Source organism: Microbacterium sp. ZW T5_45 (genome assembly GCF_044987415.1).
Taxonomy (GTDB): Bacteria; Actinomycetota; Actinomycetes; order Actinomycetales; family Microbacteriaceae; genus Microbacterium.
Window position 1 is genome coordinate 112,548 of the sequence record NZ_JBJDRJ010000004.1, and the last position, 47,229, is coordinate 159,776.

Consider the following 47,229-nt stretch of genomic DNA (forward strand, 5'->3'; position numbering starts at 1 on the left):
ACTTCGGCAAGGCCACCGCGCTGAGTCTGCTGCTCGCGCTGGTCCTGAGCGTGGTGTCCGCGGTGTATCTGCGACTGACCAGGAGCTGGAGCGAATCATGACCTTCGTCACCACGACCGTGCGCACCCTGACCCGGAGAGCGCGTGAGGAAGCCGATCCCGAGGACCGCACGAACGTCTCGGATCTCGATCGGAAGCGTCCGGGCGTGCGCGTCGCGATGATCGTCATCGCGGTCGTCGTGATCGGCGCGCTCGCCGTCATGTCGGCAGGACCTCTGATCTGGCTGCTGAAGTCCGCCCTGTCGACGAGCCAGGACATCCTGCGCGATCCGTTCGGCTGGTGGCCGAGCGGCGTGCAGTGGCAGAACCTCGGCGACGCGTGGGAGCAGATCCGCATCGGCCAGTACCTGCTCAACACCGTGTGGATGGCCCTCGGATGCTGGTTCTTCGGGCTGCTCGTCGCCGTCACCGGAGGGTACGGCATCGCCATTCTGCGTCCGGCCTACGCCAGGGCGGTCAACGCGGCCGTGCTGGCGACGCTGTTCATCCCCGGGGTGGTGTCCCTCATCTCGCTGTACGTGACGGTGCTCGACGTGCCGCTCATCGGGGCGAACCTCATCAACACTTTCTGGGCGGTCTGGTTGCCGAGCGCCGCGAGCGCGTTCAACGTGCTGCTCGTCGCCCGCTTCTTCGAGAAGCTGCCGAAGGACGTGTTCGAGGCGGCGCGGATCGACGGCGCCGGGGTCTTCCGGGTGCTGTGGTCGATCGTGCTCCCGATGTCGCGCCCGGTCCTCGGAGTGGTGTCGCTGCTGACGATCGTGGCGAGCTGGAAGGACTTCCTCTGGCCCCTGCTGGTGCTGCCGTCGCCTGACCTGCAGCCTCTCTCCGTCGGGCTCTACCGCGTCAGCGACACCGCGCCCACCAGCCTGCTCATGGCCGGCATGTTCATCTCCGTGATCATTCCGGTTCTGCTGTTCATCCTCTTCCAGAAGCAGTTCCTCCGCAGCGCCGGCCAGGCCGGCGCGATCAAGGGCTGAGCGATGGAGCTCGGCCCGGAAAGCACGGTGATCATGCCCATCCGCCGTTTCCTCGCCTCGGCGATCGTCGGGGCTCTCGGTGCCGCGATCCTGGTCAGCACGCAGACCATCGCCCACGCGGACATCACGGAGTCCGACTCCTTCGAGGGATGGACGACCACCGTGTCCGGAGCCCCCGACTTCGTCATCGCCGCAGACGAGACGTACGCGCATGATGGGTCCGCGTCGGCACGCATCGACTACCGCACCGACTACGCGAATAGCTATGTCGATCTGCGTCAGTCGATCAGGGCGAACGGCGGTACCACCTACGACATGAGCGCGTGGGTGCGTACCGAAGACCTCTCCTCAGCCGACTCGGCATATGTCGTCTTGAGCGGTGACCACAGCCAGCGCGTCGAGTTCCCGCCGGGGACGGCCGAATGGACACGGTTGGAGTGGACCTACACGCAACCGGCAGGCAGCATGAGCTTCGTCATGCGTCTGCTGGTCCGTGGGGCCGGCACCGTGTGGATCGACGACGTGCGGATGGTCGCGCAGGGAACCGACGCCGACCTCGTGATCAACGGATCGTTCGAAGAGCACGATCCGCCACCGGGCACCCTCGCCTTCGCCGACACCGCACTCGTTCAGACGGCGGGCTCAGCGGGCGTGGCGGTGTCGACCCTGGCGTCGAGCGTGGACTGGGAGGTGCGCGCGAGCTCCGGGCAGCGGGTGGACTCGGGACAGGCGAGCGTTGTCGCGAACCGGGCCGACATCGATCTCTCCACTCTTCCGGTCGGGAACTACCGGGTTCTCCTGTCGATCGACGCCCCGGTCGCCGTCAGCCGATCCTCGTCTCTCGCGGTCGTCTCCGCAGACCCGGTCGCTCCGGAAGACAGCAGGGTGGGGGTGGCGGTGCACGTCAACCGTTACACCGTCGATCAGGTCGATGCCCTGATGGCGCCGCTGGGGGTGGGGACGCTGAGGGAGGGTCCGTCCTGGGACACCGTCGAGACGTCTCTCGGGGTCTACGAATTCCCCGCGCTGTTCGATGCCCAGATCGCCGCCGCTGTGGATCGCGGTGAGCGACCACTGGTGATCCTCGCCTACGGCAGCCGCTGGTATGACGGAGGCAAGACACCCAGCTCGCCCGAGGGCATCCAGGCGTTCGCGAACTATGCCGCGGCGACCGCCGCGCATTTCGGGGCGGACGTCGACTATGAGATCTACAACGAGTTCAACCACTCGTTCAACACCGGAGCCTGCGGCACGACGGCCGCCTGCTATGAGCAGCTGCTCGAGCCTGCCGCTGCCGCGATCCATGCCACGGCGCCCGGAGCTCGCGTGGTCGGGCCGGTCCTTGCGGGAGCGGACTGGGAGTTCTTCGAGGAGCTGTTCGCGCTCGGCGGACTGGAGCATCTCGACGCCGTGAGCTATCACACCTACGACTTCCCGATCGGACCGGAGGGACGGACCGAGGCAGGGGTCGCCCGATTGCGCGCGCTGATCGACGAATACGCCCCGGGGGCGCACACGCCGATCTGGCTCACGGAGCACGGATGGCCGACGACGACCGGTGGAACCACCGAGGGCGAGCAGGCGGCGTACTATCTGCGCTCCGCAGCGCTTCTCGAGGCGGCGGGGGTGGATCGTGTGGTCTTCTACGAACTGATCGACTCCGGGGCGAACCCTGCCGAGAACGAACACAACTTTGGCATGGTCAGTCGCGCGTCGGACGGAGGCGTGGCGCTCGGCCCGAAGCTCGGGTACTCCGCGCTGGCGTCGTACACCAGGCTCACCTCCGGTCTGACCCTCACGAGCCTGGACCGGGGGCAGGACGGACTCATCGTCGCGACCTTCTCGGGCGATTCCCCTGAGGACACCGTGCGGATGCTGTGGGCGTCGGACGGCACCACCGTGGCGCGCGTGGATGTCGGGTCCGCGGCGAAGCTCGTGGACATCGAGGGCCGGTCCTGGCGCGTACGCCCGAACGGCCCGCTCGAACTGCATCTGACCGGAGACCCGGTGTTCGTCGTCGGCGATTCCGGTGCGGTCGTGGTCACCGCCTCGCCTGCCGTCGATGTCGTCACGCCCGCGGAGGTCGCACTCGGCACCGCCCCCGACATCGCTGCGACCGTCGATCGCGCCGCTCTGGACGTCGTCGACGTACTCGGCATCGCAGGTCCGATCGGTCCGGCCGAGCCGCTGGTCACGGAGGCGGGATCCTCGAGCGGCACACTCGCACTCGCGCCGCTCCGCGACGTCGGCGATGTGCCGCTGTCGTACACGATCCGCGAGGGGGACGGTGTGGTCGCTTATGTCGACGCGACGACGAGCGTCGTCAAGAGCCCGATCCTCTCGCTCCGACCGATCGTCGACGACGACGGTGAACTCGTGCAGGCGATCTCGGCACGCGCGCTTCCCGGAGCATCCGCTGCGACTCTCACCGGACTCACGTGGCGCATAGGCGCACAACAGGGGTCTCTCGACGACGCGATCGTCCCGTCGGGCGAGTCGCGGTCGCTGATGGTCGGCGACGCGGGGATGACGCCCTGGCAGCAGACCGACTACTCGCTGTCCGTCGACGTCGACGGCGAGCCGCGCGTGCTCTCCGGGACCACGGTGTCCGCTCCGGTCGCGCCGAACCCCGAGTCGGCGGATCCGGTGAGCATGACCGAGCACGGTCGGTACGTCGCCCTTGCGGGTGCTCAGCCGGAATCGAGTGACCTCGATGCGGTCTTCGCGCTCAGCTGGTCGGATGAGGGACTGCGCATCCACGCGGAGGTCGAGGATGAGGAACACGTACCCTCCGACACGGTCGAGCGCCTCTGGAGCGGCGACTCCGTGCAGTTCGCCGTCGCGGCAGGACTGCCGGGAGAGTCGCCGCGGTCCAGGGTCGAGTTCGGGGCGCGCCTCGGCGCCCAGGGCGCGGCGGACGTGCATCGCTACACCGCGCCGGTCGGCCCTGACGCGGGAGTGACGGCCGACATCGGACGCGAGAGCACCACGACCACGTACGACATCCTCGCCTCGTGGGATGCATTGGGTATCGACCCCACCGCCGGCGCGTTCTCGTTCTCCCTGCTCGTGAACGACAACGACGGAGGAGTACGTCAGGGGTTCCTGGAGTGGGGTTCGGGCATCGGACCGTCCAAGGATGCGGCGCTCTTCCTTCCTGTGGTGCTGATGCCGGAGCCGGCATCGCTCACGATGATCAGCGTCGACGGTGACGACCTCGGAGACTTCGACCCGGCGAGCACTTCGTACCGTGCGGCCGCGCTCGCCGGGGGTCCGACGCCGGTCATCAGCGCGGTCGCCTCCGACGGAGTCCGGGTCGACGTGGTGCAGGCTCCCGGTGCCCCCGGAACCGCCGTGGTCACGGCATCGGCGCCGGGACGAGCATCCACCGTCTACCGGATCGATCTCGACCGCATCGTCGGCGACGACGCCGAGGTGACGGCATCGGCGGTCGCCATATGCGTCGACGGCATCGCCGCGTGGGATGTCACCGTCTCGAACACGGGCGAGTACGCGTCGGACGTCCGAGCCACCACGGCCCAGGCCGACGCCCGCCGGGCTGCGCTTCCCGCCGGCGGCTCGACGGTGCTGCACCTCCCGGCCGCGGCGGTCACCGCGGAGGCCGGCACCGCGCGGATCGCAGCCTACGTCCCCTTCGCGCACCCCGACCGCCCCGCCTCCTATCTCGAGTTCCGCGTGCCCCTTCCCGCGGTCGACTGCGCCCCCTGACCCTCAGAAAGAAGGAGCATCACGATGCCTCATCCCACCCGCTACGCCCTCGTGGGGGTCGGTGCCCGAGCACAGGTCTACCTCGACGCCCTCACCCGGCGGGCTGGCAGCATCGCGCTCGTCGCATGGGCCGATACCAACGACGGACGTCTGGACTGGAATCGCGATCGATGGTTCCCCGAGGGCGATGAGCCTGCCCGGTTCGCGCCGTCCGAACTTCGTGAAGCCGTGAGTCGATACGACGTGGATCGCGTGATCGTGGTCGCTCCGGATTTCGCTCACGCAGACCTCGTCACCACGGCGCTGGACGGCGGAGCCGACGTGGTCGTCGAGAAGCCGCTCACGATCGACGAGAGCGGCGTGCGCAGGATCGCGGATGCCGTCGCCCGGACGGGGCGCGAGGTCACCGTGACGTTCAACTACCGGTACTCGCCCCGAAACGCGGAGCTGCGCCGGATCATCGCGGACGGTGAGATCGGCGACGTCACGTCGGTGAGCTTCGAGTGGATGCTCGACACCTCGCACGGCGCCGACTACTTCCGGCGCTGGCATCGCCGGAAGGAGAACTCGGGTGGTCTGCTCGTGCACAAGTCCTCTCATCATTTCGACCTCGTCGGATGGTGGCTGCAGGATGTCGCGCACCGGGTCTACGCGAGCGGAGGGCTCCGCTTCTACGGCGCTGACAACGCCCGTCGCCGCGGAATCGCGTCGTCTGCAGTCCGCGGCTCCGTCGACGCCTCGGCGGGAGACCCCTTCGCGCTCGACCTGCGCGACCACGAGGTCCTCCGCGGGCTGTACCTCGAGCAGGAGCACCACGACGGGTATCTGCGGGATCGGAGCGTGTTTGACGAGGACATCACGATCGAGGACAACATCGCGGTGATCGTGGACTACGCCCGAGGCGCGACCCTCGACTACAGCCTCAACGCCCATTCGCCGTGGGAGGGGTACCGGGTGGCGGTCAACGGCACGAGAGGCCGTGCCGAGCTCACGGTGGTCGAGCGCGGCGCGCTCCTCGTCGACGCTGCGGGGCGGATCCGGGTCGTCGACCCGAGCGCCGCGGAGGATGCCGTGACGGCGGAGACCGGGAGACCGGTGGGTGAGCACCTCGTCGTGCAGCGCCATTTCGAGAGCGCGCGGGAGATCAGCATCCCGCGCGCACGTGGCGGCCACGGCGGTGCGGACGACGCGCTCATGGCCGATGTCTTCGACGCGCCGCGCGCCGATCCGCTGGGACGCGCGGCGACCTGGCACGACGGCGTTCGCGCGCTCGCCGTCGGCGTCGCGGGGAACCTCTCCCTCGCCGAGGGCTTGCCGGTGCGGGTGGACTCCCTCGCCTTCGGCCCGGCCGTGGATGCGGTCGTGCCCGCCCTCGACACGGCGCTCGTGGGCGCCGCCGCCCCGCACGAATAGACTCGCGTGATGCCCACTCGACCCACCGTCAGGCTCAGCGACGTCGCCTCCGTCGCCGGGGTCTCCTTGGCGACGGCGTCCAAGGCGCTGAACGGCAGTCCGCTGGTCTCCGCAGCGACGAGAGAGCGCGTGCGCGAAGTGGCCGAACGCCTCGACTTCCGTCCGAACGCGCTCGCGAAGTCGTTCGCGTCCGGGCGGAGTCAGGTCGTGGGCGTGCTCACCCACCGCGCGAGCAGCAGCTTCGCGCGCATCGTCGTGATGGGCGCGATCCTGGAACTCGGCGACCGGGAGCGGGCCGCTCTCGTCTTCGACGGTCGGGTCCAGGTGCAGCAGGAGATGACCGAGAGCATCCATAAGCTGCGGGCACGGCGCATCGACGGACTGCTCGTCGTCGGCTCGAGCAACCGCACCCCTACGCCGTCGATCTCACATCATTTCGACGTTCCCGTCACCTACGCGTACACCTCGTCGGACGATCCCCAGGACACCGTGTTCCTCCCCGACGACGAAGAGGCAGGGTACCTCGCGACCCGGCATCTCCTCGATCGCGGACGCACGCGCATCGTGCACATCACCGCGGATCGGCAGAGTGTGCCGACGCGGCGGCGCGAGGCGGGGATGCTCCGCGCGCTCGACGAGGCAGGACTGTCGCCCGTGAGCACACTGCACGGCACATGGCGCAGAGAGTGGGGCGTGGACGCCGCCGACATCATCCTGGAGCGGGCGGACGAAGTGGATGCCGTGTTCTGCGGCAACGACCACATCGGCTTCGGCGTGCTCGACACCCTGGCGGCGCACGGCATCCGCGTCCCCGATGACATCGCGGTGATCGGCATCGACAACTGGGAGGAGGTCATCGTCGATCAGGAGCCGCGCCGGCTGACGACCATCGATCTCGATCTCACCGGGCTCGGCCGTCAGGCCGCCGCCGTCGTCTCCGGTGAGACCGCCGCGGAGGGGGAGACCCTCATCGCCCCCGCGCTCGTGCAGGGGCCGTCGACCTGACCCGTTCGGGTATCGTCGACAGGTGACCCGCCCCCGTTCCCTGCCCGCGCCCGTGGCGATCGGGGGAGCGGTGGCCATCGGCGTGATGACCGCGATCCAGGCGCGGATCAACGGCGTGCTCGGCGTCGAGATCGGCGACGGGATCGTGGCCGGGTTGATCGCGTTCTCGGTCGGCCTCGTCGCGTTGCTGCTCGTCGTCGGCTGCCTGCCATCGGCGCGAAGCGGGATCGTCAGACTCTGGACGGGCGTTCGGAGCGGAGGGATCCCGCCGTGGATGCTGCTCGGCGGCGCCTGCGGTGCGCTGACGGTGTCGTCGCAGGGTCTGACCGCAGGGATCCTCGGCGTCTCGCTCTTCACCGTCGGACTCGTGGCCGGGCAGAGCCTCCATGGCCTCGTGCTCGATCGGATCGGTTTCGGCCCCGCGGGCGTGGTCGACGTGACCCCGGGGCGGGTCACGGGCGGCGCCCTCGCGCTCGTCGCTGTGGGTGTCTCGCTCGGGGGTGACGTGCTCGTCCATACCCCGCTGTGGATGCTGGTGCTGCCCTTCGCGGCCGGGGTGGGCATCGCCTGGCAGTCGGCGACCAACGGACGTCTCGCGCAGCGCGTCGCGTCGCCGTTGAGCGCGACCGTGACGAGCTTCTTCGTCGGCACGCTCGTGCTCGCCGTCGCCGCGACGATCAGCGTAGTTTCGCGGGGCGTGGTCATGGCGCTTCCCGACGAGCCGTGGCTCTACCTCGGCGGCCTGCTCGGTGCCGCCTACATCCTGCTGGGCACGCTCGTCGTCGCGCACACCGGCGTCCTGCTGATGGGTCTGGGCTCCGTGCTGGGCCAGCTCACGACGTCCGTGGTCATCGACCTGCTGTGGCCGACGGACTCCGGCCCGGCGCTCTGGCAGATCGTCGTCATGGTGGCGATCGCCGTGCTCTCGGTCGTCGTCGCGCTGCCGCGCCGACGCCGACGCTAGTCCCTCTTCTTCGCCTTCTTCTTCGGCATCCGCGTGACGAGCTTGCGTGCGTCCACCGGCTTGCGCCGCCCCGGCCCTCTGCCGGCCGGCTTGCCGCCGACGTACAGCCACCCCAGCAGCTCCTCGTCCTTCGACAGGCCGTGGGCCTTCGCGACCGCCTTGGCGCGGGTGTAACTGCCGGTACGCCAGAACACGCCCCAGCCCGCCTCGTCGAGCAGCAGGCTCAGCGAGTGCGCGACCCCGGAGGCGACGGCCTCCTGCTCCCACCTCGGCACCTTGCTCTTGCGATAGCTCACGACAACGGCGATGAGCAGGGGAGCGCGCAGGGGTTTGCTCGATGGCGACTTGTCGCCCTCGGCCTTGGCGATCGCCGCGGCCAGGACCTCCCGGTCGGCGCCACGGAGCTCGATCAGGCGCCACGGACGCAGCGACGAGTGGTCGGCGACCCGGCCGGCGGCGGCAACGTAGTGCAGCAGCTCCTCGCGCGTCGGCGCGAGTTCTGTGACCTTGGAGAGCGACTGGCGCGAGCGCATCGCCTCCAGTGCGGTCACGACGCGTCCGGCGTGAAGGTGAGGGCGACGGAGTTCATGCAGTAGCGGTCGCCGGTCGGCGTGCCGAATCCATCGGGGAAGACGTGGCCCAGGTGCGAGCCGCAGTTCGCGCAGCGCACCTCGGTGCGCACCATTCCCAGGGTCGTGTCCTCGATGAGCTCGACGGCCTCCGGTCGGATCGACTCGTAGAAGCTCGGCCAGCCGCAGCCGGAGTCGAACTTCGTGCCGCTCTGGAACAGCTCGGCACCGCACGCTCCACACGTATAGAGGCCGGCGCGCTTCTCATCCAGGAGCTCGCCGGTCCACGCACGCTCGGTCGCCGCCTGGCGGAGCACGGCGTACTCATCGGCGCCCAGTTCGTCGCGCCACTCTTCTTCGGTCTTGTCCACGCTGTAGGCCATGCCTCCATTCTCGCCCCTCCGCAGGGGGTGCGGCGCTCCGGGGGCGCCCCGTTCTGCAGGGGTGCGTCGTCTCCCGCGCCAGAATGGATGGATGACGGATGAGGTACGGCATCGCTACGCACGGTTCGCTGCGGAAGAGGCGCCGGGACGCAGCGAGCTCTACGCCGAGTGGGCGCGCGGGGTCCGCGATGACGTCGAGGTGCAGGCTGTGCTCGCGCGCATCCCGGAGAACCGCCGACAGCCTCCGCTCGTCTTCGCCGTGACGCGGATGCTGGGCGCACAGCTGACCGCTTTCGACGATTGGCGCGCCTTCGTGCTCGCGCACGCCGACGAGATCGTCGCCGAGTGCTCGGCCCGGCGGCTGCAGACCAACGAGCCGCTCCGACTGTCGCCGCTGCTGCCGGTGCTGAGCGAGATCGACGGCCCGATCGCGCTGCTCGAGGTCGGCGCCTCCGCCGGACTCTGCCTGTATCCGGATCGCTACTCGTATCGGCTCCGCGGTGCGGACGGGGAGCTTCGGGCGTCGCTGGACCCTGCGGACGGGCCGTCGACCGTCGTGCTGGAGAGCACGGTCGCAGGGACGATGCCGGCGCTGAAGCTGCCTGACATCGTCTGGCGCGCCGGCATCGACCTCGCCCCGCTGGATGCGCGGGTCGAACGCGATCGACGCTGGTTGCAGGGACTGATCTGGCCGGGTGAGGAGGGGCGCGAGCAGCGCGTCGTCGCGGCGCTGGACATCGCGGCATCCGATCCGCCCATCCTCCGGGCGGGCGATGCCCTGGATCGGCTCGACGCGCTCGTCGCCGACGCGCCGGCGGATGCGACGCTCGTCATCACGACGCCGGGGGTCCTCGTGCACATCCCGCGAGAGGCGCGAGAGGCGCTCGTGCGCCGGATCCGCGAGCTCGATGCCCGGTGGATCACGATCGATCCTCCGGCGCTCCTCGACATCTGGGTCCCGCCCGTCGACCCTGGGTCCTGGCCAGGTTTCGTCGTGGCACTCGACGGATGCGTCCGAGCCGCTGCCGACCCGCTCGGGCGCACCTGGGAGTGGCGTGCCGGCGTCGAGCCGCAGGCGACCTAATCTGAAGCCATGCACGGTGAGATGGGCGAACGCGAGCGGGCGATCCTCGCGCTGGAGACCCTGTGGCCGCGGCACAGCGGCGCCAAAGAGGAGGCGATCCGCGCCCAACTGGGCATGAGCGCGGCTCGGTACTACCAGCTCCTCGGCCGCATCATCGACTCCGAGAGCGCCCTCGAGTACGACCCCATGCTGATCGGACGCCTGCGTCGCCTCCGCGACTCGCGAGCGGCGAGGCGCAGCGCACGGGCCCCCGGTTTCGTCGCGTGATCGGTGCATGTCCCATCGGACGGTGGGGCGGAGGCGGGCGCACAGGACCGTGCCGCTAGCATCGAGGGGTGCCCAAGCCCACCCGTGATCGATTCGACGACGTCCCCCGTTCCTCCGGGCGGATCGGAGCGCACCGCGCCGAAGCCCCGGGGATGAACGGCTGGCTCGTCCTGCTGTGGTCGTTCGTCGCCGCGCTGGTGCTCATCATCGTCGGCGTCTTCGGCTCCCTCGTGATCATGGGTCGTGTCTCGCTCTTCCCGGAGGCCGTGCCGTCGTCGACCCCGACGCCCACCGAGACCGGCGTTGTGGACACCTCGTACTCGGTGCTGATCCTGAACGCCTCACCGGACGAGGGCCTCGACGAGCAGATGCGGGATCTGCTGGTCAACAGCGGCTGGGCGGCGGACGTCGTGTTCGCGAGCGACAGTGCGAGCCAGGACTTCGCCACGACGACCGTGTACTACATCGATGCCGAGGACGAGCTGGCGGCGATCGGGCTCGCGAACCTCATCGGCGGTGCCGAGGTGGCGCAGAGCGACTACTACGCGGATCAGAACAGCACGGACCAGAAGCAGCTCACCGTCGTCATCGGCGTCGACCGTGCGACCACGACGGAGGATTCGGGCGAGGAGAGCCCCGCGTCCTGACCGTGTGACGCGCCCCTCCGCGCGGCTTGCACTCGAGGGTGCCGAGTGCCAGAATGGCGTTAGCACTCGCTCACTGTGAGTGCTAAACCCAACGTCTACGTCCAGGAGGGACGACAAAACTCATGGCAAAGATCATCGCTTTCGATGAGGAGGCCCGCCGCGGCCTCGAGCGCGGCCTCAACATCCTCGCCGACGCCGTCAAGGTGACCCTCGGCCCGCGTGGTCGCAACGTCGTGCTCGAGAAGAAGTGGGGCGCCCCCACGATCACGAACGACGGTGTCTCCATCGCCAAGGAGATCGAGCTGGACGACCCGTACGAGAAGATCGGCGCGGAGCTCGTCAAGGAGGTCGCCAAGAAGACCGACGACGTCGCCGGTGACGGAACCACCACCGCCACGGTCCTCGCCCAGGCCCTGGTCCGCGAGGGTCTGCGCAACGTCGCAGCCGGCGCCGACCCCATCTCCCTCAAGCGCGGCATCGAGAAGGCCGTCGCGGCGATCACCGAGGAGCTGCTCGCCAGCGCCAAGGAGATCGAGTCGAAGGAAGAGATCGCGGCCACCGCATCCATCTCCGCCGCGGACCCCGCGATCGGCGAGCTCATCGCCGAGGCGATCGACAAGGTCGGCAAGGAGGGTGTCGTCACCGTCGAGGAGTCGCAGACCTTCGGCACCGAGCTCGAGCTCACCGAGGGCATGCGCTTCGACAAGGGCTACCTGAACCCCTACTTCGTCACGGACCCGGAGCGCCAGGAGGCTGTCTTCGAGGACCCGTACATCCTCATCGCCAACCAGAAGATCGGCAACATCAAGGACCTGCTGCCGGTCGTCGACAAGGTGATCCAGGACGGCAAGGAGCTCGTCATCATCGCCGAGGACGTCGAGGGCGAGGCTCTCGCGACTCTCGTGCTCAACAAGATCCGCGGCATCTTCAAGTCGGTCGCCGTCAAGGCTCCCGGCTTCGGCGACCGTCGTAAGGCCCAGCTGCAGGACATCGCGATCCTCACGGGCGGCCAGGTGATCACCGAAGAGGTGGGCCTCAAGCTCGAGAACACCACGCTCGACCTCCTCGGCCGTGCGCGCAAGGTCATCGTCACCAAGGACGAGACCACGATCGTCGAGGGCGCTGGCGAGGCCGAGCAGATCGAGGGTCGCGTCACACAGATCCGTCGTGAGATCGACAACACCGACAGCGACTACGACCGCGAGAAGCTTCAGGAGCGCCTCGCGAAGCTCGCCGGCGGCGTCGCCGTCATCAAGGCGGGCGCGGCCACCGAGGTCGAGCTCAAGGAGCGCAAGCACCGCATCGAGGACGCCGTCCGCAACGCGAAGGCTGCCGTCGAGGAGGGCATCGTCCCCGGTGGTGGCGTCGCGCTGATCCAGTCGGGCACCAAGGCTCTGAACGGCCTGTCCCTGACGGGTGACGAGGCGACCGGCGCGAACATCGTCCGCGTCGCGATCGAGGCTCCCCTCAAGCAGATCGCGCTGAACGCCGGTCTCGAGCCCGGCGTCGTCGCGAACAAGGTCGCCGAGCTGCCCGCCGGCCAGGGTCTGAACGCTGCCACCGGTGAGTACGTCGACCTGCTCAAGGACGGTATCATCGACCCGGCCAAGGTCACCCGTTCCGCTCTGCAGAACGCGGCTTCGATCGCCGCGCTGTTCCTCACCACCGAGGTCGTCGTCGCCGACAAGCCCGAGAAGGTCGCGGCTCCGGCCGGCGACCCGACGGGTGGCATGGACTTCTGATCCACCCACGACGGGCTCCGTCCCGTCGACAGGATCAGAGAATCCACTCGGTTCGCTGAACGACAGAAACGCCCTGACTCCGGTCGGGGCGTTTCTGCGTGTCCGGGCGGGTTTCTGATGCGGAGCGCTGCGTCGGACGTGGTTCGCGATCAGCGACCGAAGTCGCAGCGGAACAGCGTCGCCGAGTACTGGTCGGCATCCGCGTACTGCACGGCGGCTCCTCCCAGTGCCGTGCTGATCGACTCGAGCACCTGCTCGACGTGCAGCTGTGCACCACGCCATTGCTCGGCGCAGCCCTGGAACGCGTTCGACGCGGTGCCGACCCACGACGACTGCAGCTGCGTGAGCTGTGCCATCAGGGTCGTCGACTCGGTCTGCAGACGTTCCATGGTGGCGCGCGCAGAACCCTCGGCAGCGTGAACGGCCTCGGTGTCGACGGTGAAGACGGACATGGGAACTCCTCTCGTTGGGGTTCCGACGCTAGGCGAGCGGTGCGCGCGGCATCCGCCATCCGCCCGCGACTGGCGCTTCAGGGGGAGAACCCGCACGAGTGCGCGTCTGTGCACGAATCAGAGGTCGAGAGGCTCGATCGGTTGCGTATCCTCGAGCAGATGAGCGGGAGTGGCCCGCGCGGGTGCCAGCGGCAGGTGAACCGTGAAGGTGGCACCGCCACCCGGCGTCTCGGACACCGCGACACTGCCGTTCAGGGCCTTCACGATGGACGCCACGATGGCAAGACCGAGACCGGAGCCTCCGGTCTCGCGCGCCCGGGACGTGTCCGCACGCCAGAAGCGCTCGAAGATCTGCTCGCGGATCTGCGGCGGGATGCCCTCTCCATGGTCGACGATCGCGATCGAACCCCGGCCTCGCACCCGGTCTGCATCCACCACGATCTCGATCGGACTGTCCTCGGGCGAGAAGCGGCGGGCGTTGCCGAGCAGGTTGGTCACGACCTGACGCACCTTGTTCTCCTCGCCGAGCACAATGGGGGGAGTGCGGACCGGCACGTCGCGGACCTCGGTGAAGTCGATCGCCGGCACGGGCTCCGTCGTACGCGCACGGCGCCGTAGACGCGACAGCGCGGTACGTCCGCGCGGGGCCGGTGCCGCCGCATCCGGAACCGCCTGCTCCGGAGCCGACACGGGTGCGGGGGCCGGTGCCGCAGCATCCACGGTCAGGTCGACGACCGTGATCGTGCGTCCGGGGGCCGCCGCACGCACGTCGAGTGCGGCGTCGCGGGCGATCGGACGCAGATCCAGAGGATCGATCTCGAGTTCGCGCTCTTCGTCGAGGCGGGCGAGGGCCAGCAGATCCTCGACCAGGACGCCCATCCGGATGGCCTCCTTCTCGATGCGCTCCATCGCTCTGGCGGTGTCCTCTTCGCCCTTGATCGCGCCCATTCGATACAGCTCGGCGTAGCCGCGGACGCTCACCAGCGGAGTCCGCAGCTCGTGGCTGGCATCGCCGATGAACCGACGCATGTGCCGCACGGTGCGATCGCGCTGGGCGAGCGAGTGATCCGCACGGTCCAGCATCGCGTTGATCGCGGCGTTGAGCCGGCCCACCTCGGTCGTCGGCTCGAGATCCGTGAGGCGCTGACTGAAGTTGCCGGCGGCGATCGACATCGCGGTCGACTCCACCTGACTGAGCCGTCGGAACGTCAGCGTGACGAGCCCGCGCATCAGCAGAGCGGCGATCACGATCGTGATCAGAGCCACGGTGATGTAGATCCCGAAGAACTGGCTGATGATCCGGTCGACGGCACCGAGCGGCTGGGCGACCAGCTGTACGAGCACGGCACCGCCCTCGCCGGTCGTCGTGGCGACCGAGGCCTTGAACTCCATGCCCTTCGTGCCCGAGAGCGAGAACACCGAGCCCTCGTTGTCGAGGGCGTCCTGCACGGAGTAACTGGAGGGGAACAGGGGCGAGCCGCTGGTGGTGCTGCTGCCGCCGGTCGTCGCCCGCAGCACGCCGTCGACGTCGTAGACCGCGAGGAAGAGGTCGCGCGGCGTGTCCTTCTGCGTGAACGTGGCATCGCCATCGACCTGCTCGACGGTGAAATAGCGGCCGATGAGGTCGGCCGACGCCAGCGCCGGGAGCTGCGACTCGATGTTCTGGATCAGCGTGGTGCGCAGGATCGGCACCGTGCCGATCCCGGCGACCAGCAGCCCCAGCGCGAGGACCGCGACGGTGACGCCGGTGACCTTCGCGCGCAGGCTGATCGCCCGCCACCAGCGGGTGACCGCATCCTGCTTGTGCGCCATGCGGTCCTCCCTGGTGGCGACGGGTGCAGCGGTGGCTGCGTGGTTACTTGCCGACCTTGAGCATGTACCCGAAGCCGCGCTTGGTCTGGATGACCGATTCCTCGGTGTGCGGATCGATCTTGCGGCGCAGGTACGAGATGTAGCTCTCCACGATGCCGGCGTCGCCGTTGAAGTCGTACTCCCAGACGTGGTCGAGGATCTGCGCCTTCGACAGCACGCGGTTCGGGTTGAGCATCAGGTAGCGCAGCAGCTTGAACTCGGTCGGGCTGAGCTCGATCGACTCGGATCCGACCTGCACGTCGTGCGTGTCCTGGTCCATCGACAGCTCGCCGGCGCGGATCACCGACTCCTCGTCCGCCTGCATCGTGCGGCGGAGGATGGCCTGTGCGCGTGCGACGATCTCGTCGAGGCTGAACGGCTTGGTGACGTAGTCGTCGCCGCCGGCGTTGAGGCCCTCGATCTTGTCCTCCGTGCCGTCCTTCGCGGTGAGGAAGAGGATCGGAGCGGTGAACCCGGCACCGCGGAGCCGCTTCGTGACGCTGAACCCGTTCATGTCGGGCAGCATCACGTCGAGGATGATGAGGTCGGGCTCCTCCTCGAGCACGGCGGAGATGGTGGCGGCGCCGTTGGCCACCGTCTTCACCTGGAACCCGGCGAAGCTCAGACCCGTGGAGAGCAGGTCGCGGATGTTCGGCTCGTCGTCGACGACCAGGATGCGCGCGTCAGTCATGACCCCATTATGGTGACTCCGCCGATGTCCTGGCTGATTATCCGCCGGAGCGCCGGATCAGGCAGCGAGTGCGTCCGCGTCGAGGATCGTGTAGCTGTACCCCTGCTCCGCGAGGAACCGCTGCCGGTTCTGCGCGTAGTCCTGATCGATCGTGTCGCGGGCGACGAGCGTGTAGAAGCTGGCCGTGCGGCCGGATGCCGTCGGGCGCAGCAGCCGTCCGAGCCGCTGCGCCTCCTCTTGACGGGAGCCGAACGACCCGGAGACCTGGATCGCCACCGAGGCGTCGGGAAGGTCCACCGAGAAGTTGGCCACCTTCGAGACGACGAGCAACGGGATCTCGCCCTCACGGAACCGGCGGTACAGTTCCTCGCGTTCGTCGATCGGTGTCGCCCCAGTGATCTGCGGGGCGTCCAGAGCTTCCGAGAGCACCTCCAGCTGGTCGAGGTACTGGCCGATCACGAGGATCTGCTCGTCCGGATGCTTCGCGATCAGCTCGCGGACGGCCCGCACCTTGGCGGGCGCCGAGGCCGCCAGGCGATAGCGCTCGTCGTCGCTCGCGGCGGCGTACTCGAGGCGGTCGCCTGCGGGCAGGTCGACCCGCACCTCGAAGCAGGCGGCGGGGGAGATGTATCCCTGCGCCTCGATCTGCTTCCACGGGGCATCGAACCGCTTCGGGCCGATCAGGCTGAACACGTCGCCCTCGCGCCCGTCCTCCCGCACCAGCGTCGCCGTGAGGCCGATGCGCCGCCTGGCCTGCAGGTCTGCGGTGAGCTTGAAGACCGGCGCCGGCAGCAGGTGCACCTCGTCGTAGACGATCAGACCCCAGTCCAGAGCATCCAGCAGCGCGAGGTGCGCGTACTGGCCTTTCCTCTTGGCGGTGAGGATCTGGTATGTCGCGATCGTGACGGGCCTCACTTCCTTGCTCTGCCCCGAATACTCGCCGATCTCCTCCGGCGTCAGCGTGGTACGGCGGAGGAGTTCATCGCGCCACTGCCGCGCCGAGACGGTGTTGGTCACGAGGATGAGGGTCGTCGTCTTCGTGGCCGCCATCGCCCCGGCGCCGACGATCGTCTTCCCCGCGCCGCACGGCAGCACGACGACCCCCGAGCCGTCCTCGGCGAACGCGTCGACGGCCTCCTGCTGGTACGGCCGGATGCTCCAGCCGTCCTGCTCCAGAGCGATCTCGTGCGGTGTCCCCGGGGTGTAGCCGGCGACGTCCTCGGCGGGCCAGCCGATCTTCAACAGCTCCTGCTTGATCTGTCCGCGCGCCCAGGCGTCGACGACATAGGTGTCCGGGGAGGGATGGCCGATCAGCAGCGGCTGGATGCGCTTGTTGCCGGCGACCTGGGCGAGCACGGCCGGGTCGGACGAGCGCAGGATGAGCGTGCCTTCCGCATCGCGCTCGATCACGAGGCGTCCATACCGCTCGACGGTCTCCCTGAGATCGACGGCGACCGAGGGCGGGACCGGAAAGCGCGACCAGCGGTCGAGGGTGGCGAGCATGTCGTCGGCCGTGTGCCCCGCCGCGCGGGCGTTCCACAGGCCCAGACGGGTGATCCGGTAGGTGTGGATGTGTTCGGGTGCGCGCTCCAGCTCTGCGAAGATCGCGAGTTCATGGCGGGCGCTCTCGGCATCAGCGTGGGCGACCTCCAGCAGCACGGTGCGATCGCTCTGGACGATCAGAGGGCCATCAGACATAGCAGAACAGTCTACGGCCGCGTGTGTCACGAGGGCTCGATGGCCGCCGAACGGATGCTCGAGACGGGCAGGGTGCGCTCGACATCGGCTGCGCGATCGCGACCGCGCAGCCGCCCGCCTCCGAGGCCGGTGACCTCGAGGAGCAGCTCGCGGGTCGAGCCGTCGGGCATCCCCACGGCGACACGGAGCACGGCCTTCGCGCGCACCGCGGCCTCGAGTTCGCGACCGAGCCAGGCCGCGTCGGCATCCGCTCCCGCGCTGCCCTCGCGCAGCCGGGAGACGAGTGCGGAGTAGTCCGCGGGCTCGACGCGCGGAGGGGCGACGGCGGGGTGCCGACCACCACTCGCGATCCGGCCGTCGGCATCGACGAGCGAAGCCGGGTAACGGGCGTCGGTCAGCGCCCAGTACGCCGCATCCCGAGCGGCGTTCGTCGTGAGGTGCCCGTCGCGGACCGACAGTCCGAGCGGACGCAGGGTCTGATCGACTGCCATCATCTGGAGAAGTGCGGGGTCGGAGCTCTCGATGCGCGTCCTGCCGGGCTCTGCGTCCGTGAGGACCCGGACCATACCGTGCCTCGCTCCCGTCTGCTCGATCAGGTAGCTCAGCGGTTGCGGGACACCCGTCAGCGAGATGCTCTCGAGGAACTCCGAGAGCGACGCCACCGTCTCGCCGATCGCGAAGGCCTTCGCGACCGACTCCGGGGTGAAGCGGTAGGTCGAGGCCTGCGCGGCCGACTCGCGCTCCGCGACGGTGCGCAGACGCACGTCGACGGCGGATGCGAGGGGTCCGGGAGCGATCGCCGTCAGATCGTTCTGCAGGAACAGCCGGTCGACCTCGGCGGGGAGATGCGCGATCAGCGCCTCTGGACCGATCCGACCGCCCTCTCGAACGGCGTGCGCCCATTCGGGTTCGGAGCCGTCGTCGGCGCGCAGTCCCAGCAGGCGTGCCTTCGCTTCGAGCCCGGCGCTCCGCTCGGACCAATCGGGATCCCACGGGTACGCGCCCCGCCACAGGGAGGAATCCGTCCATCCGCCCGCGTCGGTCCGGATGCCACGGGGAAGTCCCGCGCGGAATCCCTCCACAAGGGCTTCCCAGCGTTCGGCGACCGACGACCGGAGCCATCCGTCGGCAGACGTGGTCGCGTACAGCTGGCGTCCGACGGGAGTGAGCAGTCCGGCGAGTGCGGCGAGATCGACCAGGGAATCGACGGCATCCGCAGGCACTCCGTGCTCGGCGAGGTCCTTGCGCTCCACTGCGCTCAGCGATCCGTCGGCGATCAACGCACGAGGCCGGTCCTTCGTCGCGAGTATGAGGTCGGCGATCATGCCGACCGTCGTGAAGGCGTGTTCGGCGGCGCGTGCCGTGGACGCCTCGTCCGCGTCGTTCGGACGGCCTGGCTGCGCGACGTCGACGGCAGGGCGCTCGCGCACCGCCGCAGCGACGGGTTCCGGGAGTTGACCGTCCGGGCGCAGCAGCCCGAGGCCGATCAGCGGCTCTCGGAGCGCGCCCGGATCGCCTCCCTGTGCCGCACGAGCCAGGGCCGATGCTTCGTCGCGGGTCAGTGTCGGGAGCACCCGTGAGAGCGATGCCGCTTCGAGGAGGGACTCCGCCGCATCGAAGAAGTCCTGCCACCCGACATCCGCTCGCACACCTCGCGCGCCGAACAGCGCGTCGAGCTCTGCATCGCTCGCCGCGGCCAGCCAATCGGCCAGCGGTCGCGCGTGCGTGCTCATGACGGATGCCTCACTGGCGAGAAGCCGCGCGGCCCTTCCTGACGAAGCTCATGATCAGCAGGGCGACGATCATGGCGAACGCGGCGGGGAGTCCCCAGTACGGGATGCCGGCGATGAACGGCCACGCGCCGTCGACGAAGTCGTCCTTCGTCATGCCGACCGCGGTGCCGATGATGATCGCGAAGAAGCAGACGATCGAGGCGGCGGCCAGGCCGAGCGCCGTGAACGCCAGGATGCGATCCAGGCGACGGATCTCGGGTTCGGAGTTCTGCGCGCTCATCCCACTCAGCCTACCGCGTGCCCGACCGGTAGGCTGGAGGGGGTCGCACACGGGTGCGGCCTCTTCCGTACGACTCAGCGAGGTTTTCCCATGCCCACCGGCAAGGTCAGGTTCTACGACGAGGACAAGGGCTTCGGCTTCATCGCCAGCGATGACGGCCAGGACGTCTTCCTGCACGCGTCCGCGATGCCCGCGGGCACCGTCGTGAAGGCGGGGTCGCGTCTCGAGTTCGGCGTCGCTGACGGCAAGCGCGGACTGCAGGCGCTCTCTGTTCGCGTGCTCGAGGCGCCGCCGAGCCTCGCCAAGGCGAAGCGCAAGCCCGCCGATGACATGGCGATCATCGTCGAGGATCTCGTGAAGCTCCTCGACGGCATCGGTGGTGACCTGCGTCGCGGCCGCTACCCCTCGTCGAGCCACGGTCGCAAGATCGCCGCTGTCCTTCGCAAGGTCGCCGATGACCTCGACGCCTGATGCCGACGAGCGCCTGATCGGTGCTCACGATCTCGCGCTGGCCGCACTGCGCGAGATCACCCCTTCGTCCACGATCGGCCCGGCCGCGGGTTACCTCCTCGAGGAGGACGGCTCGGTGTCGCTGCGGTTCGAGAACCGCCTTCCGGGTTACCCCGGGTGGTACTGGACGGTGACGGTCGCCCGTGTCGACGACGAGGAACCGACGGTCCTCGAGGTCGAGCTGCTCCCCAGCGATGGCGCGCTGCTCGCGCCCGAATGGGTGCCGTGGGCCGAGCGTCTCGCCGAGTACCGGGCGCACCAGGTGGAGCTGGCGGAGCAGGCGGCGGCCATCGCCTCCGCCGCGGGCGACGCCGCTGATGCCGAGGGGTCGGACATCGACGAGGCGGATGACGACGAACTCGATGACGACGAACTCGAGGATGAAGATCTCGACGACGATGAACTCGACGACGACGACATCGAGGAGTCGCGCGTGCTGCACGCCGGCGACGTGGACGGTGTCGACATCGATGAGCTCGACGAGTCCGGCGATGGCGAGGACGACGACTCGGATGACGACGACGATTCCGCGGATGACGAGTCGGGCGATGACGACTCGGACGCGGATGACGAGTCGGGCGATGACGACTCGGACGCGGATGACGAGTCGGGCGATGACGACTCGGACGCGGATGACGAGTCCGATGACTCGGATGAGGATCGCGACTCCGAGGATGATGACGCTGAGGACTCCGACGACGACGAGGACGGCATCTCCGACGACGAGGAGTGATCGCACGCGATCGCGTGCAACCTGAGACGACGAAACCCCGGTGCCGCGGCACCGGGGTTTCGTCGTCTCTCAGGCTTTCGTGCCGGATTCAGGAAGCCTGCTGGGCGAGCACGAAGTCGAGCGCTCGCGTCAACTGGCGTACGTCGTCGGGCTCGATCGAGACGAAGGTCGCGACGCGGAGCTGGTTGCGACCGAGCTTGCGGTACGGCTCGGTGTCGACGATGCCGTTGGCGCGCAGGGTCTTCGCGATCCCTGCCGCATCGATCGCGTCGTCGAAGTCGATCGTCACCACGACGGGGGAGCGGTGCGCCGCGTCGGTCACGAACGGCGTGGCCACGCTCGATGCCTGCGCCCAGTCGTACAGCACACCGGAGGACTCCGCGGTGCGCGCGGCGGCCCACTCGAGACCACCGTTCGACAGGATCCAGTCGAGCTGGCTGTCCAGCAGGTGCAGCGTCGTCAGAGCGGGGGTGTTCAGCGTCTGGTTCAGGCGGGAGTTGTCCACGGCGTTCTTCAGGCTGAGGAACTCGGGGATGTACCGATCGGAGGCCGCAATGCGCTCGATGCGCTCGAGCGCCGCGGGCGACACCGCCGCGAACCACAGGCCGCCGTCGGAGCCCAGGTTCTTCTGCGGAGCGAAGTAGTAGACGTCGGCCTGCGTGACGTCGAAGTCGATGCCGCCCGCAGCGCTGGTCGCGTCGATCACGGTCAGTGCGCCGTCTGCGGCGACCCGCTCGATCGGGGCGGCGACTCCGGTCGACGTCTCGTTGTGCGGCCACGCGTACACGTCGACGCCGTCGGTGATCTCGGCCGCGATGCGCGAACCGGGCTCGGCCTTGCGCACATCGGGGGCGTCCAACCAGGGAGCGCCCGCCGCGGCGGCGAACTTGCCGCCGAACTCGCCGAAGACGAGATTCTGGCTGCGCTTCTCGATCAGGCCGAAGGCCGCGGCATCCCAGAACGCCGTGGACCCTCCGTTGCCGACGATGATCTCGTAGCCCTCGGGAAGGCGGAACAGGTTCGCGAGCCGCTCGCGCACGCTCCCGACGAGGTTCTTCACCGGAGCCTGACGGTGCGAGGTGCCCAGCAGACTCGCACCGGAGGCGATCAGCGCCTCGAGCTGCGCAGGGCGCACCTTCGAGGGGCCGCATCCGAAGCGGCCGTCAGCGGGCAGGAGGTCACGGGGAATCTCGATCGCCATTCCTCGATTCTAGGGCGCGGGCCGGTAGCGGTTTCGCCGCGTGACGCCGTGATGTCCGCGGGGGAAGGTAGGCTTGCCTAAGACCATCGGAGGGCCAGATGACCGACCTGATCGACACCACGGAGATGTACCTCCGCACCATCCTCGAACTCGAGGAGGAGAACATCGTTCCGCTGCGCGCGCGCATCTCCGAGCGGCTCGGTCACTCGGGTCCGACGGTCTCGCAGACCGTCGGACGCATGGAGCGCGACGGACTCGTCATCGTCTCCGAGGACCGTACCCTCGAGCTGACCGAGTCGGGTCGCCGCAAGGCGATCGACGTCATGCGCAAGCACCGGCTGGCCGAGCGCCTTCTCTCCGACGTCATCGGCCTCGACTGGGCGTATGTGCACGACGAGGCGTGCCGGTGGGAGCACGTGATGAGCGAGCAGGTCGAGCGCCGCCTCGTCGAGCTCCTCGGCCACCCGACGGAATCGCCCTACGGCAACCCGATCCCGGGTCTCGACCAGCTCGGCGACTCTCCTGCTCGCACCTTCGATGAGGGCGTGATCGGTCTCGTCCAGAAGCTCAACGCCGCCGGCGCTCCGATCGAGGGCACGGTGCGTCGTCTGGCTGAGCCCGCACAGGTCGACCCCGAGCTCCTCGAGCAGCTCCGCGACGCGGGTGTCGTGCCGGGTGCCAAGGGCGACTACCGCTTCAACGAGGGCTACGTGCTCATCCAGATGGAGGGCAAGGACGACGGTCTCGAGCTCCCCGTCGAGCTCGCATCGCACATCTTCCTGGTCGGCGAGAACGCCTGATCCGCGCGTGCTCCCCGCCGATTGTCAGGTTTGCGGGGTGACACGATCGTTATCTTCCGGTAGCCTCGGTCAGGTCGTCAGCGAAGAAGCCCGCTGACGATGAAACCATGGGGATCGCCTTCCAGGCTCGTCGTCCCCATGGCAGGAACGCACAAAGTACCCGAGCTACATTCGTGCCACGAGAAGCAGAGTGCCGACGAGCCAGCGCTACCCGAGCGTGCAGGCGCAGGAGGACATCGTTTTGGTCGCAGACATCGAATCGCCCGAGAAGAGAACTGAAGATCGAGCAGTAGCCCGCCGCGTCGACGCTCCACGCTCCGCAGCCCGGGTGGTCAAGCCTCTCCGATCGATCGCGATCTTCGGGGCGGTCGGCGCTCTCGTGGCTGCCGTCGCGCTTCCCGCCTACGCCTCATCGAAGCCGATCGACGAAGCCGCGACCACGGTCCAGCAGCTCGCTGCGGTCGATGCGCAGTCGCTCGTCGTGGCCTCCGAGGCCACGGCTGCACCCATCGAGCACGGGTCCTTCTCCGCGACGACCCCCGAGGAGATCGCGAAGAAGAAGGCCGAGGAAGAGGCGGCCGCACGCGCGGCCGCTGCAGCTGCGGCGGCCGCCGCGGCAGCGAAGAACTCGACGACCAGCACCACCTCGACGACGTATACGGGTAACTACGCGCTCACCGCTCCCGGCTCCGGCGAGGTCCGGTACCCGCTCCCGATCGGGTCCTACAACGTGAGCCGTACTCTCGGCAACGGCCACAACGGCATCGACATGGTCGCGCCGGCCATGACCCCGATCTATGCCGCGACCGCCGGCGTCGTCCGCGTCTCGTCGGAGGACTACTTCGGTTACGGTGTCGGTGTCGTCATCGACGGCGTCGTGGGAGGCGCAGCGGTCGGAACCACGTACGGCCACATGACCTATGGAACCCGTCAGGTGCAGGCGGGGCAGACCGTCTCCGCCGGTCAGCTGATCGGGTTCGTGGGCAGCACCGGGCGCTCGACCGCCAACCACCTGCACTTCGAGGTCAAGGTCAACGGCACGCTGCTCGAGCCGGGCGGCTGGCTCTCCGCCAACGCCGGTTGATCCGCCCCGGACGGCTGACACGCGCTGTTCATCGTCTGTTTCGCCCCGATCCCTTCGGTGATGGGTTAGCCTGATCCCGTTGTCGAGCGACGGGAGAGGCTGATGGAACGAATACCAGGCATCCGCACCATGGATGACCTCGGTCGACTCGTTCTCCAGCATCGTATGCAGGGACGTCACGGTTCTGCCGTGTGTGGAAGGCGCTGTCTGTAGGCAGCGCCTTTTCTCATCCCCGGGTACGCACTTTCCGCCGCACGATGTCGTGTGAGTCGAGAGTGCCGGGAAGCCGTCCCGGCGGATCGAGAGGATGAAGATGCGCACACTGGTCCTGAACGCCGGCTACGAGCCTCTGGCGATCGTGTCCTTCAAGAGGGCGCTGGTCCTCGTCATGAACGAGAAGGCGACCGTGATCGAGCGGGTCGAGGGCGACCCCGTGTGGGGCAGCCACGGAGTCTACGACCGGCCCGCCGTCATCATCCTGTCGAGATACGTGCGGGTCCCGATGACGAGACGAGTGCCTGTGACGCGGCGAGGCGTGCTGCGGCGCGACAATCATCGCTGCGGATACTGCGGAAAGGCCGCGTCGACGATCGATCATGTGATGCCGCGCTCGCGCGGGGGTCTCGACTCGTGGGAGAACCTCGTGGCCTGCTGCCTGCGCTGCAACAACGTCAAGAGCAATCGCACGCCGCAGGAGATGCACTGGCAGCTCCGTGTCACGCCGCGTCCGCCGCACGGGACCACCTGGAGCGTCCGAGGCACGGACCGCAGCGACCCCCGATGGGAGCCCTATCTCGCTCTCGCCGCGTGACGGTTCCCGACCCCCGATCCCGGTAGACTCGTGGCACGCCTTCGTAGCTCAGCAGGATAGAGCAGCCCTCTCCTAAAGGGCAGGTCGCTGGTTCGAATCCAGTCGAGGGCACCGCATCCTGATCACCGTCCCACGTCGGCGGCCCGCAGCACGGCGGCGAAGCTCGCCTCCAGGACCGAACGAGCGCGCCCAGCCGCCCACGAGATCTCACCGGCTCCCGCGGTGCGGTACTCGATCAGGGTGAGGGCGTCGCTGTCGGTGCCGCCACCGACGCTCGTCTGGTGCAGCGACAGCACCTCCACGCGGCTGCCGGCCTGCGCGAGCGCTGCGGTCAGAGCCTCGACCGGACCGAGCCCGTCGGTGCGGAACGTCGCGGTACCCGAGCCGGTGCGCAGCGTCAGCTCCGTGATGCTCTGGTCGACCTGGTAGCCGACGAGCGCCGGCGCCTGAGGACTCGTCGTCAGATAGCCGGCTTCGAACACCTGCCACAGATCCGCCGCGGAGAGCTCGTCGCCGCCGGCATCCGTGCGCTCCTGAACCTTCCGCGCGAAGTCGATCTGCAGCCGTCGAGGCAGCTCGATCCCGTAGCCGGTCTCGAGCAGGTAGGCCATGCCGCCCTTGCCTGACTGGGAGTTGACCCGGATCACGGCGTCGTAGCTGCGACCGATGTCGGCGGGGTCGATCGGCAGGTACGGCACCCGCCAGGCCTGGTCCCGCTCGTCGACGCCGTCGGCGGCGGCGCGTGCCCGGTGCTCGGCGAATCCCTTGCGGATGGCATCCTGATGCGTGCCGCTGAAGGCGGTGTGCACGAGGTCGCCGACGTACGGATGCCGGGCGTGCACCTCGATGCCGTTGCAGTACTCCACCGTGCGACGGATCTCGTCGATGTCCGAGAAGTCGATCATGGGATCGACGCCCTGCGCGTGCAGGTTCAGGGCCAGCGTCGCGATGTCGACGTTGCCGGTGCGTTCGCCGTTGCCGAAGATGCAGCCCTCGACGCGCTGTGCTCCGGCCAGCACCGCCAACTCGGCGCACGCGATCCCGGTGCCGCGGTCATTGTGCGGGTGCACCGACAGGATCACGCCGTCACGGCGCTCGAGATTGCGGTGCATGTACTCGATCTGGTCGGCGTAGACGTTGGGGGTGGCGATCTCCACCGTCGCGGGGAGGTTGAGGATGACCGGACGTTCGGGCGTCGCGTCCCACAGCGTCGTCATGGCATCGCAGACGTCGAGGACGTAGTCGGGCTCGGTGAGGTTGAACACCTCGGGGGAGAACTCGAAGCGCACGCGGGGCAGGTCGCCGGCGAGATCGAGCACATCGGCGCCGGCCGTGAGGATCAGCTCCCTCAGCTCGTCGCGGGACCGGCCCAGCACGACGTCGCGCCACGTCGGCGCGGTCGCGGTGTAGACGTGGATGACGACGGGATTGCGGATGCCGGCGATCGAGGCGACCGTGCGCTCGATGAGGTCCCGCCGGGCAGCGGTGAAGACGACGATCGTGACGTCCGCAGGGGCGAGGTCGGTGTCGGCGATCAACCGGACGAAGTCGAAGTCGGTCTGCGAGGCCGAGGGGTAGCCGACCTCGATCTCCTTGTATCCCATTGCGATCATGAGTTCGAAGAAGCGGCGCTTGCGGGCGGGGTCCATGGGTTCGGCGAGGGCCTGATTGCCGTCGCGCAGGTCGACCGGCACCCAGAGCGGCGCGGCGGTGAGGCGGCGAGTCGGCCAGGCACGCTCGGTGAGCGGCACCTCGACGCGGTCATGCGGGGCGGCGTAACGATGCGACGGCATCTGCGAGGCGCGCTGGCGGTTCCAGCTCGGCGCCTGCGAGGGGACGGGGCCCGCGGGGGTCGACAGGGTGGCGAACGGTGAGGAGGTCATGGGCGACGACGATAGCAACTCCTCAGACAAGTTGACAAGTTGTATAGTGAGGGCATGGCCCCCATCCAACGCATACCCCTGGCCGATCAGGCGGCGGAAGTGCTCCTCGAACGCGTCCGCTCCGGCGAGTGGGAGCTGGGGCAGAAGCTCCCCGGCGAGACCACGCTGGCTCCGCAGCTGGGTGTCGGGCGATCCACCGTGCGCGAGGCGATCCGTCAACTCGCGGGGAGGGGCGTGCTCACCACGCGGCAGGGCGCGGGGGTGTTCGTCACGGCGCTCGACGTTCCGGAGGACTGGGACGCCGTGCTGCGTCGGGCCGACATCGTCAGTGTGATCGAGGCGCGCATCGCGATCGAGTCCGAGGCAGCATCGCTCGCCGCCTCCAGGCGCACCGCCTCCGACGTCCGCGCGATACGCAAGGCGCTCGACGTGCGTCGTGACGCGACCCGGAGCATCGAGGAGCACGTCGACGCCGACACGGCGTTCCACCGGTCGATCCTCGTGGCCGCCCACAACCCGATCCTGCTCGAGCTGTTCGACGGGCTCACCCCCCGACTGCGTCAGACGATGATCGAGATGCTGCGCATCCGCGCCGCATACGGAGGAGCAGATGACCACGCGCGGCACGTGCGTCTCGCCGAGACCGTGATCGATCGGGATGCCGATGCCGCGGCATCCGAGAGTCGCAGCCACCTGAGCGGCCTCAAGCTGGCGCTCGCATGACCGGCGTCCTGCGACTCGACGGTGTGACCTTCCGCCGCAACGGCATCGAGATCCTGCACGGGATCGATCTCGAGGTCCGGGCCGGAGAGCACTGGGCTCTGCTGGGTCCGAACGGGGCGGGCAAGAGCACGATCCTCGGCTTCTGCGGTGCACAGACCCATCCGACCAGCGGCAGCGTCGACGTTCTGGGCAAGCGGCTCGGGCGCGTCGAACTGCAAGAACTGCGGCGCCACATCGGCCACGTGAACCCGCGGCATCCGCTCCGCTCCGACCTCACCGTGCTCGACGTCGTGCTCACCGGATTCACCGGAACGATCGAGCGGATGATGCGCTGGGCGCCGAGCGCCGAACAGGTCGCCAGGGCGCAGGAGCTCATCGCGATGGTCGGGCTCGACGATCGCGCAGAGGTGCACTGGCCGACGATGTCGCAGGGCGAACGGGGGCGGTCGCTGATCGCCAGGGCGCTCGCGCCGGCTCCCGAACTGCTGCTCCTCGACGAGCCGACGACCGGTCTCGATGTCGCGGCGCGCGAGCAGTTGCTCGAGACCATCGACGATCTCTCTCGCACCGAGCCCGAGCTCGCCTCCGTGCTGGTGACGCACCACCTCGAGGAACTCCCCGAGAGCACGACGCATGCGATGGTGATCGCCGACGGCCGCGTGCTGGCGACGGGTGCCGTGGGCGACGTCGTGACCTCGGAGACCATCTCTGCGGCGTTCCGGCATCCGATCGACGTCGCCCACCACGGCGGGCGCTGGAGCGCACGCGCTCGCAGACGCCTCGCCGTGTGAGGGTCAGTCCTCGCCGCGCCGCCAGAGCTTCGACGGCCACCAGATGCGCTTGCCGATGTCGTAGGCCAGCGCGGGGACGAGCAGCGAGCGCACGACGAAGGTGTCGAGCAGCACGCCGAACGCGACGATGAACGCCAGCTGCACGAGGAACAGGATCGGGATCACGGAGAGAGCCGCGAAGGTCGCGGCCAGCACGAGCCCCGCCGAGGTGATCACACCGCCGGTGATCGACAGACCGCGCAGGATGCCGTCGCGCGTGCCGTGCTTCACGGACTCCTCGCGCACCCGCGTCATCAGGAAGATGTTGTAGTCGATGCCGAGGGCGACGAGGAACACGAAACCGTAGAGCGGTACCGCCGGGTCGGCGCCGGGGAACTGGAAGATGCCGTTGAAGACGATCGCGGAGACGCCCAGCGCGGTGCCGAATGACAGGACCGTGGTGAGGATCAGCAGCACCGGGGCGAGGATCGAGCGCAGCAGCAGCATCAGGATCAGCATGATCACGACGAGGATGACCGGGATGATCAGGTTGCGGTCGTGGATCGACGCGTCGTTCGTGTCGATCGAGGTCGCCGTCACGCCACCGACGTGGGCGCCGAGTGCATCGAGCTCACTGCGGAGCTCGCGCACGGTGTCGGCCGCGGCGTCGGAGTCGGCGGCATCCGTCAGCGTCGCCTGCAGCAGCACCTCGCCGTCGACCACGGTGGGATCGGGCGCGGGGGTTCCCGGTGCGCCGACCGCGCCGATCCCGTCCTCGGTCACCGGAGCGGAGCCGCTCGGCGAGTCCGCCGCGGTGACGGTCACACCGTCCACGCCCGAGCTCGCGAGAAGCACGTCGGCGGCATCCTGCAGACGGTCCTCGTGCACCAGCACGTAGGCGGGGCTTCCCGAACCGCCGGGGAAGTGCTCGCCCAGCGCCGTCTGCCCGTCTCGCGCCTCGGATGCGCCGAGCACGAGATCGGACTGCGAGACACCTGAGGCGTTGAGCTGCGTGACGCCGGCGGCGCCGACGATCAGCACGAGGGTCGTGACGATCCAGATCGCGCGGGGGCGTCGGCTCACCGCACGCGAGAGGCGGGCCCAGATGCCCGTGGTCTTGTGGCCGTCCTCGGCGATGACCACTTCGGGCTCGAACACCGGACGTCGCGGCCAGAACACCGAGCGTCCGAAGAGCATCAACAGGGCGGGGAGCAGGGTGAGGGCGGCGAGCATCGCGAAGACGATGCCGATCGCGGCGACGGGACCGAGGGTGCTGTTGGACTTGAGGTCGCTCAGCAGCAGGCACAGGAGCCCCGCGATCACGGTTCCGCCGGACGCCAGGATGGGTTCGAACGATCCCTTCCACGCGGCGAACAGCGCCGCTCCCTTGTCGTGGGTCGAGCGCAGCTCCTCGCGGAAGCGTGCGACGAAGAGCAGGGCGTAGTCGGTCGCCGCGCCGATCACGAGGATGAAGAGGATGCCCTGGGTCTGTCCGCTGAGCAGCAGGATCTCGGCCTTGGCCAACCACCACACCACGAGCAGTGCGACGCAGAGCGCGAAGAGGCTGGTGGAGAGCACGACGATCGGCAGCAGCGCGGAGCGGTAGACGAGCACGAGGATCACGAGCACCGCGAGCAGTGCGACGCCGAGGAGCAGACCGTCGATGCCGGCGAAGCCGGCGGAGAGGTCGGCGCTGAATCCCGCGGGCCCGGTGACGAAGACAGTGACGCCGTCGGGTGCGGCCTCTCGCAGGTGCTCGGCCAGCGCCTCAACGGTCTCGGAGAGCTCGGCGTCTCCGCTGACCGGGATGAACGCCTGGACGGCCTGACCGTCGTCGGAGGTGATCGCGGGCGACACCTCGTCCTCGATGCCCTCGACATCGGTCGATGACGTGATCGCATCCGAGATCGCGGAGACGTCGCTCTCGGAGAGCGTGCCGTCGCCGACGAACACGGCGATCGCGGGGATCGACTCGCTGTCGTTGAAGTCGCCCAGAACCTTCTGCACGACGGTCGCATCCGCGGACTCCGGCAGATAAGTGGTCCGGTCGTTCGACGAGACCTCGTCGATCTTGCCGAACAGCGGACCGCCTGCTCCGGCCGCGGCGAGCCAGACGAGGATCAGGAGTGCGGGGACCAGGGCTCTGATCCAGGAGCGGCGGCGCGGCCGCTCGCGGGTCTCGTTCTCGGGCGCGGGGGCATGCTCGACGGGGGTGGTCATGGTGTTCCTCTCGGATTCCAGGAAGGGCTCACGACACCCACGCGAGGATGAGGATCATCGTCGCGAGGAAGCCGGAGAAGTAGTTGAGGGAGATGAAGCGTCGCCAAGAGCGGTTGGTGGCCCCGGCGGTCTCGTCGGTGACGTTCCACCAGGGTGCGGCGTTGACGACATAGGGAAGGGCGAGGATCGCGCCGAGTGGGCCCGGCCATGGGACGAACAGCATGATCACGCCGGCGGCGAGCCACAGGATCACAGTGAGCCGTACGGTGCGGCGCGCGCCGATCACGGTGGCGATCGAGGAGAGGCCGCCGATCCGATCGGGTTCGATGTCCTGCACAGCGCCGAAGGCGTGCGCGGCCATGCCCCACACGAAGAACGCGATCAGCACGAGCACGCTCGCCGGGGTCATCTCGGCGCGCGCGAGGGCGAAGCCGACGACCGCCGGCGTCACGAAGTGCAGACTCGAGGTGACGGAGTCGAGGAACGCGCGCTCCTTGAAGCGCAGGCGCGGTGCCGAGTACGCGATGACGGCGAACACCGAGACCGTGAGCGCGATCCAGGAGAACGGGTCGCCCACGGCGTACAGGTACACCAGGAACGGGATGTTCGTCAGCGCGGCCGCCCAGAGCGTCGTCCGATGGATGCGGGGCGCGAGCAGCGCGCCCTCGATCCCGCCCTTGCGCGGATTGGCGAGGTCGGAGGCATAGTCGAACACGTCGTTGATCCCGTACATCGCGAGGTTGTACGGCACGAGGAAGTACAGGAATCCGATGATCAGTGTCGCGTCCACCTCACGGGTGGTCAGCAGGTAGGCCGCGGCGAAGGGGAAGGCGGTGTTGATCCAGCTCACCGGACGCGACGACAGGACGATCTGGCCCGCGTCGCGCAGCGCGGTCATCGGTCCGCCTCCGTCGTGGGGGCCGAACGCCGGGAGCGCAGCAGCGCCCACAGCGCGGGGAGCAGGAGCGCCCCGGCGAGCGGGTAGGCGAAGTCCTCGACCGGGGCGAGACCTATCATCACGCCGGAGAGCAGATCGGGCGCATAGTGGAACAGACCGCTCGCGATCATGAGGTTGTCGAAGACCGCGGTGAGGATCACCAGCACCCCGACCGTCACCGCCACGGCCGCAGCGACCGCGCGGCGGCGCGAGAACAGCGTCGACACGATCGAGGCGGCGACGGCCAGGCCGATGAAGACCAGGGCGAGCACCAGGTAGCCGCTCACGAGGGCTGCTCCGTCCGCCGGCGCCGTGCGGTGGACAGCATCCGCACCGTCCCGGAGTAGACGATCATCGTGCAGACCGTGAGGAAGAGCAGGAAGACCGGTTCCTCGAGAGGCATCTCGGGAGCGAGCACGATGCCGGTCGCGATCGCGGCATCCCCGCGCAGGAAGATCCCCGCCGAGATGCCGACCGCGTCCCAGGCGAGGAAGAACGCCAGCCCGGCGATGGTCACGATCGTCGCCGCCAGCGGATCACGCCAGAAGAACAGACGGAACCGCCGGTCGAGCAGCAGCATGCAGCCGAGCGAGACCAGCAGGAAGGTCAGGTAGAGCGCGCCGGTCATCTCGTCGAGCTCCGCTGCTGCACGCGGACGGGCTCGGGCAGCGGGCCGCCGGAATGGTCGCCGCGGATGCGCTTCAGCACGAGCTCCGCGCTGATCAGGCACATCGGCACGCCCACTCCAGGGGCGGTGGTCGCCCCGGCGTAGTAAAGCCCGTCGACGCGACGCGAGACGTTCTGCGCACGGAACATCGCACTCTGGGAGAGCACGTGCGCCGGGCCCAGCATCCCGCCGCGCCACGAATGGTAGTCGGACGCGAAATCCGCAGGTCCCGTGGTCTGCCTCACGACGATCCGCTCACGGAGATCCGGGATGCCGGCCCACTGCGCGATCATGTCGATCGCCGCATCCGCAGTGCGCTCGACCTCGGGGGAGCCCGCGCCGTCGGCGCCGCCGTGACCGATCCCCGTGTCGGCGGGCACCGGCACGAGCACGAAGAGGTTCTCATGGCCCTCGGGTGCCACCGAGGCATCGGACGCGCTCGGACGGCACACGTAGATCGACGCGGGGGAGGGGATCTCCGGATCCGCGCCGAAGATCGCCTCGAAGTTCGCGTCCCAGTCGTCCGTGAAGAACAGCGAGTGGTGCGGCATCTCCTCGAGGCCTCCGCGGACGCCGAGCATGACGAGCACGGCACCGGGGCCGCTGATGCGCCGATTCCACCAGCTCTCCGGGTAGGTCTGCAGGTGCGGGGGCAGCAGCGCCGTCTCGGTGTGATGCAGATCCGCTCCGGAGACGACGATGTCGGCATCCTCCCTGTGACGGATGCCGTCGGCGTCGACCCAGTCGACCCCGGTGACGCGGGTCCTCCCGCGGCCGGCCGAGGCTGTGGCGATGCTGCGCACATCCGCGCCCGTGCGGATCTCGGCACCGGCGTCTCGGGCCAGCTCGGCCAGGACCTCGACGACGCGCCAGAAGCCGCCCTGCGGATAGCTCACGCCCTCGTCGAGGTCGAGAGCGCTCATGAGGTGGTACATCGAGGGCGCGCTGCGCGGGTCGGTGCCGAGGAACACCGCGGGGTAGCCCAGGATCTGGCGCAGCACCGGATGCCGGAACCGGCGGGCGATGAACGATTGCAGGCGCACGGTGAGCAGCGTCGCCAGAGTGGGCAGCCGCCGAACCACGTCGGGGACCAGCAGGCTCGACAACCGGGTGAACGGGTTGTAGAGGAAGTGCTTCTCCGCCAGCGTGTTGGCGAGATCCGCCGAGTCCAGGTACTCCGATATCGCCGCACGGGATCCGGGTTCGAGCGAATCGAACAGCTCGAGCGCGGCCTCGCGTCCGGCAAAGACGGTGACCGGCTGCTCGCCGTTCGCCGGATCGCGGAAGACGCGGTACCCCGGATCCAGCCGGGTGAGATCGAGGTGATCCTCGACCCGCGTCCCCATCATGCGGAAGAAGTGCTCGAAAGCGCGGGGCATGAGATACCAGGAGGGCCCTGCGTCGAATCGGAACCCTTCGCGCTCGATCGAACCCGCACGTCCCCCCACCCGATCGTTCTTCTCGAGGACGACGACCTCGTGCCCTTCGTGTCGCAGAAGGCCGGCGGTCGCGAGGCCGGCGACGCCCGCCCCGATGATCACGACCCGGCTCATGCGTCGCGCTCCTTCGCTGTCATGGCGATCGCGCGCAGGGCGATCGTGGCCTTCTCGGCATCGGGTACGCGCACGCGGCGGCGGTACAGTTCGGCCGCAGGGGTGGTCGCGACCTTGCGGGTGAGGGCCGAGAACAGGCCGTGCGCGGTGCGCACAGCCGCGCGGGCGTCCTTGGGCAGCAGCGGGATCGACAGGGCTGCGCCATCCAGCTGCTGATGGACCGTGGCGACCCAGCGATCCCGATCGGCGTCGGTGATCGTGGCCGACTCCGAGAGGTAGCCGCGTTGCAGTCGGGAGGTGTCATCGGCGATGTCGCGCAGGAAGTTCACGTTCTGGAAGGCCGCTCCCAGCTGGCGTGCCCCGTGCTCGAGGGCCTCGAGCTGCGGGGCCGTGCGGCGCTCGGCGTGCATGAACACGCGAAGGCACATCAGACCGACCACCTCCGCCGAACCGTAGACGTACTTGCGGTGGGCCCCGTCGTCGTAGGTGGTGACGGCCTCGCCGCCGGGGTGCGCGAGGTCCGCGCTCATCGACTCGAAGAACGGACGGGTCAGCTCTTCGTCGATTCCGGTCGTGCGCGCGGTCCGGCCGAATGCGTGCAGCACGAGATCGGTGCTGTAGCCGCGGCGCATCGCCGCATGCGCATCGGCGATGTACGCCTCGAGTGCGTCCGTCTGCGCGCCGAGGTCGAGACCCGCCTCGGCCGCGACGCCGTCGACGATCTCGTCGGCGACCCGCACCATGGCGTAGATGTTGCGCACGTGCTGTCGATGCCGCGCGCCCAGCAGCCGGGTGGCGAGACCGAACGACGTCGAGTACGAGCGGATGACATCGGATGCCGCGATCTCCGCGGTGCGCGTGAAGCGGGCGAGGGCGGCATCCGCCGCCCCGGAAGCGGTGTGCCTGGTCGCGGTCACGAGCGTCTCCCGTCGATCCTCGCGGCCAGCGCCAGCAGGACGTCTCGGAGCGCGCGGGGGAGGGCCGCGTCCGGCGCGGTGAGCAGCTGCCGCGCGTCGGCGAGCTCCTCGGCGACGAGGTTCTCGACGAAGGCCTCCGCGCCGCACTCTCGGAGCCGGTCGCGGATCCCCGCGGCATCGGCGGCGCTCAGATCGGCCGTGCCGAAGCGGAGTTCGATCGAGGGCCAGACGCTCGTCATCCGGGCGTAGGCGATGATCGCGGTCTCCTTGCCCTCGCGCAGATCCGAGTGCGGGTCCTTGCCGTGGGTGTCGGCATCGCCGAAGGCAGAGAGGAGGTCGTCCTGCAGCTGGTATGCGAGACCGAGATGGCGACCGATCGCGGCGATCGCAGCCTCGGACTCCGGCGAGGCGTCCGCGAGGATCGCAGCGGCGCGCAACGGGAGCTCGAAGGAGTAGGCCGCGGTCTTCCTCGTCGTCATCGCGAGGATGCGCGGCAGCTCGGGCGTGATCACGCCGTCACTGAATCCCACGTCGGTGTGCTCGCCCACGACGGTCTCGAGGATCACGCTCTCCAGCAGGTCCAGAAGGCGGAGGCGCATGTCCGAGGGGACGTCCGCACGGGCGAATCCCATGACCGACGAGGTGAGCAGGAGATCGCCCATCAGCACTGCGCCGGTGCGCCCCCAATGACGGGCATCGGCCTCGGGGATGCCGATCGTCGACGACGACGGGCGCTCGGCGAGAGCGCCGATGAGGTTCGGGCGCCCGCGGCGGACGATGTCGCCGTCGAGCACGTCATCGTGCAGCAGGAAGCCGTAGTGCAGCAATTCGACCGTGGCGGCGAGCTCGATGGCGGCGTGTGCGGTCGAGGGTGTCGGCGCGGCCTCGCCGTGGAAGGCGTCGAAGGCATCGAGGAGCAGGCGGGGGCGGACGAGCTTGCCGCCCAGCGCCGTCTCGGCGGTGAGCTGCCACAGCCGGAGGAAGTCGGGACCGTAGGCCTCGGCGGACGCGATCCCGGCCGAGAGGCGGCGTCGCAGGGCGTCTTCGACGAGGGAGGAGAGTGCGTCAGCGGTCGCGGCGACGGCGGACATCAGATCGCCCCGAGACTGCGGAGGAGACCGATCTGCTCGCGCATCCACGGGCTGAAGACGAAGGGCGTGCTCTGCACGGCCTGCACGATGTCGTCCGGGCTCGCCCACGCCCACTCCGACACCTCTTCCGGGCGCGGATCCATCGGTCCCTCGAGGACGGCGAGATGCACGGGGCAGATCTCGTTCTCCACGATCCCGCTGGCATCGACCGCGCGGTAGCGGTAGTCGGGGAGGACCGTGCGGACCTGGGAGACCCGCACTCCGAGTTCGTCGGCGGCACGGCGGTGCACGGCATCCAGCATGGCTTCGCCCGGACGCGGATGCCCGCAGAAGCTGTTCGTCCACACGCCGGGCCAGGTCTGTTTCGACAGTGCGCGACGGGTGAGGAGGATCCGACCATCCGCGTCGAGCAGGTGGCAGGAGAAGGCGAGGTGGAGGGGCGTGTCGGTCGTGTGGACCTCGTGCTTGGGCAGCGTTCCGATGGGCACAGCGGCGTCGTCCAGAAGGGTGACCTCGTCCATGTTCCCTCCTCCATTCACTAGCTAGGCGAGTAATCAACCTAGCATGAAGTATTTGGTGTGTAACATGATGGCATGACACCCGCCATCGGCGCCAGCGACACCGGCTTCAGCGCGGCCGGCGCCACCGAGCCGTCGGCCGCTTCGGACGGTCTCGCGCACGCCGCGATCTACAACGTCGAGTCGAGCGACCCGCGCGATGAGCTGGTCGATCGCGGGGACGCCACGCCGGCGGATATGCAACAGATCGCCGCACTCATGCAGGCGCTGGGGCAGCTGCGGGAGGCCGAGCAGCGACTCTCGACGGCGTCGCGGCGGTACATGAAGCTCAACGAGACGGATATGCGGGCGCTGCACTATCTGATCGTCTGCGCGAACCGCGACGTGACGGCGACGCCCGGGGGAATCGCCCATCATCTCGACATCTCGACGGCGTCGACGACCAAGCTGCTCGATCGGCTCGAAAAGGGCGGCCACATCATCCGTGCGCCGCATCCGACCGACCGGCGGGCTCTCGCGATCTCGATCACGGCCGAGACCCGGCGGGCCGCCATGGAGACGGTGGGGCGTCAGCAGGCCAAGCGCTTCTATGCGGCGGCTCGGCTGTCGCCGGTCGAACGGGATGTCGTCATCCGCTTTCTGGAGGACATGACGGCGGAGATCACCCTCACGGGAGAGGAGTCGTGGGCGCTCGACGACGCCCACGAGTGATCACCCTCAGTGAGCGGCGTTGTACGCCTCGACGACGGGAGCGGGAATGCGCCCACGTTCGGAGAGCGTGTAACCGTTGTCATTCGCCCAGGCGCGGATCGCCGCGACCTCGGGATTGCGGGCGGGGCGCTTTCGCGAGCTGCCTGAGCGGGGGGCCGCGGCGCCGGACGAGCCGGCGCGGCGCGCGGCCGAGATGTAGGGCTCGAGCGCCGCGCGGAGCTCGGCGGCGTGCTCGGCGTTGAGGTCGATCTCCCATGAGGTGCCGTTCAGCGAGAAGTGGATGGTCTCGCCATCGCCGACTTCGAGGACGCTGCCGTCGATGTCGTCGACCAGCTGGTGCACAATTCTTCTCGCCATAGGAAAGACCATAGCGATGTATCGTATTGGCGACAAGTGCAGTATTGATGCCTGAATAGGAATTCTGCGGAAATACCGAAATCACCGTGCGCTATTCGAGCGCAATTGCATCGAGAAATGGGCGCCCGTCAGGGGAGCAAGCCCGCTCTGCGCGCTTTCGCGACGGCGGAGTGCCTGGTCGAGGCATCGAGCTTCGCCATCGCCGCGGCGAGATACGCCTTGATCGTTCCCTCGGTGAGCTGCAAACGGGCGGCGACTTGGGCGTTCGTCTCGCCGAGCGCGACACGGGCGAGTACGTCGGTCTCGCGTCGAGACAGCCGGATCGGACTCACGGACGGCGTCGACGGCGCTCCGGTCCCTCCTGCCAAAGACACCAGACGTCGTTCGAGCGTTCCGATGCGGGCGCGCAGCGCGGGGTCTTCGATCGAAGCGGCGATGCCGCGCAATTCGACGAATGCCTCGCGCAATTCCTCCCGGTGCGCTGCGGGGATTCCGGTGCCGCCCGCGGGCGTCGCGCCGAGTCGGCGCTGCACCTCGTCTCGGATGCGCAGTTCCTCGGCGACGGACTGCGCAACCTGCATCGCGGGGGCGGTCGAGACGCCGCCCGCGGGAGCCGACTCCCAGGCTCCGGCGTAGAGGACTCCGCGCGCGCGTCCGTCCACGATGATCGGCAGAGCGAGGAGCGTGCGCAGCCCCTCACCGAGCACGAATCCGTCGTAGTCGTGCGTGATCTGGCGGGAGGATCCATAGTCGCTGGTCATCCGAGGTCGCTGCTCGGTCATCGCCCGGCCACCGAGCCCTCGCTCCGGGCGGACCCGCAACCCGTCCAGCCGCCGCGTGCGGTTGCCGACGATGCTCGTCACGCTCACTTCGCCGCCTCCGCCGCCGTGACCGTCGGAGAGCAGGCCGCCGAATGCGACCGGGAACCCGGTGCGGCGCACGAGCTCGTGCACTGCTCTCGCGACGAGTTCCATCTCGGACTCGTCCCCGGGCGTCGTGCTCACGACCACCTGTCCTCCCGGGCGACTGCTGCGGCTGCGGGGCGACGGCGCCGTTCCCCGTGATGGCGACGAGGCTACCACCGGTGCTCGTCGTCAGGGGTGCGCGGGCCCCCGCGGCCTACTCGCGGGAGCCCACGCCATACCCGGAGCGCGAAGGCTCCCCGCCCCCTGCCTCCAGGTCGAGCAGGAACCTCTTGCGTTCGGGATGGGCGCCGTATTGCCCGGCTGATCCGTCGGAGCGCACCACCCTGTGCACGGGGACGATGATCGAGAAGGGCGTCACGCGACAGGCGGTGCCCACGGCTCTGGCCGCACCGGGATGCCCGGCGGCGATGGCGACCTCGCCGTAGCTCATGGTCTCGCCCCATTCGATCGTGCAGATCGTCTGCAGCGCGGTGCGGGTGAATCCCTCGGCGAGCCGCCAGTCCAATCGCAGATGGTCGGTGAACCGGACCGGTGTGCCCTCGAAGTAGTCGTCGAGCAGACGGGCGAGTTCATCGGCAGCTCCGGGGGCCGGCTCCGGGGTCGCGCCGAGTTGTCGGGAGACACCCTCGAGCAGCCACGGCACCGTGGGGTCGATCGCCTCGGAGAGGTCGAAGCGCACGATGCCCTCGGCGGAGAACACTGCGAGAGCGTCGCCGAAGGGCGTCGGTGCGAAGTCGTATCGGAAAGTCATGCGTCCATCCTGGCTCGCCGCGCCGACGTGCCGGGCGGTCGAACCCGCGAACGGGGGAGAGCTCGATCGAGATCGTCACCTGGGGACGAGGAGTGCGACAGGCTCCGTTCCTGGCCTGCAGCAGCGCAAAATCCGGGGAAACCCGCCAGGGATACCGGCCGTGCCGTATGTCGCGCATAGTGTGTGAGATGTGTGGCGACGTGATGGCAAGGCCGCGAGTGACGCGGCGACGGATGCTGCCGTGACCCTCGGCGATCTGAGCACGTCGGCGACGGGCATCGGCGTCGCGCACGCGGCCGAGTCCGAGCGCATCCGGCTGCGGGCCGAGGCGGCAGACCTGGGCGGGCCGTCGCCCCTGGTCTCCTTCCGCGACACCGTGGAGTCCGGCATCGACATCTCGAAGGCCCATCCCGGCAGCCTGCCCCAGTTCATAACCGGCAAGTCGACTCTGCTGTCGAATCTGTTCCGCGACGAGGTCGGCCTGCGCACCGCGAGACTGGCTGCCGACCGCATCACCGCGAAGAACACCGAGCTGCGCACCGTACGCGGCATCGACGCCGTGCATCTGGCGGTCGGCGTCGCGGGCTGGCGGATCGGCGGCGCGGACTTCGCCGCACCGGTGCTGCTTCGGCCGCTCGCGATCCGCCGGCACCACTCCGACTTCGAGCTGAAGCTGCAGGGCTCGTTCGAGGTGAACCCGGAACTCGTGCGCATCGCGCGCGAGCACTTCGGCATCACCATCGATGCGACCGCCCTCGCGGCCCTCGCCTACGACGGCGGCATCTTCAAGCCGCAGCCGGTCATCGACAGCCTGCGCGCGACCACTCGCTCCATCGACACGTTCTCGGTGCAGCCCCGCCTGGTCGTCTCCACGTTCGCCGATGTCGCCGGTTCCATGTCCCGTGACAACCGCACGCTCGATCACGTCGTGCTCAATGCGCTCGCCGGCCACGTCGGCGACCGTGAGCAGGTCACTGTCCGTCGTCCGGAACCCCGGCACATCGGCCCGGACGACCGTACGCCCGCCTCGGACAATCTGCTCCTCGATGCGGATTCCGAGCAGGAGGCCGTGCTGGCGCGGATCACTGCGGGGCACTCCCTGACCGTCGCGACGCTTCCTGGCACGGGCGGCACGCAGACGGTCATCAACGCGCTCGGCGAGCTCGTCCGCGCCGGACGCCGCGTGCTCGTGGTCTCGGCCCGGCGCTCCACGCTCGACGGGGTGCGGCATCGCCTCGCCGGGATCGGACTCGACCGGCTGGCGATCTCCACCGCGGCCGTGCGGCGCGACCTGGTCCGGGCGATCGGGCGCAACGAGAAGGCGACCTCGCCCAAGATCAGCGAGGTCGACGACGCGCTCGTCCGCCTGCGCACCGTGCTGCTCGACTACCGCCGAGCCCTCACCGCCGAGGTCGCCGGCACCGGAGCCTCGGTGCTCGACGCGACCCGCCAGCTCACCCGGCTCGCCTCGCTGCCGCATCCGCCGTCGACGACGGCTCGCCTGAGCCCGGACGCACTGCGGAGACTGTCGCACGACCGCTCGGCGGCGGCCGAGGCGCTCGCGCACGCCGCACGCCTCGGCGAGTTCCGATTCGGCCCGAACGACTCCCCCTGGTACGGGGTCAGCTTCACGACCACCGAGGCCGCACGCGCGGCGCACCAACTGGCCGGTCGACTGCACGCGGAGAGCATCCCCGCCCTCCTCGAGCGCGGATACGCGCTGATCGCGCAGACGCACATGCGTCCGTTCGCGACCGTGGACGAGCTGGGTGAGTACCTGGACCTGCTGCAGGGCATCAGGGACTCCCTCGACCGGTTCAGCCCATCGGTCTTCGAACGCCCGCTCGGTGAACTCATCCAGGCGCACGGCTCGCGCCGGGACTCACCCGGGATGTCGAGCGCGAACCGGCGCCGACTGAAGCGGCTCGCGAAGGAGTACGTCCGTCCCGGCGTGCACGTCACCGAGATGCACGAGGCCCTGTTGCGCATCCAGACCCAGCGCACGCAATGGCAACGCTGCGTGGATGCCGGCGTGCAGCCGGAGATCCCGCTCGGCCTCAGCGAGGTGCATGCCTCCTGGGAGCGGGTGCAGTCGGAACTCGCCGAGCTCGACACAGCCCTCGGCCGCCGAGAGCCACTGGCGTCGCTTCCGGTGGCCCGATTGGTGCGCACGCTGGCCGGCCTCGCGGCGAAGTCCGATGTGTTCGACAACCTCGTCGAGCGTGCGCAGCTGCGCGATCGGCTCGCCGAACTGGGCATCGCTCCGCTCCTCGCAGAACTCTCCGTGCGCCACGTCGCCGAGTCGCGCGTCGGGGATGAGCTCGAGTTCGCCTGGTGGCAATCGCTCCTGGAGCGTGCGCTGCAGGACGACAGGGCACTGCTCGGTGCGAACACCGCCGTGGTCGACCGCCTCGAGCGCGACTTCCGTCTCGTGGACGAGGCGCACGCGGCCGCCGCAGGTCCGCTGCTGGCGTGGCAGCTCGCCAACCAGTGGAAGATCGCGATCGTCGACGAAGCGCAGGAGGCGCAGAACCTGCGTCGGGCACTGACCCAGCCGGGCACGACGACGGCCGAGATCGTCAGCGCGGCCCCCACCCTCGTGAACACCCTCGCGCCGGTGTGGATATCGTCTCCGTACCTCGTGCCCGAGATCCCGGACTCCGTCGAGTTCGACACCGTGCTCCTCGTCGACGCGGCAGCCATCAACCTCGCGGAGGCAGCTCCCGCGATCCGACGTGCGCGGCAGGTGGTCGCCTTCGGCGACCCGGTGACCCAGAAGCCGACGCCCTTCCACGTCGCGGTCGATCCGGGGCCGCAGTGGGAAGCAGAGGTGCCGTTCGATGAGACCTCGGTGTTCGAGCGCCTGTCCGAGCTGCTTCCCGTGATGACCCTGACCCGCAGTTACCGTGCGGGCGGCGAGGACCTCGCCGAGCTCATCAACGACGCCTTCTACGGCGGCGAGATCGTCTCGCTGCCCTGGGCGGGGTCGTACCTGGGTCGCGGCAGCCTCGCCGTGGACTACGTCGAGGGCGGGACCGGCACCCCCGACCCGATCTCGGGCGCCGTGGAGAGCCCCGACGCCGAGGTCGCCAGGGTGGTCACGCTCGTGGTCGAGCATGCGGTGCACCGCCCTGAGGAGACGCTGATGGTGGTCACCGCCAGCGCGCGCCATGCCGAGCGCGTGCGCGCCGCCGTCACCGCGGCGTTCGCCGGTCGCTCCGATGTCGCGGCGTTCGTCGGTCGTGACACGATCGAGCCCTTCACCGTGCTGACCCTCGAGGAATCGGTCGCCGAGAGCCGCGACCGCGTGATCTTCTCGCTGGGCTTCGGTCTGACCAAGCACGGACGCGTCCTCAGCGACTTCGGGGATCTGTCGACCGCCGACGGCGAGCGGCTGCTCACGGTCGGCATGACCCGGGCGCGACGCTCCATGGTCATCGTCTCGTCCATCCGCCCGTCCGCCTTCGACGAGGGGCGCCTCGAGCACGGAGCGGCGACACTCATGTCGATCCTCGGCAACCTCGCGAGTCGCGGCCGCGACGCTCGTCTCGAGGATCTGGCCGACCCGCTGACGCTCGCGCTCGGGAGGGAGCTGCGCCGGCTCGGAGCATCCGTGGACGTCGACTACCGTGGCCTGCTGCCCTTGGTCGCGCAGCACGACGGCAAGGCCGTCGTCATCGAGGCCGACCCGGAGTCCCGGGGGGAGTCCCTGCGCGAGACGCTGCGGCTGCGGCCCCAGGTGCTGCGCCGGCTCGGGTGGCACTATGTGCGGGTGCACGCGTTCGACCTGTACAGCGATCCGGCGACCGCGGCGACCCGCATCGCCGAGGTGCTGGGCATCTCGCCCTCGGCGCCGCGCGCCGAGCAGGACACGCAGCCGATCGACCCTCTCGAGGCCTGAGGTGGCCGAGGAGCGGCCGCAGCACGTCGAGAAGGTGCCCGGCTCACGTCGCGCGCGGCTGACGGCGGTCCCGGGAACGGACCCAGAACCCGAGAGCGGCCCCGATGCGGCGAAGCGGCAGAGCTCTGCGGCATCCGACGGCGCGCAGGGACCGAACGATCAGCGGATGCTGCAGGACGTGCCGCCGCATTACTGACGCGACCACGAAGACGCGCCCGCCGCATCCGTGGAGGATGAGACGGGCGCGTCGTCGGCCGCTGCGGTCAGCTCGAGGCGGCGTCCTTGCGCAGGAGGTCGCGGATCTCGATGAGCAGCTCCTGCTCGGTGGGGAGGGTGTCCTCCTCGACCTTCGGGTTCTTCGCGGCCTGGTGCTCCTTGTAGGCGTTCATCGGCACGACGAAGACGAAGTACACGACCAGGGCGACGGCGAGGAAACTGATGATCGCCGAGACGAGATCACCCAGCGGGAATGTCACGAGCTCGTCGCCGTAGATGTTGGGGATCTGCGGTCCGAACTGGCCGGCGGCATCCGCCTTGAAGAAGACCGACACCAACGGGTTGATGATGCTGGAGACGACGGTGTTCACGATGGCCGTGAACGCACCGCCGATGACGACCGCGACCGCGAGGTCGATGACGTTGCCGCGGGTGATGAACTCCTTGAAGCCTTTGAACATGTTCACTCTCCTGAATATGGGGGCCTCAGGATGAGGCGGGGGTCGGGGCAGCAGCGGGCTTGGCGCTCGTCTTCGACTCGGACGTCGACGTGGACGCGGGCTTCGATGAGCCGGAGTCCGACTTCGAGCCGGAGCCCGAGCGCGAGTCGGTGCGGTAGAAGCCGGAGCCGTTGAAGGTCACGCCGATCGAGCCGTACTGCTTGCGCAGCGGGCCGCCGCACTCGGGGCAGACGGTGAGAGCGGCGTCCGAGAAGCTCTGGACGGCGTCGAACTGGTGGCCGCACGATGTGCAGGCGTAGGCGTAGGTGGGCATCGGATCCTCAGCGGGTCAGCGTCGCGACGGCGACAGGGTCAGAGTCTGCGCCGGGGTCACGACGCCGGTCACCGGCTGATCGTGCACCTCCCGGGGCAGGGAGTCGAGTATCTCGGAATCATAGATCACCGCGAAGACGGGCGGGCACTTCTCCATCGACCCGATGGTCTTGTCGAAATAGCCGCGGCCCCAGCCCATGCGCATGCCGGTGCGGTCGACGGCGGCGGCGGGGATGATCATCAGGTCGACGTCGTTGACGGCGATCGGTCCGAGCACCTCGCCGGTGGGCTCCGGCAGTCCGAAGAGCCCCTCGGCGATCTCGTCGTCGTCGGTCGCGACCGCCCAGTCCAGCAGCCCGTCGGTGCGGGTGATCGGCAGCAGCACGCGGATGCCGCGTCGCACGGCTCGGGCGATGAATTCCCTCGTGCCGGGCTCGGTGGTGGTGGAGAGGAAGCACGAGATGGATCGGGCGCCGACGCTGTCGACGAGTTCGTCGAGTCTCGCGCCGATCGCGGCCTCGGCCTCGGCGCGCTGCGCCTCGCTCAACAACTGGCGCCGTTCGCGGAGTTCGGCGCGCAGCGCTCTCTTGGCATGCTCGATGTCGTTCGACATGGCTCCGAGTCTACGGCGCGCTCACAGGTAGGCTGTGGGGATGCGTCATGAGAAGATCAAGGCCGTCATCCCCGCCGCAGGACTGGGAACGAGGTTCCTGCCCGCCACCAAGGCGATGCCGAAGGAGATGCTGCCCGTCGTCGACAAGCCGGCGATCCAGTACGTCGTCGAAGAGGCGGCGGACGCCGGAATCGAGGACATCCTCGTCATCATCGGTCGCAACAAGAACGCGATCTCGAACCACTTCGACTCGGTCCCCGAGCTCGAGGTCAGGCTCACCGAGAAGGGCGACACCGGTCGCCTCGAGCGGGTCATGAAGTCGAGCGACCTCGCCGACATCCACTACGTGCGCCAGGGCGAGCCGAAGGGACTGGGCCACGCCGTGCTGCGGGCCCGTTCACACGTCGGCGAGAGCTCGTTCGCGGTGCTCCTCGGTGACGACCTCATCGATGCACGCGATCCGCTCCTCACCGAGATGATCGCCGAGCACGAGCGCACCGGCGCTGCCGTGATCGCACTCATGGAGGTCGACCCGGCGAGCATCCACCTGTACGGCGCCGCCGCCGTCGAGGAGATCGACGGCTCCGACGCCGTCCGCGTGACCGGGCTCGTCGAGAAGCCCGCGCAGGAGGATGCTCCGTCGAACCTCGCGGTGATCGGACGCTACGTGCTTCCGGCATCCGTCTTCGAGATCCTCGAGCGCACGGAACCTGGCAAGGGCGGCGAGATCCAGCTGACGGACGCGCTGCAGGAACTGGCGACGTCGCCGGACGGACCCGGCGTCTCCGGCGTGATCTTCCGCGGCCGTCGCTACGACACGGGAGACCGCGTCGACTACATCAAGGCGATCGTGCAGCTCGCCTCCGACCGCGACGATCTCGGCCCGGAGCTGCGGCCCTGGCTGAAGGACTTCGCGGAACGCCTCTAGGCGCGAGGCGGCGGGATTCGCGTGATGGATGCGGCGTCGGGGGTGCGGCACGGTCCGGTCGAGATCAGGCTGGTGCGACCGCGCGACGCGCGCGTGCTGCAGCAGGAGCTGCTGACGAATCGCTCCTGGCTGCAGCCGTGGGAGGCGACCGTTCCGTACGGGTCGGTGTCCTTCGACATGCGGGTGAGCATCCGCCGCCTGCTGCAGCAGCACCGCGAGGGTGCGGGATATCCCTTCGTGATGGAGTACGACGGGCAGGTCGCCGGCCAGCTCAACGTCTGGGGCGTCTCGCGCGGATCGCTGTGCTCGGCGACGATCGGGTACTGGGTGAGCGAGCGTTTCGCCGGGCGCAACATCACGCCGACGTCGGTGGCCCTCGCCACGGACGCGTGCTTCGTGGAGTACGGGCTGCACCGGATGGAGATCTGCATCCGTCCGGAGAACGCTGCGAGCCTGCGCGTCGTGCAGAAGCTCGGATTCCGGTACGAGGGCCTGCGGCGGCGCTACATCCACATCGACGGGGACTGGCGCGATCACTACGCGTTCGCCCTGACGAAGGAGGATGTTCCGCAGGGTGTGCTCGCACGCTGGCTCAACGGTCAGGTGCCCGCGCGTGCGGCGGACATCCCGCCGGCGGATCGACTCACGATCTGATCGCGACACGCGCCGCGGAGTGCGGTGTGTCGCGAGCTGTTCCCCTACCGTTGTCGATATGGACGGGCCGGTGCTGAGCGGGGGAGTGATCGTGCTCGTCGCCGTGCTCCTGTGGATGCTCTACCTGCTGCCGTCGTGGCGCGGGCGGTCCCAGTACAACGCGGCCGAGCGCAATGCCGTGCGGCTCAATCAGGCGCTCCGTGTGCTTGCCGAGACGAGCGAGACCCCGGAAGAGGTGCGGCTCGAGCTCACGGCTCGTGCCGCTCACGCCCAGCAGCGGCTGGCGAAGCGCCTGCAGTCCGAGAAGGAGTCGGCCGAGCTCGTGCTGCTGAAGCAGGAACTCGCCGCGGCCAAGGCCGATCCCGTGGTGCGTCAGGCACGCGCCCGGCGTCGAATGCGTCTCACAGGGACCGGGATGCTGCTCGCCGGGCTCGCTACCGCTGGGCTGGGCGTCTGGCAGCTCGTGGCGGCGCAGTCGCAGCTGCTGCTGTGGATCGGTGGCGTCACCAGCGTCACGGCACTCTGGGCTCTGCAGAGGATGGCTGCGGTGTCTGCGCGTGCGGCTCGCGCCGCGCGTCGTCCCGCTGTCGCGGCCGCCGAGCCCATCGTGCGTCGCCCGGCACAGGAGATCCACGATCAAGGTCCCGCGACATGGACCCCGCGTCGTCTGCCGGAGCCGCTGGTGTCGGTCGCCGGCTCGCGTGCGCAGCAGGCGATGGCGGAGGCATCCGCGCAGGAGGAGCGCCGCAAGGCCGCCCGTCTCCAGGAACTCCGTGTCAGGGCCGCGGAGATGGCTCCCGCCGAGCCGGTGAGGCTGCCCGCGGCATCGTCGTCGCCCTACGCGAAGATGGGCTTCGTCGACGACGCGGAGATCGAGGAGCATGTGCGTCAGCTGCTCGCCCGACGCGCCGCAGGGTGACCTCGTGGCGCGAGCACCACTCGTCGCGTGATAACGTAGACGAGGTTCACGGGCCTATGGCGCAGTTGGTAGCGCGCCTCGTTCGCATCGAGGAGGTCAGGGGTTCGAATCCCCTTAGGTCCACCAATGTGTTGAGTCGCGTCATAAGCGACATGTGAGTCGCGTGATAGGCGACTATTGGGAGAAAGAGCTCGGCCATCGGCCGGGCTCTTTCTGCGTGTTGCGCCAGTAGGTTCTGGTGGGGTCGATGGTGTTGGTGGCGATGATCTCTCCGGTGTGTTGATGGACGACGGTGATGGTGGTGTCGTCGGCGATCAGGAGGACTGGTGTGCCGCGGTGGGCGATGCCGACGCCGAGGTGGTGCATGCGTGCGGCGCGGCGGAAGCTGATCTGAACCGCCCTGGGTTTCGTTCCGTTCCTTTATCGAGAGGATGGGAACATGCCCGCGAAGTATCCGGAAGCGTTCAAGGACCGTGCGGTCCGCATGGTGTTGGACAGGCTCGAGGCCGATGAGGACG

Annotated in this window: 48 protein-coding genes and 2 tRNA genes (1 of these 50 cut by a window edge); 25 read left to right on the plus strand and 25 right to left on the minus strand. The window is 69.0% G+C overall.

The genetic code is table 11. The features are described from left to right. The 6 genes in view from ACI3KS_RS03150 to ACI3KS_RS03175 are tightly spaced (at most 52 nt apart) and all read left to right on the plus strand, a layout consistent with a single transcriptional unit that may run on beyond the window. Positions 1-101, plus strand: the final stretch of a protein-coding gene (locus ACI3KS_RS03150; protein ID WP_404915120.1) for a carbohydrate ABC transporter permease. Its footprint begins 877 nt before the window's first position; 101 of the gene's 978 nt are visible here — the last part of the coding sequence; the start codon falls outside the window, past its left edge; it ends in the stop codon at positions 99-101. Continuing rightward, positions 98-1,036, plus strand: a complete 939-nt coding sequence (locus tag ACI3KS_RS03155; protein ID WP_404915122.1) for a carbohydrate ABC transporter permease — start codon at positions 98-100, stop codon at positions 1,034-1,036. The genes ACI3KS_RS03150 and ACI3KS_RS03155 overlap by 4 nt, the downstream gene beginning before the upstream one ends. 33 nt (positions 1,037-1,069) lie before the next feature. Then, positions 1,070-4,765: a sugar-binding protein gene (locus ACI3KS_RS03160; RefSeq protein ID WP_404915124.1), complete on the plus strand. Its 3,696-nt coding sequence runs from the start codon at positions 1,070-1,072 to the stop codon at positions 4,763-4,765. Between the two features lie 24 nt (positions 4,766-4,789). Beyond that, positions 4,790-6,178 carry a Gfo/Idh/MocA family protein gene (locus tag ACI3KS_RS03165; protein ID WP_404915126.1) on the plus strand — a complete coding sequence of 463 codons (1,389 nt, stop codon included), beginning with the start codon at positions 4,790-4,792 and terminating at the stop codon, positions 6,176-6,178. A gap of 9 nt (positions 6,179-6,187) precedes the next feature. Beyond that, positions 6,188-7,183 carry a LacI family DNA-binding transcriptional regulator gene (locus tag ACI3KS_RS03170; RefSeq protein ID WP_404915128.1) on the plus strand — a complete coding sequence of 332 codons (996 nt, stop codon included), beginning with the start codon at positions 6,188-6,190 and terminating at the stop codon, positions 7,181-7,183. Positions 7,184-7,235: 52 nt separating this feature from the next. Continuing rightward, on the plus strand, positions 7,236-8,147 hold the full coding sequence (locus ACI3KS_RS03175; RefSeq protein ID WP_404915210.1) for a DMT family transporter: 912 nt from the start codon (positions 7,236-7,238) through the stop codon (positions 8,145-8,147). Here the strand turns inward: ACI3KS_RS03175 and ACI3KS_RS03180 are convergent. Together ACI3KS_RS03180 and msrB are read right to left on the minus strand one after the other, a co-directional pair. Then, complete coding sequence (locus tag ACI3KS_RS03180) at positions 8,144-8,680, minus strand: nitroreductase family protein (protein ID WP_404915212.1); 537 nt, start codon at positions 8,678-8,680, stop codon at positions 8,144-8,146. The genes ACI3KS_RS03175 and ACI3KS_RS03180 overlap by 4 nt on opposite strands. A 14-nt stretch (positions 8,681-8,694) precedes the next feature. Continuing rightward, positions 8,695-9,099 (minus strand): peptide-methionine (R)-S-oxide reductase MsrB, encoded by a 405-nt coding sequence (gene msrB / locus ACI3KS_RS03185; RefSeq protein WP_404915130.1) that lies wholly within the window; start codon positions 9,097-9,099, stop codon positions 8,695-8,697. 91 nt (positions 9,100-9,190) lie between these two features. Here msrB and ACI3KS_RS03190 point away from each other — a divergent pair, with 91 nt between their 5' ends. The 4 genes from ACI3KS_RS03190 to groL all read left to right on the plus strand — a co-directional run bounded on the left by ACI3KS_RS03190 (position 9,191) and on the right by groL (position 12,839). Next, the gene (locus tag ACI3KS_RS03190; protein WP_404915132.1) at positions 9,191-10,183 is read left to right on the plus strand and encodes a DUF2332 family protein; all 993 of its coding nucleotides are present in this window, start codon (positions 9,191-9,193) and stop codon (positions 10,181-10,183) included. A 9-nt stretch (positions 10,184-10,192) separates the two neighbouring features. After that, a complete protein-coding gene (locus ACI3KS_RS03195; RefSeq protein WP_404915134.1) occupies positions 10,193-10,450 on the plus strand; it encodes a DUF3263 domain-containing protein in 258 nt (85 codons plus the stop codon). A 68-nt stretch (positions 10,451-10,518) separates the two neighbouring features. Further along, positions 10,519-11,097, plus strand: a complete 579-nt coding sequence (locus ACI3KS_RS03200; RefSeq protein ID WP_404915136.1) for a LytR C-terminal domain-containing protein — start codon at positions 10,519-10,521, stop codon at positions 11,095-11,097. Between the two features lie 122 nt (positions 11,098-11,219). Then, the gene (groL, locus tag ACI3KS_RS03205; RefSeq protein WP_404915138.1) at positions 11,220-12,839 is read left to right on the plus strand and encodes a chaperonin GroEL; all 1,620 of its coding nucleotides are present in this window, start codon (positions 11,220-11,222) and stop codon (positions 12,837-12,839) included. A 149-nt stretch (positions 12,840-12,988) separates the two neighbouring features. On the opposite strand, the gene ACI3KS_RS03210 is transcribed toward groL, so the two are convergent. From ACI3KS_RS03210 to ACI3KS_RS03235, 6 genes are all read right to left on the minus strand, one after another. Next, positions 12,989-13,291, minus strand: coding sequence for a WXG100 family type VII secretion target (locus ACI3KS_RS03210; protein ID WP_404915140.1), 303 nt, complete (start codon positions 13,289-13,291; stop codon positions 12,989-12,991). 117 nt (positions 13,292-13,408) lie between these two features. Next, positions 13,409-15,103 carry an ATP-binding protein gene (locus ACI3KS_RS03215; protein WP_404915142.1) on the minus strand — a complete coding sequence of 565 codons (1,695 nt, stop codon included), beginning with the start codon at positions 15,101-15,103 and terminating at the stop codon, positions 13,409-13,411. Positions 15,104-15,146: 43 nt separating this feature from the next. After that, positions 15,147-15,833, minus strand: coding sequence for a response regulator transcription factor (locus tag ACI3KS_RS03220; RefSeq protein ID WP_404915144.1), 687 nt, complete (start codon positions 15,831-15,833; stop codon positions 15,147-15,149). 57 nt (positions 15,834-15,890) lie between these two features. Then, entirely contained in the window at positions 15,891-17,531 is a 1,641-nt protein-coding gene (locus tag ACI3KS_RS03225) for a DNA repair helicase XPB (protein ID WP_404915146.1), read from the minus strand. Between the two features lie 26 nt (positions 17,532-17,557). Then, positions 17,558-19,264 carry a helicase-associated domain-containing protein gene (locus ACI3KS_RS03230; protein ID WP_404915148.1) on the minus strand — a complete coding sequence of 569 codons (1,707 nt, stop codon included), beginning with the start codon at positions 19,262-19,264 and terminating at the stop codon, positions 17,558-17,560. A gap of 10 nt (positions 19,265-19,274) precedes the next feature. Then, positions 19,275-19,544 (minus strand): multidrug ABC transporter ATPase, encoded by a 270-nt coding sequence (locus ACI3KS_RS03235; RefSeq protein WP_404915150.1) that lies wholly within the window; start codon positions 19,542-19,544, stop codon positions 19,275-19,277. Positions 19,545-19,634: 90 nt separating this feature from the next. Between ACI3KS_RS03235 and ACI3KS_RS03240 the strand changes: the two genes are divergently transcribed. Both ACI3KS_RS03240 and ACI3KS_RS03245 read left to right on the plus strand, forming a co-directional pair. Continuing rightward, complete coding sequence (locus tag ACI3KS_RS03240) at positions 19,635-20,015, plus strand: cold-shock protein (RefSeq protein ID WP_404915152.1); 381 nt, start codon at positions 19,635-19,637, stop codon at positions 20,013-20,015. Beyond that, a complete protein-coding gene (locus tag ACI3KS_RS03245; RefSeq protein WP_404915154.1) occupies positions 19,999-20,787 on the plus strand; it encodes a DUF3027 domain-containing protein in 789 nt (262 codons plus the stop codon). Before ACI3KS_RS03240 ends, ACI3KS_RS03245 begins: the two co-directional genes overlap by 17 nt. A gap of 88 nt (positions 20,788-20,875) precedes the next feature. Here the strand turns inward: ACI3KS_RS03245 and serC are convergent, their stop codons facing one another. Next, the gene (gene serC, locus ACI3KS_RS03250) at positions 20,876-21,988 is read right to left on the minus strand and encodes a phosphoserine transaminase (protein ID WP_404915155.1); all 1,113 of its coding nucleotides are present in this window, start codon (positions 21,986-21,988) and stop codon (positions 20,876-20,878) included. A 98-nt stretch (positions 21,989-22,086) separates the two neighbouring features. On the opposite strand from serC, the gene ACI3KS_RS03255 reads away from it, so the two are divergent. The 4 genes from ACI3KS_RS03255 to ACI3KS_RS03270 all read left to right on the plus strand — a co-directional run bounded on the left by ACI3KS_RS03255 (position 22,087) and on the right by ACI3KS_RS03270 (position 24,794). Next, the gene (locus tag ACI3KS_RS03255; RefSeq protein ID WP_404915157.1) at positions 22,087-22,788 is read left to right on the plus strand and encodes a metal-dependent transcriptional regulator; all 702 of its coding nucleotides are present in this window, start codon (positions 22,087-22,089) and stop codon (positions 22,786-22,788) included. A 328-nt stretch (positions 22,789-23,116) separates the two neighbouring features. Beyond that, positions 23,117-23,872, plus strand: a complete 756-nt coding sequence (locus tag ACI3KS_RS03260) for a M23 family metallopeptidase (protein ID WP_404915159.1) — start codon at positions 23,117-23,119, stop codon at positions 23,870-23,872. Positions 23,873-24,185: 313 nt separating this feature from the next. Beyond that, a complete protein-coding gene (locus ACI3KS_RS03265; RefSeq protein ID WP_404915161.1) occupies positions 24,186-24,683 on the plus strand; it encodes an HNH endonuclease in 498 nt (165 codons plus the stop codon). A gap of 37 nt (positions 24,684-24,720) precedes the next feature. Continuing rightward, a tRNA-Arg gene (locus ACI3KS_RS03270) sits at positions 24,721-24,794 on the plus strand. An 11-nt stretch (positions 24,795-24,805) separates the two neighbouring features. Here the strand turns inward: ACI3KS_RS03270 and ACI3KS_RS03275 are convergent. Continuing rightward, positions 24,806-26,566, minus strand: a complete 1,761-nt coding sequence (locus ACI3KS_RS03275; protein ID WP_404915163.1) for a 2-isopropylmalate synthase — start codon at positions 26,564-26,566, stop codon at positions 24,806-24,808. Between the two features lie 54 nt (positions 26,567-26,620). On the opposite strand from ACI3KS_RS03275, the gene ACI3KS_RS03280 reads away from it, so the two are divergent. Together ACI3KS_RS03280 and ACI3KS_RS03285 are read left to right on the plus strand one after the other, a co-directional pair. After that, positions 26,621-27,289 carry a FadR/GntR family transcriptional regulator gene (locus ACI3KS_RS03280; RefSeq protein WP_404915165.1) on the plus strand — a complete coding sequence of 223 codons (669 nt, stop codon included), beginning with the start codon at positions 26,621-26,623 and terminating at the stop codon, positions 27,287-27,289. After that, positions 27,286-28,080 carry an ABC transporter ATP-binding protein gene (locus ACI3KS_RS03285; protein WP_404915167.1) on the plus strand — a complete coding sequence of 265 codons (795 nt, stop codon included), beginning with the start codon at positions 27,286-27,288 and terminating at the stop codon, positions 28,078-28,080. The genes ACI3KS_RS03280 and ACI3KS_RS03285 overlap by 4 nt, the downstream gene beginning before the upstream one ends. Positions 28,081-28,083: 3 nt before the next feature. Here the strand turns inward: ACI3KS_RS03285 and ACI3KS_RS03290 are convergent, their stop codons facing one another. From ACI3KS_RS03290 to idi, 8 genes are read right to left on the minus strand one after another with little or no spacing between them, the layout of a single operon-like run. Further along, the gene (locus ACI3KS_RS03290) at positions 28,084-30,279 is read right to left on the minus strand and encodes an MMPL family transporter (protein WP_404915169.1); all 2,196 of its coding nucleotides are present in this window, start codon (positions 30,277-30,279) and stop codon (positions 28,084-28,086) included. Between the two features lie 28 nt (positions 30,280-30,307). After that, the gene (locus ACI3KS_RS03295; protein WP_404915171.1) at positions 30,308-31,177 is read right to left on the minus strand and encodes a prenyltransferase; all 870 of its coding nucleotides are present in this window, start codon (positions 31,175-31,177) and stop codon (positions 30,308-30,310) included. Beyond that, entirely contained in the window at positions 31,174-31,503 is a 330-nt protein-coding gene (locus ACI3KS_RS03300; protein ID WP_404915173.1) for a lycopene cyclase domain-containing protein, read from the minus strand. Before ACI3KS_RS03300 ends, ACI3KS_RS03295 begins: the two co-directional genes overlap by 4 nt. Continuing rightward, on the minus strand, positions 31,500-31,844 hold the full coding sequence (locus tag ACI3KS_RS03305) for a lycopene cyclase domain-containing protein (protein ID WP_404915175.1): 345 nt from the start codon (positions 31,842-31,844) through the stop codon (positions 31,500-31,502). The genes ACI3KS_RS03300 and ACI3KS_RS03305 overlap by 4 nt, the downstream gene beginning before the upstream one ends. Continuing rightward, positions 31,841-33,436, minus strand: coding sequence for a phytoene desaturase family protein (crtI, locus tag ACI3KS_RS03310; protein ID WP_404915177.1), 1,596 nt, complete (start codon positions 33,434-33,436; stop codon positions 31,841-31,843). The genes ACI3KS_RS03305 and crtI overlap by 4 nt, the downstream gene beginning before the upstream one ends. Continuing rightward, complete coding sequence (locus tag ACI3KS_RS03315; RefSeq protein ID WP_404915179.1) at positions 33,433-34,353, minus strand: phytoene/squalene synthase family protein; 921 nt, start codon at positions 34,351-34,353, stop codon at positions 33,433-33,435. Before ACI3KS_RS03315 ends, crtI begins: the two co-directional genes overlap by 4 nt. Continuing rightward, on the minus strand, positions 34,350-35,444 hold the full coding sequence (locus ACI3KS_RS03320; protein WP_404915181.1) for a polyprenyl synthetase family protein: 1,095 nt from the start codon (positions 35,442-35,444) through the stop codon (positions 34,350-34,352). Before ACI3KS_RS03320 ends, ACI3KS_RS03315 begins: the two co-directional genes overlap by 4 nt. Continuing rightward, positions 35,444-35,965: an isopentenyl-diphosphate Delta-isomerase gene (idi, locus tag ACI3KS_RS03325; protein ID WP_404915183.1), complete on the minus strand. Its 522-nt coding sequence runs from the start codon at positions 35,963-35,965 to the stop codon at positions 35,444-35,446. Before idi ends, ACI3KS_RS03320 begins: the two co-directional genes overlap by 1 nt. Positions 35,966-36,037: 72 nt before the next feature. Between idi and ACI3KS_RS03330 the strand changes: the two genes are divergently transcribed. Next, complete coding sequence (locus ACI3KS_RS03330; RefSeq protein ID WP_404915185.1) at positions 36,038-36,673, plus strand: MarR family winged helix-turn-helix transcriptional regulator; 636 nt, start codon at positions 36,038-36,040, stop codon at positions 36,671-36,673. A gap of 6 nt (positions 36,674-36,679) precedes the next feature. On the opposite strand, the gene ACI3KS_RS03335 is transcribed toward ACI3KS_RS03330, so the two are convergent. The 3 genes from ACI3KS_RS03335 to ACI3KS_RS03345 all read right to left on the minus strand — a co-directional run bounded on the left by ACI3KS_RS03335 (position 36,680) and on the right by ACI3KS_RS03345 (position 38,707). Beyond that, positions 36,680-37,030: an Lsr2 family protein gene (locus ACI3KS_RS03335; protein WP_404915187.1), complete on the minus strand. Its 351-nt coding sequence runs from the start codon at positions 37,028-37,030 to the stop codon at positions 36,680-36,682. Positions 37,031-37,158: 128 nt separating this feature from the next. Next, positions 37,159-38,034: a LuxR C-terminal-related transcriptional regulator gene (locus ACI3KS_RS03340; protein ID WP_404915188.1), complete on the minus strand. Its 876-nt coding sequence runs from the start codon at positions 38,032-38,034 to the stop codon at positions 37,159-37,161. Positions 38,035-38,149: 115 nt separating this feature from the next. Then, entirely contained in the window at positions 38,150-38,707 is a 558-nt protein-coding gene (locus ACI3KS_RS03345; protein ID WP_404915190.1) for a methylated-DNA--[protein]-cysteine S-methyltransferase, read from the minus strand. Positions 38,708-38,897: 190 nt separating this feature from the next. Between ACI3KS_RS03345 and ACI3KS_RS03350 the strand changes: the two genes are divergently transcribed. After that, the gene (locus ACI3KS_RS03350) at positions 38,898-42,608 is read left to right on the plus strand and encodes an AAA family ATPase (protein ID WP_404915192.1); all 3,711 of its coding nucleotides are present in this window, start codon (positions 38,898-38,900) and stop codon (positions 42,606-42,608) included. A 1-nt stretch (position 42,609) separates the two neighbouring features. After that, positions 42,610-42,804, plus strand: a complete 195-nt coding sequence (locus tag ACI3KS_RS03355; RefSeq protein ID WP_404915194.1) for a hypothetical protein — start codon at positions 42,610-42,612, stop codon at positions 42,802-42,804. A 67-nt stretch (positions 42,805-42,871) separates the two neighbouring features. Here the strand turns inward: ACI3KS_RS03355 and mscL are convergent, their stop codons facing one another. The 3 genes from mscL to ACI3KS_RS03370 are packed head-to-tail and all read right to left on the minus strand — an operon-like array spanning position 42,872 to position 44,210. Continuing rightward, positions 42,872-43,285 (minus strand): large conductance mechanosensitive channel protein MscL, encoded by a 414-nt coding sequence (mscL, locus tag ACI3KS_RS03360; protein WP_404915196.1) that lies wholly within the window; start codon positions 43,283-43,285, stop codon positions 42,872-42,874. A gap of 25 nt (positions 43,286-43,310) precedes the next feature. After that, positions 43,311-43,598, minus strand: coding sequence for an FmdB family zinc ribbon protein (locus ACI3KS_RS03365; RefSeq protein ID WP_404915198.1), 288 nt, complete (start codon positions 43,596-43,598; stop codon positions 43,311-43,313). A 15-nt stretch (positions 43,599-43,613) separates the two neighbouring features. Further along, positions 43,614-44,210 (minus strand): 5-formyltetrahydrofolate cyclo-ligase, encoded by a 597-nt coding sequence (locus tag ACI3KS_RS03370; RefSeq protein ID WP_404915200.1) that lies wholly within the window; start codon positions 44,208-44,210, stop codon positions 43,614-43,616. A 40-nt stretch (positions 44,211-44,250) separates the two neighbouring features. Here ACI3KS_RS03370 and galU point away from each other — a divergent pair, with 40 nt between their 5' ends. The 4 genes from galU to ACI3KS_RS03390 all read left to right on the plus strand — a co-directional run bounded on the left by galU (position 44,251) and on the right by ACI3KS_RS03390 (position 46,837). Next, positions 44,251-45,138 (plus strand): UTP--glucose-1-phosphate uridylyltransferase GalU, encoded by an 888-nt coding sequence (gene galU / locus ACI3KS_RS03375; protein WP_404915202.1) that lies wholly within the window; start codon positions 44,251-44,253, stop codon positions 45,136-45,138. A gap of 24 nt (positions 45,139-45,162) precedes the next feature. Next, positions 45,163-45,792 (plus strand): GNAT family N-acetyltransferase, encoded by a 630-nt coding sequence (locus tag ACI3KS_RS03380; protein ID WP_404915204.1) that lies wholly within the window; start codon positions 45,163-45,165, stop codon positions 45,790-45,792. Between the two features lie 58 nt (positions 45,793-45,850). Further along, positions 45,851-46,711: a hypothetical protein gene (locus ACI3KS_RS03385; RefSeq protein ID WP_404915206.1), complete on the plus strand. Its 861-nt coding sequence runs from the start codon at positions 45,851-45,853 to the stop codon at positions 46,709-46,711. Positions 46,712-46,761: 50 nt separating this feature from the next. Continuing rightward, positions 46,762-46,837 (plus strand) — tRNA-Ala (locus ACI3KS_RS03390). Positions 46,838-46,885: 48 nt separating this feature from the next. On the opposite strand, the gene ACI3KS_RS03395 is transcribed toward ACI3KS_RS03390, so the two are convergent. Further along, on the minus strand, positions 46,886-47,077 hold the full coding sequence (locus tag ACI3KS_RS03395) for a hypothetical protein (protein WP_404915208.1): 192 nt from the start codon (positions 47,075-47,077) through the stop codon (positions 46,886-46,888). Between the last annotated feature and the right edge of the window lie 152 nt (positions 47,078-47,229).

Bases quoted from the DNA above. Each gene is read 5' to 3' on its own strand.
- ACI3KS_RS03155 (WP_404915122.1), top strand. From the start codon at position 98: ATGACCTTCGTCACCACGACCGTGCGCACCCTGACCCGGAGAGCGCGT.
- ACI3KS_RS03160 (WP_404915124.1), top strand. From the start codon at position 1,070: ATGCCCATCCGCCGTTTCCTCGCCTCGGCGATCGTCGGGGCTCTCGGT.
- ACI3KS_RS03165 (WP_404915126.1), top strand. From the start codon at position 4,790: ATGCCTCATCCCACCCGCTACGCCCTCGTGGGGGTCGGTGCCCGAGCA.
- ACI3KS_RS03170 (WP_404915128.1), top strand. From the start codon at position 6,188: ATGCCCACTCGACCCACCGTCAGGCTCAGCGACGTCGCCTCCGTCGCC.
- ACI3KS_RS03180 (WP_404915212.1), bottom strand. From the start codon at position 8,680: ATGCGCTCGCGCCAGTCGCTCTCCAAGGTCACAGAACTCGCGCCGACG.
- msrB (WP_404915130.1), bottom strand. From the start codon at position 9,099: ATGGCCTACAGCGTGGACAAGACCGAAGAAGAGTGGCGCGACGAACTG.
- ACI3KS_RS03190 (WP_404915132.1), top strand. From the start codon at position 9,191: ATGACGGATGAGGTACGGCATCGCTACGCACGGTTCGCTGCGGAAGAG.
- ACI3KS_RS03195 (WP_404915134.1), top strand. From the start codon at position 10,193: ATGCACGGTGAGATGGGCGAACGCGAGCGGGCGATCCTCGCGCTGGAG.
- groL (WP_404915138.1), top strand. From the start codon at position 11,220: ATGGCAAAGATCATCGCTTTCGATGAGGAGGCCCGCCGCGGCCTCGAG.
- ACI3KS_RS03210 (WP_404915140.1), bottom strand. From the start codon at position 13,291: ATGTCCGTCTTCACCGTCGACACCGAGGCCGTTCACGCTGCCGAGGGT.
- ACI3KS_RS03215 (WP_404915142.1), bottom strand. From the start codon at position 15,103: ATGGCGCACAAGCAGGATGCGGTCACCCGCTGGTGGCGGGCGATCAGC.
- ACI3KS_RS03220 (WP_404915144.1), bottom strand. From the start codon at position 15,833: ATGACTGACGCGCGCATCCTGGTCGTCGACGACGAGCCGAACATCCGC.
- ACI3KS_RS03225 (WP_404915146.1), bottom strand. From the start codon at position 17,531: ATGTCTGATGGCCCTCTGATCGTCCAGAGCGATCGCACCGTGCTGCTG.
- ACI3KS_RS03230 (WP_404915148.1), bottom strand. From the start codon at position 19,264: ATGAGCACGCACGCGCGACCGCTGGCCGATTGGCTGGCCGCGGCGAGC.
- ACI3KS_RS03235 (WP_404915150.1), bottom strand. From the start codon at position 19,544: ATGAGCGCGCAGAACTCCGAACCCGAGATCCGTCGCCTGGATCGCATC.
- ACI3KS_RS03240 (WP_404915152.1), top strand. From the start codon at position 19,635: ATGCCCACCGGCAAGGTCAGGTTCTACGACGAGGACAAGGGCTTCGGC.
- ACI3KS_RS03245 (WP_404915154.1), top strand. From the start codon at position 19,999: ATGACCTCGACGCCTGATGCCGACGAGCGCCTGATCGGTGCTCACGAT.
- serC (WP_404915155.1), bottom strand. From the start codon at position 21,988: ATGGCGATCGAGATTCCCCGTGACCTCCTGCCCGCTGACGGCCGCTTC.
- ACI3KS_RS03255 (WP_404915157.1), top strand. From the start codon at position 22,087: ATGACCGACCTGATCGACACCACGGAGATGTACCTCCGCACCATCCTC.
- ACI3KS_RS03265 (WP_404915161.1), top strand. From the start codon at position 24,186: ATGCGCACACTGGTCCTGAACGCCGGCTACGAGCCTCTGGCGATCGTG.
- ACI3KS_RS03275 (WP_404915163.1), bottom strand. From the start codon at position 26,566: ATGACCTCCTCACCGTTCGCCACCCTGTCGACCCCCGCGGGCCCCGTC.
- ACI3KS_RS03280 (WP_404915165.1), top strand. From the start codon at position 26,621: ATGGCCCCCATCCAACGCATACCCCTGGCCGATCAGGCGGCGGAAGTG.
- ACI3KS_RS03285 (WP_404915167.1), top strand. From the start codon at position 27,286: ATGACCGGCGTCCTGCGACTCGACGGTGTGACCTTCCGCCGCAACGGC.
- ACI3KS_RS03290 (WP_404915169.1), bottom strand. From the start codon at position 30,279: ATGACCACCCCCGTCGAGCATGCCCCCGCGCCCGAGAACGAGACCCGC.
- ACI3KS_RS03295 (WP_404915171.1), bottom strand. From the start codon at position 31,177: ATGACCGCGCTGCGCGACGCGGGCCAGATCGTCCTGTCGTCGCGTCCG.
- ACI3KS_RS03305 (WP_404915175.1), bottom strand. From the start codon at position 31,844: ATGACCGGCGCGCTCTACCTGACCTTCCTGCTGGTCTCGCTCGGCTGC.
- crtI (WP_404915177.1), bottom strand. From the start codon at position 33,436: ATGAGCCGGGTCGTGATCATCGGGGCGGGCGTCGCCGGCCTCGCGACC.
- ACI3KS_RS03320 (WP_404915181.1), bottom strand. From the start codon at position 35,444: ATGTCCGCCGTCGCCGCGACCGCTGACGCACTCTCCTCCCTCGTCGAA.
- idi (WP_404915183.1), bottom strand. From the start codon at position 35,965: ATGGACGAGGTCACCCTTCTGGACGACGCCGCTGTGCCCATCGGAACG.
- ACI3KS_RS03330 (WP_404915185.1), top strand. From the start codon at position 36,038: ATGACACCCGCCATCGGCGCCAGCGACACCGGCTTCAGCGCGGCCGGC.
- ACI3KS_RS03335 (WP_404915187.1), bottom strand. From the start codon at position 37,030: ATGGCGAGAAGAATTGTGCACCAGCTGGTCGACGACATCGACGGCAGC.
- ACI3KS_RS03345 (WP_404915190.1), bottom strand. From the start codon at position 38,707: ATGACTTTCCGATACGACTTCGCACCGACGCCCTTCGGCGACGCTCTC.
- mscL (WP_404915196.1), bottom strand. From the start codon at position 43,285: ATGTTCAAAGGCTTCAAGGAGTTCATCACCCGCGGCAACGTCATCGAC.
- ACI3KS_RS03365 (WP_404915198.1), bottom strand. From the start codon at position 43,598: ATGCCCACCTACGCCTACGCCTGCACATCGTGCGGCCACCAGTTCGAC.
- ACI3KS_RS03370 (WP_404915200.1), bottom strand. From the start codon at position 44,210: ATGTCGAACGACATCGAGCATGCCAAGAGAGCGCTGCGCGCCGAACTC.
- galU (WP_404915202.1), top strand. From the start codon at position 44,251: ATGCGTCATGAGAAGATCAAGGCCGTCATCCCCGCCGCAGGACTGGGA.
- ACI3KS_RS03380 (WP_404915204.1), top strand. From the start codon at position 45,163: ATGGATGCGGCGTCGGGGGTGCGGCACGGTCCGGTCGAGATCAGGCTG.
- ACI3KS_RS03385 (WP_404915206.1), top strand. From the start codon at position 45,851: ATGGACGGGCCGGTGCTGAGCGGGGGAGTGATCGTGCTCGTCGCCGTG.
- ACI3KS_RS03395 (WP_404915208.1), bottom strand. From the start codon at position 47,077: ATGCACCACCTCGGCGTCGGCATCGCCCACCGCGGCACACCAGTCCTC.